50 protein-coding genes and 1 pseudogene (2 of these 51 cut by a window edge) are annotated in these 57,671 nt (G+C 53.1%); 25 read left to right on the top strand and 26 right to left on the bottom strand.

The window, feature by feature from the left end; all coding sequences use genetic code 11:
• Positions 1-32, bottom strand: the 5' end (the start) of a protein-coding gene (locus NAL19_RS07285; protein WP_263059260.1) for a FecR family protein. 922 nt of this gene lie to the left of the window's left edge; only the first 32 of its 954 coding nucleotides appear in the window; it begins with the start codon at positions 30-32; its stop codon lies off the left edge, out of view.
• Positions 33-149: 117 nt separating this feature from the next.
• Positions 150-659, bottom strand: coding sequence for an RNA polymerase sigma factor (locus tag NAL19_RS07290; RefSeq protein WP_263059261.1), 510 nt, complete (start codon positions 657-659; stop codon positions 150-152).
• A 258-nt stretch (positions 660-917) separates the two neighbouring features.
• On the opposite strand from NAL19_RS07290, the gene NAL19_RS07295 reads away from it, so the two are divergent.
• The 3 genes from NAL19_RS07295 (at position 918) to ygjG (ending at position 4,358) form a co-directional block, all read left to right on the top strand.
• Complete coding sequence (locus NAL19_RS07295) at positions 918-1,079, top strand: hypothetical protein (protein ID WP_225087537.1); 162 nt, start codon at positions 918-920, stop codon at positions 1,077-1,079.
• A 120-nt stretch (positions 1,080-1,199) separates the two neighbouring features.
• Positions 1,200-2,624 carry an aminobutyraldehyde dehydrogenase gene (gene patD, locus NAL19_RS07300; protein ID WP_225087538.1) on the top strand — a complete coding sequence of 475 codons (1,425 nt, stop codon included), beginning with the start codon at positions 1,200-1,202 and terminating at the stop codon, positions 2,622-2,624.
• Between the two features lie 327 nt (positions 2,625-2,951).
• Positions 2,952-4,358 carry a putrescine aminotransferase gene (ygjG, locus tag NAL19_RS07305; RefSeq protein WP_263059262.1) on the top strand — a complete coding sequence of 469 codons (1,407 nt, stop codon included), beginning with the start codon at positions 2,952-2,954 and terminating at the stop codon, positions 4,356-4,358.
• A gap of 114 nt (positions 4,359-4,472) precedes the next feature.
• Here the strand turns inward: ygjG and NAL19_RS07310 are convergent, their stop codons facing one another.
• Positions 4,473-5,459: a class I SAM-dependent methyltransferase gene (locus tag NAL19_RS07310; protein WP_225087540.1), complete on the bottom strand. Its 987-nt coding sequence runs from the start codon at positions 5,457-5,459 to the stop codon at positions 4,473-4,475.
• 120 nt (positions 5,460-5,579) lie between these two features.
• On the opposite strand from NAL19_RS07310, the gene NAL19_RS07315 reads away from it, so the two are divergent.
• The 3 genes from NAL19_RS07315 to proP all read left to right on the top strand — a co-directional run bounded on the left by NAL19_RS07315 (position 5,580) and on the right by proP (position 8,298).
• Positions 5,580-6,152, top strand: coding sequence for a hypothetical protein (locus tag NAL19_RS07315; RefSeq protein WP_263059263.1), 573 nt, complete (start codon positions 5,580-5,582; stop codon positions 6,150-6,152).
• 87 nt (positions 6,153-6,239) lie between these two features.
• Positions 6,240-6,521, top strand: a complete 282-nt coding sequence (locus NAL19_RS07320; protein ID WP_263059264.1) for a helix-turn-helix domain-containing protein — start codon at positions 6,240-6,242, stop codon at positions 6,519-6,521.
• 274 nt (positions 6,522-6,795) lie between these two features.
• On the top strand, positions 6,796-8,298 hold the full coding sequence (proP, locus tag NAL19_RS07325; protein ID WP_263059265.1) for a glycine betaine/L-proline transporter ProP: 1,503 nt from the start codon (positions 6,796-6,798) through the stop codon (positions 8,296-8,298).
• A 59-nt stretch (positions 8,299-8,357) separates the two neighbouring features.
• On the opposite strand, the gene NAL19_RS07330 is transcribed toward proP, so the two are convergent.
• The 10 genes from NAL19_RS07330 to NAL19_RS07375 all read right to left on the bottom strand — a co-directional run bounded on the left by NAL19_RS07330 (position 8,358) and on the right by NAL19_RS07375 (position 21,798).
• Positions 8,358-9,818 carry an AMP nucleosidase gene (locus NAL19_RS07330; protein WP_263059266.1) on the bottom strand — a complete coding sequence of 487 codons (1,461 nt, stop codon included), beginning with the start codon at positions 9,816-9,818 and terminating at the stop codon, positions 8,358-8,360.
• 138 nt (positions 9,819-9,956) lie between these two features.
• Positions 9,957-11,735: an ABC transporter permease subunit gene (locus NAL19_RS07335; RefSeq protein ID WP_263059267.1), complete on the bottom strand. Its 1,779-nt coding sequence runs from the start codon at positions 11,733-11,735 to the stop codon at positions 9,957-9,959.
• Positions 11,736-11,774: 39 nt separating this feature from the next.
• Positions 11,775-13,286 (bottom strand): ABC transporter substrate-binding protein, encoded by a 1,512-nt coding sequence (locus NAL19_RS07340; RefSeq protein WP_263059268.1) that lies wholly within the window; start codon positions 13,284-13,286, stop codon positions 11,775-11,777.
• Between the two features lie 10 nt (positions 13,287-13,296).
• Entirely contained in the window at positions 13,297-14,544 is a 1,248-nt protein-coding gene (locus NAL19_RS07345) for an MDR family MFS transporter (protein WP_263059269.1), read from the bottom strand.
• Between the two features lie 99 nt (positions 14,545-14,643).
• A complete protein-coding gene (locus NAL19_RS07350; protein ID WP_263059270.1) occupies positions 14,644-15,480 on the bottom strand; it encodes an ABC transporter ATP-binding protein in 837 nt (278 codons plus the stop codon).
• A complete protein-coding gene (locus NAL19_RS07355; protein WP_263059678.1) occupies positions 15,477-16,316 on the bottom strand; it encodes an ABC transporter ATP-binding protein in 840 nt (279 codons plus the stop codon). Before NAL19_RS07355 ends, NAL19_RS07350 begins: the two co-directional genes overlap by 4 nt.
• A 182-nt stretch (positions 16,317-16,498) precedes the next feature.
• Positions 16,499-17,395 (bottom strand): Rpn family recombination-promoting nuclease/putative transposase, encoded by an 897-nt coding sequence (locus tag NAL19_RS07360; RefSeq protein WP_263059271.1) that lies wholly within the window; start codon positions 17,393-17,395, stop codon positions 16,499-16,501.
• A 173-nt stretch (positions 17,396-17,568) separates the two neighbouring features.
• Positions 17,569-19,362 (bottom strand): aryl-sulfate sulfotransferase, encoded by a 1,794-nt coding sequence (locus NAL19_RS07365; RefSeq protein ID WP_263059272.1) that lies wholly within the window; start codon positions 19,360-19,362, stop codon positions 17,569-17,571.
• Between the two features lie 16 nt (positions 19,363-19,378).
• Entirely contained in the window at positions 19,379-20,188 is an 810-nt protein-coding gene (locus tag NAL19_RS07370) for an ABC transporter ATP-binding protein (protein WP_263059273.1), read from the bottom strand.
• Entirely contained in the window at positions 20,185-21,798 is a 1,614-nt protein-coding gene (locus tag NAL19_RS07375) for an ABC transporter permease (RefSeq protein WP_263059274.1), read from the bottom strand. The genes NAL19_RS07370 and NAL19_RS07375 overlap by 4 nt, the downstream gene beginning before the upstream one ends.
• Before the next feature lie 234 nt (positions 21,799-22,032).
• On the opposite strand from NAL19_RS07375, the gene NAL19_RS07380 reads away from it, so the two are divergent.
• Entirely contained in the window at positions 22,033-23,178 is a 1,146-nt protein-coding gene (locus tag NAL19_RS07380) for an ABC transporter substrate-binding protein (RefSeq protein WP_263059275.1), read from the top strand.
• Between the two features lie 12 nt (positions 23,179-23,190).
• Here NAL19_RS07380 and NAL19_RS07385 read toward each other — a convergent pair whose 3' ends face one another.
• From NAL19_RS07385 to NAL19_RS07410, 6 genes are all read right to left on the bottom strand, one after another.
• Positions 23,191-24,129 carry a LysR family transcriptional regulator gene (locus NAL19_RS07385; protein WP_263059276.1) on the bottom strand — a complete coding sequence of 313 codons (939 nt, stop codon included), beginning with the start codon at positions 24,127-24,129 and terminating at the stop codon, positions 23,191-23,193.
• Between the two features lie 146 nt (positions 24,130-24,275).
• Positions 24,276-25,034, bottom strand: a complete 759-nt coding sequence (locus tag NAL19_RS07390) for a CDP-diacylglycerol diphosphatase (RefSeq protein ID WP_263059277.1) — start codon at positions 25,032-25,034, stop codon at positions 24,276-24,278.
• A 232-nt stretch (positions 25,035-25,266) separates the two neighbouring features.
• A complete protein-coding gene (locus tag NAL19_RS07395; protein ID WP_263059278.1) occupies positions 25,267-27,276 on the bottom strand; it encodes a TonB-dependent siderophore receptor in 2,010 nt (669 codons plus the stop codon).
• A 179-nt stretch (positions 27,277-27,455) separates the two neighbouring features.
• On the bottom strand, positions 27,456-28,733 hold the full coding sequence (locus tag NAL19_RS07400; protein WP_263059279.1) for an MFS transporter: 1,278 nt from the start codon (positions 28,731-28,733) through the stop codon (positions 27,456-27,458).
• Positions 28,730-29,152, bottom strand: a complete 423-nt coding sequence (locus NAL19_RS07405) for a hypothetical protein (protein ID WP_225087556.1) — start codon at positions 29,150-29,152, stop codon at positions 28,730-28,732. The genes NAL19_RS07400 and NAL19_RS07405 overlap by 4 nt, the downstream gene beginning before the upstream one ends.
• 112 nt (positions 29,153-29,264) lie before the next feature.
• Positions 29,265-30,233, bottom strand: a complete 969-nt coding sequence (locus NAL19_RS07410) for a helix-turn-helix transcriptional regulator (protein ID WP_225087557.1) — start codon at positions 30,231-30,233, stop codon at positions 29,265-29,267.
• A gap of 231 nt (positions 30,234-30,464) precedes the next feature.
• Between NAL19_RS07410 and NAL19_RS07415 the strand changes: the two genes are divergently transcribed.
• Both NAL19_RS07415 and NAL19_RS07420 read left to right on the top strand, forming a co-directional pair.
• Positions 30,465-32,303: an ABC transporter ATP-binding protein gene (locus NAL19_RS07415; protein WP_317630310.1), complete on the top strand. Its 1,839-nt coding sequence runs from the start codon at positions 30,465-30,467 to the stop codon at positions 32,301-32,303.
• Positions 32,303-34,075: an ABC transporter ATP-binding protein gene (locus NAL19_RS07420; protein ID WP_263059280.1), complete on the top strand. Its 1,773-nt coding sequence runs from the start codon at positions 32,303-32,305 to the stop codon at positions 34,073-34,075. The genes NAL19_RS07415 and NAL19_RS07420 overlap by 1 nt, the downstream gene beginning before the upstream one ends.
• Before the next feature lie 14 nt (positions 34,076-34,089).
• Here NAL19_RS07420 and NAL19_RS07425 read toward each other — a convergent pair whose 3' ends face one another.
• Positions 34,090-34,827, bottom strand: a complete 738-nt coding sequence (locus NAL19_RS07425; RefSeq protein ID WP_263059281.1) for a helix-turn-helix transcriptional regulator — start codon at positions 34,825-34,827, stop codon at positions 34,090-34,092.
• Between the two features lie 335 nt (positions 34,828-35,162).
• Between NAL19_RS07425 and NAL19_RS07430 the strand changes: the two genes are divergently transcribed.
• The 3 genes from NAL19_RS07430 to NAL19_RS07440 all read left to right on the top strand — a co-directional run bounded on the left by NAL19_RS07430 (position 35,163) and on the right by NAL19_RS07440 (position 37,487).
• Entirely contained in the window at positions 35,163-35,387 is a 225-nt protein-coding gene (locus tag NAL19_RS07430; RefSeq protein WP_263059282.1) for a hypothetical protein, read from the top strand.
• Positions 35,388-35,845: 458 nt separating this feature from the next.
• Positions 35,846-36,811: a chemotaxis protein gene (locus NAL19_RS07435; protein ID WP_225087560.1), complete on the top strand. Its 966-nt coding sequence runs from the start codon at positions 35,846-35,848 to the stop codon at positions 36,809-36,811.
• A gap of 547 nt (positions 36,812-37,358) precedes the next feature.
• Entirely contained in the window at positions 37,359-37,487 is a 129-nt protein-coding gene (locus NAL19_RS07440; protein WP_263059283.1) for a hypothetical protein, read from the top strand.
• A 45-nt stretch (positions 37,488-37,532) separates the two neighbouring features.
• On the opposite strand, the gene yghU is transcribed toward NAL19_RS07440, so the two are convergent.
• Positions 37,533-38,372, bottom strand: a complete 840-nt coding sequence (yghU, locus tag NAL19_RS07445; RefSeq protein WP_225087561.1) for a glutathione-dependent disulfide-bond oxidoreductase — start codon at positions 38,370-38,372, stop codon at positions 37,533-37,535.
• Between the two features lie 162 nt (positions 38,373-38,534).
• Positions 38,535-39,146: an NAD(P)-dependent oxidoreductase gene (locus NAL19_RS07450; RefSeq protein ID WP_263059284.1), complete on the bottom strand. Its 612-nt coding sequence runs from the start codon at positions 39,144-39,146 to the stop codon at positions 38,535-38,537.
• 102 nt (positions 39,147-39,248) lie between these two features.
• Between NAL19_RS07450 and NAL19_RS07455 the strand changes: the two genes are divergently transcribed.
• Positions 39,249-39,689 carry a winged helix-turn-helix transcriptional regulator gene (locus NAL19_RS07455; protein ID WP_225087563.1) on the top strand — a complete coding sequence of 147 codons (441 nt, stop codon included), beginning with the start codon at positions 39,249-39,251 and terminating at the stop codon, positions 39,687-39,689.
• Positions 39,690-39,823: 134 nt separating this feature from the next.
• Here NAL19_RS07455 and NAL19_RS07460 read toward each other — a convergent pair whose 3' ends face one another.
• Complete coding sequence (locus tag NAL19_RS07460; protein ID WP_225087564.1) at positions 39,824-40,828, bottom strand: threonine/serine dehydratase; 1,005 nt, start codon at positions 40,826-40,828, stop codon at positions 39,824-39,826.
• Positions 40,829-40,880: 52 nt separating this feature from the next.
• Between NAL19_RS07460 and NAL19_RS07465 the strand changes: the two genes are divergently transcribed.
• The 5 genes from NAL19_RS07465 to NAL19_RS07485 all read left to right on the top strand — a co-directional run bounded on the left by NAL19_RS07465 (position 40,881) and on the right by NAL19_RS07485 (position 50,339).
• Entirely contained in the window at positions 40,881-41,231 is a 351-nt protein-coding gene (locus NAL19_RS07465) for an ArsR/SmtB family transcription factor (RefSeq protein ID WP_263059285.1), read from the top strand.
• Between the two features lie 273 nt (positions 41,232-41,504).
• A complete protein-coding gene (locus NAL19_RS07470) occupies positions 41,505-42,941 on the top strand; it encodes a glycoside hydrolase family 1 protein (RefSeq protein ID WP_263059286.1) in 1,437 nt (478 codons plus the stop codon).
• Positions 42,942-43,222: 281 nt separating this feature from the next.
• Positions 43,223-48,799: a DUF3320 domain-containing protein gene (locus NAL19_RS07475; RefSeq protein WP_263059287.1), complete on the top strand. Its 5,577-nt coding sequence runs from the start codon at positions 43,223-43,225 to the stop codon at positions 48,797-48,799.
• Between the two features lie 354 nt (positions 48,800-49,153).
• Complete coding sequence (locus NAL19_RS07480) at positions 49,154-49,636, top strand: cold-shock protein (protein ID WP_263059288.1); 483 nt, start codon at positions 49,154-49,156, stop codon at positions 49,634-49,636.
• 163 nt (positions 49,637-49,799) lie between these two features.
• On the top strand, positions 49,800-50,339 hold the full coding sequence (locus tag NAL19_RS07485) for a DUF2058 domain-containing protein (RefSeq protein ID WP_263059289.1): 540 nt from the start codon (positions 49,800-49,802) through the stop codon (positions 50,337-50,339).
• Between the two features lie 157 nt (positions 50,340-50,496).
• Here the strand turns inward: NAL19_RS07485 and NAL19_RS07490 are convergent, their stop codons facing one another.
• Positions 50,497-51,528, bottom strand: a complete 1,032-nt coding sequence (locus NAL19_RS07490) for a methionine synthase (RefSeq protein ID WP_263059290.1) — start codon at positions 51,526-51,528, stop codon at positions 50,497-50,499.
• A gap of 30 nt (positions 51,529-51,558) precedes the next feature.
• Positions 51,559-52,536: a DUF1852 domain-containing protein gene (locus NAL19_RS07495; RefSeq protein ID WP_263059291.1), complete on the bottom strand. Its 978-nt coding sequence runs from the start codon at positions 52,534-52,536 to the stop codon at positions 51,559-51,561.
• Positions 52,537-53,007: 471 nt separating this feature from the next.
• On the opposite strand from NAL19_RS07495, the gene NAL19_RS07500 reads away from it, so the two are divergent.
• The gene (locus NAL19_RS07500) at positions 53,008-53,253 is read left to right on the top strand and encodes a YmjA family protein (protein ID WP_263059292.1); all 246 of its coding nucleotides are present in this window, start codon (positions 53,008-53,010) and stop codon (positions 53,251-53,253) included.
• Between the two features lie 196 nt (positions 53,254-53,449).
• Here the strand turns inward: NAL19_RS07500 and NAL19_RS07505 are convergent, their stop codons facing one another.
• The gene (locus tag NAL19_RS07505; RefSeq protein WP_225087572.1) at positions 53,450-53,782 is read right to left on the bottom strand and encodes a gamma-glutamylcyclotransferase family protein; all 333 of its coding nucleotides are present in this window, start codon (positions 53,780-53,782) and stop codon (positions 53,450-53,452) included.
• Between the two features lie 106 nt (positions 53,783-53,888).
• Here NAL19_RS07505 and NAL19_RS07510 point away from each other — a divergent pair.
• The 6 genes and pseudogenes from NAL19_RS07510 to NAL19_RS07535 form a co-directional block, all read left to right on the top strand.
• Positions 53,889-54,119 (top strand): annotated as a pseudogene (locus NAL19_RS07510) (2-dehydropantoate 2-reductase N-terminal domain-containing protein); the annotation flags it as partial.
• A gap of 61 nt (positions 54,120-54,180) precedes the next feature.
• Positions 54,181-54,909, top strand: a complete 729-nt coding sequence (locus tag NAL19_RS07515) for a MerR family transcriptional regulator (RefSeq protein WP_263059293.1) — start codon at positions 54,181-54,183, stop codon at positions 54,907-54,909.
• Between the two features lie 218 nt (positions 54,910-55,127).
• Positions 55,128-55,562, top strand: coding sequence for a nuclear transport factor 2 family protein (locus tag NAL19_RS07520; protein ID WP_180743685.1), 435 nt, complete (start codon positions 55,128-55,130; stop codon positions 55,560-55,562).
• Positions 55,559-56,278: an SDR family NAD(P)-dependent oxidoreductase gene (locus NAL19_RS07525; protein WP_263059294.1), complete on the top strand. Its 720-nt coding sequence runs from the start codon at positions 55,559-55,561 to the stop codon at positions 56,276-56,278. The genes NAL19_RS07520 and NAL19_RS07525 overlap by 4 nt, the downstream gene beginning before the upstream one ends.
• Positions 56,275-57,537 carry an NAD(P)/FAD-dependent oxidoreductase gene (locus tag NAL19_RS07530; protein WP_263059295.1) on the top strand — a complete coding sequence of 421 codons (1,263 nt, stop codon included), beginning with the start codon at positions 56,275-56,277 and terminating at the stop codon, positions 57,535-57,537. The genes NAL19_RS07525 and NAL19_RS07530 overlap by 4 nt, the downstream gene beginning before the upstream one ends.
• A 1-nt stretch (position 57,538) precedes the next feature.
• On the top strand, positions 57,539-57,671 hold the beginning of the coding sequence (locus NAL19_RS07535) for a DUF1365 domain-containing protein (RefSeq protein WP_263059296.1). It continues 605 nt past the right edge of the window; the window shows 133 of its 738 coding nt (coding positions 1-133); the start codon lies at positions 57,539-57,541; the stop codon falls past the right edge of the window.

Raw genomic sequence — 57,671 nt, forward strand, 5'->3', positions numbered from 1 at the left:
TGCTGATGGATTTCAGGGGGATAATCGTTCATGTTGTAGGCCTGGAGTGTGTAGGGTCTCTAAATAGGTAGACGTCTGACGGCAATAAACCCGTAAATAATTTGTGATTATTTCATGGTGGTCGATGCTTTTCATGATAATGATCGCTTTCACGAGGAGCGGCTCGTCATCATCGCATGCAGCGTCATGGCAAGGTGTTTCTCAACCGTGCTGAGAGAAACCTCCAACTGCTCAGCAATTTGCGCCTGCGTCATGTGTTCAAACCGGTGCAGATGAAATATCAGCTGCGTGCGCTCTGGCAGCGTTGCCAGTACGTTCGCCAGACGTTCCAGCTCCTGTTGAGCGATGGCCGTTTGATCGAGCTGAGGCGCAGCATCTGGCAGGTATTCCAGCGTCGCTTCCACGTCGTCAACAGACGTCGCCATCTGCCAGCGTTGCTGGTGACGGACATGGTCGAGCAGCAAATTATTTGCTGTCTTATAGAGATACGCTTTTTTATCGTCTACATCATCCTGCTGTTCCAGCCGTTGCGCCAACCGTAAAAAACTCTCTTGCACCAGATCTGCCGCTGCCTGAGGGTCACGCAGTTTATGATTGAGATAGCGTTCTAACCGTTCTGCATAGTGGTTGAACAGCATTCTGAGTTCAGACTCTGACATGCCAACGCCCCGTCAGGTGACCTTCCCGCCGCCTTTGCGGCAACAGAACCCCTTTCCCTTGCCACGGCGCTATCCATAGCGATCCTGTCCGTTGATATCGACGGGGTAAGGCCCTGAATAATAAATTTAATGTAATTGATAATTATTATCACATATGACGAACCGGAAAGCAGAGTTAAATCTTCTTCAGATTGGCGGATTTTCGCCGTCGACTACACTTATCTTTGTTGACGTATTATTCGATTAAGAGGAATGACGATGGCGACGAAGGACGATCCTAAAGACGTGACGGTCAGCGAAGGGCTGGCAAAAGTGCATGAGGCGTCAGATCAACTGACGGAAGAGGAAATTGAGGCGCTGGCGGAGGAGGCCCGACAGGCTGCTACGCAGACGAAGAAAGCGTCTGACAATAGGCCTTAGCAGGATATCGCCTGTCAGGGAAGCGATGGGCTATCAAACATAAGGTGGCAGGTTTTTTGCACAGACATTTTGCAGATAGTGGTGAAAAACACGACGATTTTCTCTCTGTAAGGAAAATGTATGTACAACAAATTACTGATAGAAGGCAAGCTGGTAGCAGGGAAAGGTGAAGCGTTGCCAGTATTCAATCCCGCGACGGGAGAGCAAATTGCCGCCATTGCGCAGGCCGATCTGCACCAGGTTGATGCAGCGGTTCTGGCCGCAGAGTCCGCCTTTGCACACTGGGGACAGACTACGCCGAAAACGCGTGCGACGCTGCTGCTACAGATTGCCGATGCCATTGAAGAACACGCTGAGGAATTTGCCAAACTTGAATCGCTAAACTGCGGTAAACCCTATCATGCGGCGCTGAATGATGAAGTGCCCGCGGTCGCCGATGTGTTTCGTTTTTTTGCCGGTGCGGCGCGCTGCCTGAGCGGTTCGGCGGCGGGAGAGTATCTCGAAGGACATACTTCCATGATCCGGCGCGATCCGGTTGGTGTTGTCGCCTCCATCGCCCCGTGGAACTACCCGCTGATGATGGCGTCGTGGAAGCTGGCTCCCGCGCTGGCGGCAGGAAACTGCGTGGTGTTGAAACCGGCGGAGCAAACTCCACTGACTACCTTCTATCTGGCCCATCTGCTGGCGGAGATCCTGCCTGCGGGCGTGGTGAATATCGTGTTTGGGCGCGGGGCGGATATCGGCGATGCGCTGACAGGACATGAGAAAGTGAATATGGTGTCGCTGACCGGTTCAATTGCGACCGGTGCGCATATTCTGTCGCATACCGCCGCGAGCGTAAAACGAACGCATATGGAGCTGGGCGGCAAAGCGCCAGTGATTGTCTTTGACGATGCGAATATCGATCAGGTCGTTGACGGAATCCGCAGCTTCGGTTTCTACAATGCGGGGCAAGACTGTACCGCGGCCTGCCGGTTGTATGTACAGCGCGCAGTCTACGATGAGGTTGTGGAGGCATTAGGTAAAGCGGTAGCGACGCTGAAAATGGGCGATCCGCATGATGAAAGCACTGAGCTGGGGCCGTTGATCACCGAGCCGCAGCTTGAGCGCGTTATCGGCTTTGTTGAACGTGCCAAAGCGCTGCCACACATCACGGTAGTGACCGGTGGCGAACGTGTGAAAGGGCAGGGATTCTACTTCCAGCCTACGGTACTGGCGGGGGCGAAACAGGACGATGAAATCGTACAGAAAGAGGTGTTTGGCCCGGTGATCTCGATTACGCCGTTCGACGATGAAGCGCAGGTCATTGGTTGGGCGAACGCCTCGCACTACGGGTTGGCCTCGTCAGTCTGGACGCGTGATATTGGCCGGGCGCACCGTCTGGCCGCCTGTCTACAGTACGGCTGCACCTGGGTGAATACCCACTTCATGCTGGTCAGTGAAATGCCACACGGCGGGCAAAAGTTGTCGGGCTATGGCAAGGATATGTCGATGTACGGTCTGGAGGATTACACCATCGTGCGCCATATCATGATCCGTCACTGAGATGACGCACTCCATCTCAGGAGCCGCTTGTCTTGAAAAAGACGTCAGGTGCTGAAATAGCGAGTTTGTCCAGCCTCGGCGTGCCCCAAAAGAGGGCACGCTGGGCACGCGCGGGGCATCATGAGATTTTCCACTCACTTTCACTCTGATATTCACTCTTCTGACTGGTTATTAATTTCGAATATTAAAAATTAGTTCAAACTATATGCTGGATTTTTGGTTTAGATCGCGTTTTTGTATTTTATTATGATTTGGGGCGGGCGACTGGCGTGTTATGTGCATTAATTAAATTGGCATCACGTGATGTCCGTTTTCAAGGAGCGCATTTTGTCCAGATCAAACGCCCACCTTACCCCGCTAGAGTGTACTCAGCAGGCACTGCATTGGATTCATAGTGACACGCTATCCCACGATGACATGGCGGCACTGAATCGAGAAGTTTTGAGTTGTTTCCGTGAATACGTCAACCCAGGTTTTCTGGAGTACAGAAAATCTGTCACTACCGGCGGCGATTACGGCGCAGTCGAATGGCGCGCCAGTGGCCCAAATACGCTGATTGATACCCAAGGGAATGAATATCTGGACTGCCTCGGCGGTTACGGCATTTTTAACGTCGGGCATCGCAACCCTAACGTTATTGCCGCCGTTGAACGCCAGCTCGCCAGACAACCGTTGCACAGCCAGGAGTTGCTCGATCCGCTGCGGGGGCTGTTGGCAAAAACCCTGGCGGCGCTGACGCCGGGTAACCTGAAATACAGCTTCTTCTGCAATAGCGGAACGGAATCGGTTGAAGCGGCGTTGAAGCTGGCGAAAGCGTATCAGTCGCCGCGCGGCAAATATACCTTTATCGCCGCGACTGGCGCGTTTCACGGGAAGTCGCTAGGGGCACTTTCCGCCACCGCCAAGCCTGCGTTTCGTCGTCCTTTCATGCCGCTGTTACCCGGTTTTCATCATGTTCCTTTTGGCGATATCAGCGCCATGCGTAAGAAGGTTCAGCAATGCCAGAAGACCGGCGATGACGTTGCTGCCATCATTCTTGAACCCATTCAGGGAGAAGGCGGCGTGATTGTGCCACCGGAAAATTACTTGCCTGCGGTCAGAGCATTGTGCGATGAGGTTGGGGCATTGCTGATTCTGGATGAGGTACAAACTGGCATGGGACGTACGGGCAAGATGTTCGCCTGTGAACACTACGGCGTGCAGCCCGACATTTTGTGTCTGGCGAAAGCGCTGGGCGGTGGCGTGATGCCGATTGGCGCCACGGTGGCGACGGAGGAGGTATTCTCCGTGCTGTTTGAAAACCCGTTCCTGCATACCACCACGTTCGGCGGTAACCCGCTAGCCTGCGCGGCGGCGCTGGCGACCGTCAATGAGTTGCTGACGAAAAATCTGCCGGAACAGGCGGCGATACAAGGGGAGTTTTTGTTACGGGGCTTACAGCAGTTGGCGGCCGAGTATCCTCAATTGATTATCGAGGCGCGAGGAATGGGGCTGTTGCAGGCTATCGAGTTCAGGAAAAACGAGATCGGGTATGCTTTCGCGAAGGAACTGTTCCAGCGTAATGTTCTGGTCGCGGGGACGTTAAACAATGCCAAATCGGTCAGGATAGAGCCACCGCTTACCATCACGCGCGAGCAATGTGCCCGTGTATTGAAGGAAGCGAAGGACGTGCTCAAAAAGCTCAGTGGTACGATGCCTGATGAAAATAAAATGAAGGAATATGCGGTAGAGTGAAAAACGAGACGGAAACACGCAGCACCCTCCTATTAGGTTCATCCCGAAAGCCAGTCAGCCCTCACTGACTGGCTTTTTCTATCCGGTTTCCGACACGACTTTTTTCGAGACGACTTAGTGACTTTTACGGGCGATCAACACATTTAACGGCGCCATGGGAAATGCCTGATGGCGTCGGGTTTCGACAGAGGTAAAACCAGCAGACAGTAGCCACTGCGTCAGTTGACCTTCTCGCGTGACGTGGCGTCCGCTCATTTGCATCGGCAGATAGAACGGCAGAACCGGTGCGGCGGCATCGGCTTCTTCCGCGATTTCTGCTTGTGCCAGCACCAGTGTGCCTTCTGACGTTAGTGCGTTGTGGAGCGTAACCAGCATGGTGGGAATATCCTCGACAAAATGCAGGAAAGAAGAACTCCAAATCAGATCGTATTTTTCGGCAGGAAACGCGCCGCTGTGTGCCGACAGCCTTGTTGACAATCCGGCGGCATCGATATTGCGCTGCGCCACGGCGGCGGTTTGCGGCAGGTCATAGACCGTGCCGGAGATCTGCGCGTGGCGCAGCGCCAGCGTAATCGCCACCCAACCGGGGCCACCGCCCAGATCGAGAACGTGTCTGATGTGTGGGAAATCTGGCAGGCTGGAGAGCAGATTATCGGCAAGGTCTGCCGTTATCGAACGTTGCTCCTGAGCGATCTGTTGCTCTGCCGCATTAGCCCATGCTGCGTCACGTGGTAACTCGCTTAACTGTGCTGGCAGCGGCTGACGCATGCCGTCACCAAGCCCCTGACCAAACTGGCGGAGGCTAGTGAGGCGAAAGCGCCAGGCATCGCCCAGAAACCGCGAACGGCTGCGGCAGAGTACGGCGGCGCAGGCTGGGGCGGTGCGATAGCCGTCGTGATGGCGCGTCAAAAATTGCATACTCCACAGAATCTCAAGCAGAAAACCGGCTTTCTCTGGCTGCCAGCCCAATTCTGCCGCCAACTGTTCCGGCGTGGTGATCGCCTCCAGTCGGTCAAAAATCTGCTGCTCCAGCGCCAAATGTAAAGCATCGGCTTGCACGCTGCTTGCGGCAAGCCGCCATAATGTCTCTAATGGATTCATAAGTGGTCTGTCTCATTGATGGTCAGTCGATAGGGAATATGCTATCTATAAATGAGAATAGTTATTATGTTCATTGTTATGCGAGGCGGCGTTTTTCATATGCGAAACGGCGGGGGGAAGATGGCGCAAAGGCAGCAGCAGGGGCGAGAGGGACTATCATCAGGCGATCGATGTTGTGTGGGTGAGGTGAATCGTTCTGATTCGCGTCGAACATTGCCGGGCGTTATCGGCGAATGCTGGTCGGATTTCAGCGGTATCGACACGGATCTGTTGCTGGCTCGTTCGCAATATCGCCCGTGCCGCGATTTGGTGGAAGAAAGGCAGAACCCGCATTCGCAACCGATGCTCGTCATGACGTTTGCGCTGGCAGGGGAATCTGCCTATTGCGATAGCAGTGGTTTGCAGGTCTGGTTTCGTCAGCAGCATGTCACCATCACGACGTTTGGTGCCGCCAGTGTGGGCGAGCGTCATTATCAGGCGCAGCAATCGGTTGATCAGCTACGACTGCTGGTGGGGAAAACGGCGGCGGATCGTTATTTTGGCGCGGACTGTGCGGAACAGTGGTTCTGTAGTGATGGGGTGCAGCAGCGCGCATTTACCTCTATTTCTTCGGCCAGTCAGGTTCATGTCAATGCGCTGTGTGGCGACGCCGATCCGCTGAATCGCCATATCCACGCCTTAAGCCTGTTGTAGCAGTATCGGCACCTTCTGCAACCGGAGGCGCGGCACGGTGCCATTCATCCACAGGAACGGCAGCAATTGGAGCAGGTATGCTGTTGGATGCGTGAGCATCTGGCTGAACCGCTGACACTGGCCTGCATTGCGACTCAGGCGGGGATGAGTGAATCCAGACTCAAACGTGGGTTCCATCGCAGCTTTGCAACCACGCCGGGGCAGATGCTATTGCGGATGAGGATGGAGCGGGCACATCAGCTTCTGGAACAGGGATTTCAGGTGGCACAGACGGCCTGGCAAGTTGGCTATCGACACCCGGCTAATTTCAGTCTGGCATTTACGCGCTATTTTAACCGCAACCCGAAAATGATTGCTTCACATAAGTAAAAATACCCCACTGACATTAATGTGATGATGTTGTCATAACTATTTACCGTTATTTTCCTTTGATTATATTCCTGTGCGTTATTTCCGCATGCGGTGCCTGAATCCGAGCTTTTGTCCAAATTCTTCTATACTTCATCCAGCAGTATCAACGTGTAATGAATATTGCGGCCAATAAACTGTTCATTTTTCAGCGCGCAGTCGGGTGGTTCCCTGTGCATAAAAGAGAGCATTTTATTTTTAATAAAGGGTCGCTTTTTAAGCAAAGGAAAAAAGGATGAGATTAAAAAAGAAAAAAGTCGAACCGATGAAAATTCAGGACATTACCATTATTGATAATGCCCGACTTAAAAAAGCCATTACCGCTGCCGCATTGGGTAATGCGATGGAATGGTTTGATTTTGGCGTATATGGTTTTGTGGCGTATGCACTTGGACAGGTCTTTTTCCCCGGCGCTGACCCCGGCGTACAAATGATTGCCGCGTTGGCAACGTTCTCGGTTCCCTTTTTGGTGCGGCCACTCGGCGGGCTATTCTTTGGGGCGATGGGGGATAAATTTGGCCGCCAGAAAGTCTTGTCGATCACTATTATTATCATGTCGGTGAGCACATTCTGTATCGGTTTGATTCCTTCTTATGAATCGATCGGTATCTGGGCACCGATATTACTGCTGTTGGCGAAACTGGCGCAGGGATTCTCCGTCGGCGGAGAATATACCGGCGCGGCGATTTTTGTTGCCGAATATTCCCCGGACAGACGTCGCGGGTTTTTAGGGAGCTGGCTGGATTTCGGCTCTATTGCCGGGTTCGTAATGGGGGCAGGTGTCGTGGTGCTCATTTCTTCCATCGTGGGAGAAGAAAGCTTTCTGGACTGGGGATGGCGTATTCCGTTCTTTATTGCCGCGCCGCTTGGATTAATTGGAATTTACTTGCGCCATGCGCTGGAAGAAACGCCGACGTTCCAACAGCACGTTGACAAGATTGATAAAGAATCAAAAGACAGCATCCAATCCCCGCCGAAGATCTCCCTGCGTGAAATTGTGACCAAACAATGGAAAGGTTTGTTGATCTGTATCGGGATGGTGATTACCACCAATGTCACCTATTACATGCTGCTGACCTATATGCCGAGTTACCTTTCACACAGCCTGAATTACTCGGAAGATCATGGGGTGATGATTATTATCGCCGTCATGATCGGGATGCTGTTTGTGCAGCCGGTGATGGGACTGATGAGCGACCGTTACGGACGTAAACCGTTTATTATTTGCGGCAGTATTGGGCTGCTGTTGCTATCTGTGCCCAGCTTTATCTTGATTAACAGCGATGTGATTGGGCTGATTTTCTGTGGATTGCTGATGTTGGCAGTATTGCTGAATGCCTTCACGGGGGTGATGGCGTCAACGCTTCCCGCACTGTTCCCCACACATATCCGTTATAGCGCGCTGGCGACGTCATTTAACGTTTCCGTACTGGTTGCGGGCTTTACGCCAACGGCGGCGGCGTGGCTGGTGGAGTCGACCGGCAATCTGTATATGCCGGCGTATTACCTGATGGTGATTGGTCTGATCGGCTTAATTACCGGGATGTCGATGCGTGAAACGGCTAACCAGCCTCTGAAAGGCGCAACGCCAGCGGCGTCGGATCGGACGGAAGCCAAAGAGCTGCTGCAGGAACAGTACGACAATATTGAACAGAAAATAGAAGAGATTGATGAGCAAATTGCTGAGCTGGAGAAGAAAAGGAAACGGCTGACTGAACAGCATCCTGAAATTAATTAACACAATAATGCTGTGGATGGTGCCAGCGGCTACGGAATGTAGCCGCTGGAATAAGATAGTTAGCGGAACGGCGGTTCGTTAAAGGTGCGTAGTTTGCGTGAGTGCAGCTTGTCGCTTTCCGCCCGCAGCAGATCGATGGCGCAGATGCCAATCTGCAAATGCTCCGAAATCGCCCCTTCATAGAAACGGTTTGCCTGTCCCGGCAGTTTGATTTCACCGTGCAGCGGCTTATCCGACACGCATAGCAGCGTGCCGTAAGGGACACGGAAGCGGTAACCCTGGGCGGCAATCGTCGCACTTTCCATATCTACTGCGACGGCTCGGCTGAGGTTAAAGCGCAGGGCGGAGGCGGCGTAGCGTAATTCCCAGTTGCGGTCATCGGTGGTCACCACCGTGCCGGTACGCAGGCGCTGTTTAACCTCTTCTCCCGGCATGCCGCTGACCATCTTGGTGGCGTCGTACAGCGCGCGCTGCACTTCAGCGATGCTGGGAATCGGGATGTCAGGCGGTAACACCGCGTCCAGTACGTGATCGTCACGCAGGTAAGCGTGCGCCAGCACATAATCGCCGATGGACTGGCTTTCGCGCAGGCCACCGCAGTGGCCGATCATCAGCCAGGCATGTGGACGCATGACGGCGAGGTGATCGCAGATGGTTTTGGCATTGGATGGCCCGACACCAATATTGACCATCGTAATCCCTTTCCCCTGACGAGGAATCAGATGATAGGCGGGCATCTGGTGGTTCTTCCATGCCAGATCGGACACCGTTTGCTCGGGGTTAGGCGTGTCGGCCGTGATGTAGATGCCGCCTGCGCAGGATAGCGCCTCATACGGGCTATTGGGATCGGCAATCTGCGCACACGCCCAGCGCACAAACTCATCGACATAGCGCGTGTAGTTGGTGAAAAGGATGAATGGCTGAATATGTTCCACCGGCGTGCCGGTATAGTGACGAAGGCGTGCCAGTGAGAAATCGGTGCGCAGCGCGTCGAAGTGCGACAGCGGCGACGTGGTAGTCGTGTGGAACAGACCATCTGCCGTCTCGTCCCCAATCTGTGACAGTTCCGTGGTGGGGAAATGCTTGGCGATGCCGGCGCTCATGGAACGGTCAAGAATCAGGTCGGAACCGTCGAGTACGTAGGGGAACGGGATTTCCTGCTGAGATGGGCTGACCTCGATGGTGACATCATAATCCCCCTCCAGCAGCGCCAACTGTTCTGCCAGATAAGCACGCAGGAATGCCGGACGGGTCACGGTGGTGGAGTAGCTGCCGGGATGGGTAAAACGCCCATAGGCGCGATGGCGGGGATGGCCGGTCGAATTGCCGCTCCAACTGACGCGCAAGGCCGGGTAGGAAAATAATCCCGCCGCGCGCGCGTTGGCATCGGGCAGGGTGCCATCATTGATGAAGTCCCCGATGGCGTCGCGCAGCGCTGAGACGGCGTCATCATACAGTGCTTCCAGTTTATCCAGAGTCTGCGTGACGGTAAGACTGACGTGGGATCCGCTGTTATGCATATTCTCTCCTTTAAATTCTGTACTTAGGCAGAAGTTAGCTCACAGCGTAACTGAACATGCACAGTCCCGCCATCGTGAAATCTGGCGGAGCGGTAAGCGTGAAGATAAGCCAGCGCTTAGGCGGTCTCCCTCGATAGATTAGTGCTTGTGGCGACCGGAGAGATTCGCCGCGCTCACGGCCAGTATCGACAATACGCCGAGTGCGGCCGCCGGTGCCAGCACGCCCCAGAAGGCACGTTCGATATACGGCATTCCTTCTGCCAGCACACGTCCCCATTCTGGTGTCGGCGGGGAGGCGCCCAGACCTAAAAAGCCGAGCGATGCCAGCGCCAGCGCGATGCCTGGCAGTTTTAGCATCGCATGACGGAAAAGCGGGCCAAGCAGCGCTGGAAGAATATAGAACAGGCTGCGCCGTATCGGGCCGACGCCGAGAATCGGCAGCATGCGAATATAAGGGCGCGCATTGATTTCAGCCACCAGTGCCGCCGTGTGGGCTGCAAGCGGTGCCCAACTGACGGCAATGACGGCAATCGCCGCACCCGTTGCCGTCGGGCCGTTTACCGCAGCAACCAGCAGCCCGGCAATCACTGGCGGCAGGGCGTTAGTGACTTCAATGGGGCCGGTGAGCAGACGCGGAAACAGCCCAACCAACAGCCCGATTGCCAGACAGGCCAGCGATACCACCAGCGCCAGCAGACAGGTATTGAGCGTACCGTGTGCGACGCGCGCCAGTAAATCACGCCCCATCGCGTCCGCGCCAAAAGGCAGCAGCAACGATGGCGGTTGCAGGCGCAGAAAAGCAGAAGTGTAGGGATCGCGCGGCAAGCCAACCAGTAACAGCAGCGCCAGCAGTAGCACACAGAGAATCGGCAGCCAGACAGCATGACGAGACACGGGGCTGCCGCGATCTTCCGGTACGGGCATCGCGCCGTTCCGCAGCGCGCGCCCGAAAATCAGCAGCCGTACGCCGCTGGCGGCGATGCCAGCCAGCGAAGCGATGAGTAACAGAATCAGCACGCCAACCTGCAAAGCGGGTAGATCCTGTGCTGCTGCGGCACCCAGTGTCGCGCGTCCGAGACCGGGAATCGCAAAGACTTTTTCGACGGCGATGGCTCCGCCGGTTAATGAGACCAGCACCAGCCCGACCAGCGGCATGACGCTCGGCAACGTGCGCTTCAGCACCGCCAGTGCGATATGACGACGGCTGACGCCTGCCACGCTCCAGGTGGTAAGCCAGTTTTCGCTAAAAGTGGCGGAGATCGCATCGGAAATGATCCGGCCAAGGTAGCCGCCTGCCGGAATACCGAGCGCCAGAGACGGGAGCACGACGTAGTGCAAGCCCTGCCAGCCATAAGGCGGGAACCACTGTAACCAGACGGCACCGACGATCAGCAAAAAGGATGCCAGCAGGAATTCGGGCAGCGCGGTAAATAAGGCGGCAAACAGGCCGCCTGAACGATGAATCTGGCCACGTAATCCGTGCCGAAAGGTCGGCGCGCACAGCATGGCCGCCAGCGTGAAGGCAACCAGCGCCGAGGTAGCCATCAGCGTGAGCGAGACACCCGCCGCCTGTAGCATCCCTGGGAGCACAGGGCGGCCTGAAACCCAGGAGTTGCCCGCATCGCCGTGTAGCAGACCCATCAGCCAGTTCAACAGTAAACGCAGCGGCCCCTGATCCAACCCGAGAGAATGACGAATTGCGTTGAGTGTTTCTGTTGTCGCTTCCTGTTCGCCGGAACGGGCGCGCAGCAGTGCCAGCGCCGGATCCTGACCGGACCACCACGGCAGCATACCAATCAGCACGACGATCCCCGCCAGCGTCAGCAGCCGCGAAAACAGCGGGATCAGCATGCCGTATCGCGGGCGTTGCGTCTGGTTGATGGTTGCACAGGTGCGGCAATACAGCGGTTCGCTCATAAACTCGTCATCTTTCTGGTTACTGGGGCGTGTTACCCGTTATTTTGCGTCGGCGATAATATGCGTGGCGGTGTTAATCAGCGTGCGTTCACGCGGGTCACGCAGGGCGTCCTTTACCTGTGCGCTCTCACCTTGAATCACGCGCTCATGCAGCATCGGGATGGCGGCATCGCTGGCAAGGATCAGATTTTCTGCCTGCATGATGGCCTGACGACGAGCTTCACCCGCAGGAATGGCCGCCGCTTTTTGCAGTGCTTGATCGATGTCTGGGCGGCACAGCTGCGCGATGTTGAATGATCCTTCGCAGGTAAAGTCGCTGTACAGGTAAGCCACCGGATCGCCGGAATCCAGCACGGTGGCGCGGGATAAAATAAAGGCGTCAAACTTGCCTGCCAGCGCGTCGGACTCAATCTGTGCATACTCACGCACGACCTGTTTCACCGTAAATCCCGCGGCGGTAAGCTGCTGCGCCAGATAGACCGCCACCTCAGGTAGCTCGGCGCGGTCGCTGAAGGTTGCCAGTGTGATCGTCGCCCCCGCAGGCGTACCGGCTTTGATCGGATTCGCCACCGGCTGGCGCAGTTCCGCCGCCCACGGTAGCGCAGGACCTAACAGACCCAGCGCGATATCGGCACGCTTCTCATAGACGTTATCCACCAACTGTTGGCGATTGATCGCATCACGCACGGCGGCGCGCATTGCAGGATCTTGCATCACGCCGTGGCGTGTATTCAGATATAGCGTATTGGTGCGTGGCATCGGGACTTCATGCACCAGCGATTGATCCAGCAGCGGTGCCTGAGAAACCGGAATGGCTTCGACAATGTCTGCTGTGCCGGTACGCAATGCAGCCGCGCGCGCTGTGCCGTCAGAGACAAAGCTGACATCGATGCCGCTGGCCTGTGCTTTCTCACCCCAATAACCGTCGAATCTGTCCAGTACCGCGCTGCTGGTGCCGTTGACGCTACGCAGAACGAACGGGCCGCTTCCGGTATTGATCGGATTGACGACGCCATTTTTACCGTATGCCGCGGTGGAGAGAATCGCTAACTGCGGGCTGGATAAGCGCTGAGGCAGCAACGGATCCGCTTTAGCGGTAGAAACAATCACGGCGTTATCGCCATCGGCTTTCACCGTTAACTGCACGCCGTCCAGAATACGTGGCTTGGGAGCGGCGGTGGATGCTACGGTGAGCGCGTTAACCACTGTGGCGGCGTTTAACGTGGTGTTATCGTGGAAATGGACGTTGGGGCGCAGTTCAAAACGCCAGGATTTATCATCGATCTGCTGCCAGGTTGTCGCCAGCGCGGGCTGGGCTTCGCCGAGTTTATCGAGTACCACCAGCGTTTCTGCCGTGCTCCAGCGCGACAGCTTAAAGGCATCGTCGCTCAGCGGCGTCAGGCCAGAGCGCGGCGGTTGAAGCATAGCCAGTTTGATGCGACCGTCATGATGCGAGGTGTGCTTTTCCTCCGGCTCGTTGAAGCAGCCTGAAAGCAGCAGCGTGGCTGATAGCAGGCCGGAAACAGGCCACAGGAGATTACGCATATTCATCAGTCTGTCCTTATTCATTCACGGTTGAAGCGGATTTAAACGGGCGGCAGATAACCATCATCGCCAGCGAACTGCACAGCGGCACCGCCGCGAGCAGCACCCACGGAATAGCGGCCTGTGGCGATGGCGTCAGCGCGCGATCGAGCTGGCTGCCGAGGATAAAGTTACCAAGCAGAACAGCGATGCCGCCCATCGACGCCAGCGCGCCATAGTGCGCCCCCAGATTCTGGTTGTTGGCAAAACGCGGGATGAGATCCATGCCTACGGGGACGATTAACATCTGCCCCAGCGTTAGCAGGGTAATCAAGGAGATAGCCGGAAGCAGGCGCTGCCATCCTTCTGGCGGCGTGCTGGAGGCAAACAGTGCGACGCTAAGGAACGAGGCAGACAGCAACGCGAAGCCCAGCGGCAGCATACGTGCCGCACCCATCCGGCGAGCAAAACGCGCCAAAGGAAGCTGTAATCCAATGACCAGCAGCGAGGCGAGAACAAACAGCGGCCCGAGGTCTTTCTCGCTGCTGCCGGAGCGGTGTAGTTCAACCGGCAGCGCCAGATAGAGCTGGTTGTAGCTGAACAGGTAAGCGCTGTAAGCAATAATGAATACCACAAAGCGCCGCTGGCGGAACGTCTCCCACCACGGGGCGATATGCAGTTCACCCTGATTCCGCTGCGTCGGCGGCAGGCTGAAAAACAGGACAATGAGCGCGATGACAAAGACGCCCGCACCGGCAAGCGCCACGCGCTGGAATCCGTACCCAGCCAGAACGGAACCAAGTAGTGGTCCCAACACCGCGCCTAACTCTCCGCAAATGGCAAACAGAGCGAACCACTCGGAGCGGCTGCGTTTTCCCTCTTTTTCACTTTGCGTACCGGCCTGTGCCATTAATGCTTCAATCGCGGGGGAGAACAGTGCTCCGCCGACTCCGGTCAGACAGGCACCGAGAATAATCGGCCATAGCGAATCGCCTAACGCCAGCAGTAAATAGCCGCTAATACGCACAACGCAACCGCACAGGATAATCACGCGAGCGCCAAAGCGGTCAGCCAGTGCCCCGCCGACCAGAAACATGCCTTGTTGCGAAAAGGTGCGTAAGCCAATCACCAGTCCGATGGCCCAGCCGGACAGCAGCATGTCGTCGCGCAAGAAAATTGCCAGAAACGGCACGACGGCATAAAAACCAATGTTGAAAACAAGCTGGCTGCCCAGAAGCAGTGGCGGGTAAGGCCGCGGCGGGCGGCTGGCGGTCAGGTCTGACATGTCATGGTCCGTTATAAGAAAAGTTGTTATAAAAAGCCCGTTATGGGGAAATGTGTTATTAACGCGATATTTTATTGTAAAAAAGAGGTTTTCAGCGAGCTAATAGCCAGACGTCGACAGCGTGGGCACGGCCTGCAACAGACGGGCGGTGTGTGCCTGCTGCGGCGACGCCAGCACCTCGGCAGTGGGGCGATCTTCAATGATGCATCCGCCGTCCATGACCAGCATTCTGTCGCACAGGCCGGCGAGCATGGAAATGTCGTGCGAGACCATCAGCAAGCCCATCTTGTTTTGTTCGGTAACCTGCTGAAGCAGGGCTTTAATCTGTTCGCGCAGCGGTAAATCCAGACCGCTGACGGGTTCGTCCGCCAGTAAAAATTCGGGCCGAACAATCAATGCTCGTGCCAGCGCGACACGCTGTGCCTGCCCGCCGGAAAGCTGCCCGGCGACCTTGTCCAGAAGTGTGGCGCTCAGCCCTACCTGATCCATGACTTCGCTCAGGCGGGCAAAATAATGTCCATTAGCGTGACGGATCTCATCGGGGCGGAGTCGCTTCAGTGGTTCGATGAGGAGATCGGCGACGCGCTGACGCGGCGCGAGCGAGCCTGCCGGATCCTGCGGAATGTACTGAACGCGGCGGCGATACCAGAGCAGCGAACGCACCGAGCCGGGGTTAATCAGGTTGCCATCGCAGTACACCGCACCACTTTCTGGCGCTTCAAGCGCGAGCAGGGTTTTTAGCAGCGTGGATTTACCACAGCCGGAGGCACCGACCAGCCCCACGCGTTCATGCTGTTGCAGATTCAGCGACAGGTCGTGAAAAATGGCGCTAGCAGGATCGGCCTTTTGCCACGGTAAACGTGACGTCTGGCGATAGCGGCTGACGTGTTCGAGGCTTAAAAACGGCGTGGGAACCGCATGCAGGTGGTGATTCATCCGGCAAGTGCTCTGACAGCGACTGAAGGCCGTACATTCGTCAATAACACATTGTCAGATAAAAGCGTGTCAGCGCGACGGGCGGCGGCGACCAGACTGCGGGTATACGGCTGCTGTGGCGCATTCAGCAATTGCAGCATACTGCCGGATTCAACGATCCGACCGTTCTCCATCACCAGACCGCGTTGGCAGAGCTGGGCGGCAACGGCGATATCATGCGTAATAAACAATAGGGCGGGAGCATCCGGCTGCGAACTACGTTCCTGTAAGACCTGCAATACCTGCTGCTGAGTCATGACATCCAGCGCGGTAGTGGGTTCGTCCGCCACCAGCAAATGCGTCTTGCCGAGCAACGCAAGGGTAATACAAATGCGCTGACGCTGGCCGCCGGACAGTTCGGCAGGATAGCGTTGCAACAAGTTGGGGATATCATCCAACTGCATGGCGCTAAGGAGCGCAGAAAGCTCAGCGGAAGAGGGGGCTTTCAGCGCCAGTGACAGCTGTTTTCCTAACGGCATGAAAGGATTAAGCGCCGTTGCCGAGTCCTGGAACACGGCAGAGACGCGTCCGGCCTGCGGGCGCGCCAGCGCTTTCAACTGAGCCACCTCTTCGCCATTGACCCGAATGCTGCCACTACTCTGACAGCCCGCTGGCGGCGTGCCGATGACTGCTTTGGCGGTGAGGGATTTACCGGAACCGGATGCGCCGAGTAAACAGACACGTTCACCCGTGAACAGCGTGAAACTGATATCGCTGACTTTGGTTTCGCCACCAATAGATAGATTAAGGTTCTCTACCTGAAGAATGGCGTCTGTGTGTCTGTTCCAGTTAATCATGGTTAACGTATACGGTTGGTGTAAATAGATATGTAATAACATAACAAATTACGACGAAGTGATGCAAAGGAAATGTGATCCAGAGCGTATAAATTGGCGCGTCGACGCAGTCTGAGCCGGCCGCGTCGATGATGAAAAAGGGAGAGAGTAAATTGCAGAGAAGCGCGGAGTATTTTTAGTGGTTACTCATGGGATGAATCAATAAGCTGTGCCAGTTCCGCCGCGCTCAACTGAGTAATCTGACAAACCTGAGCAGGTTCCATGCCGCTAAGTAGGAGCTGACGAGCGATATTTCGAGCACTGGCTTTCATACCTTGTTGCATGCCTTTTTCAAACCCGATTTTCTCAAGCTGCTGTGCGATGGTCATGATCGCCTCCCGATCCGTTGACAGAGACTGCGCGACGGCCTCAATAAACTCTGCTGGCCTTGAGGTGTTGCCGCTCCGCGCGATGTAAAACAGTATCGCTCTTTTTTGCGGCAGTGGTACCTGCCAGCGCTCAAATAATAGCCCGATATCCTGCGCCAGTTCCAGCATATCTCGCGTGCGGATGTGTTTTTGTACCAGTTCCAACAGCGCCACGCGGCGATGCGTCTTGATATCTTCATCTGGTATCACCGTCAGGTCAACCAACGGAAAGGGGGCGTTGTAGAGCTTCTCGGCCTGAATGGCATCAGAAAAACCGTCGAGCCAGCGTAGCGTATAGGGATAAGGACTACGCTGGCCGTGATAAAATAGCAAAGGAACAACGAGTGGCAACGTCTCGTGACCTTGAGAGAGGTGCTGTTGCATCGCCGCCAATGCGTAACGCAGCAGTCGAAACGGCATCTGTTTTTCTGGGCGACTCTGATGCTCAATCACACAATAGATATAACCTTGCCCTGCGGTGGTCTGAATTGAATACAGCATATCCGATATTCTTGCGCGTAGTTCCTCGTCAACAAAAGAGGCCGATTGCAGTTGTAGCGAGCTGAAATCGCAGATAGTCCTGATTTCTTCTGGCAGATGGATGGCGAAGAAATCCTTTGCGACGGCTGGATCGCTGAGAAACTGTTTAAAAATCGCATCATGCGCGGCCATGCTGTTTTTCCGTCCCTGAATAATCTGTAGGCAATGGTAAAAGAAGCAGATACGGGCAGGGAAGAGGCGCAGAGGACAACTGCGTCGGTATGGAAGGATGTACGCAAGAAAAGTGAGAAATGAAAGTAATGACGCGATCTCACTGGGAGCGAGATCGCATTAAGGTGTCAGAGTTAGCTCTGTTGCGTGGTCAGCCATTGCCGCAAGCGTTCGGGCTGCTGTGCACCGCTTAAGCGAGCAAGCTCTTCACCGTTTTCGATCCAGAGTAAGGTCGGCAACGTTCTGATCGCCAATTTTTCCGTCAGGGTAATGTGATGATCGGCGTCCAGATAATGGCTCGGCAATTGGCGGTATTCCTCGTTAGCCAGAATCGTTTCTAACTGGCGGTAGAGGCTTTTGCAGTGGACGCAGCGCTCTGCGCCGACCAGCAGCAATTGTGGACCCTGTTGGGTTGCCAGTGCAGGCCAGTCTTCGGCAGTAAGCGGCGCGAAGCGCTCACGGTTGACGGCAAAGAGCTTTGGGCTGCGCTTGAGGTCTTCGCTGTCGGTCGCGACGCACAGAGCATCGCCGCTCTTTTTGTAGGGGCGCGTGCCGTCAATGCGAATCACGCTGGCGAAGCCGGGCGCAGCGGCGCCGGGCTGACGTAGTTGGGTGTTATCGGGTGCGATCACTGGGGTTTCCTGTGGACGCGACAGCTGTGGCACCCACTCGTAGGGTACGCGGTAGGCGCGATACAGCATGTTGGTGTTCACCGTCTTGCCCCAGTAGGGGGAAATAAACTCCCAGACAATCTCGTGATCGACGGTGACTTCAAATAGTCGACCGTTAGCGCCTTCATTAATTAGCGTATTGCCGTTCGGCAGGCGTTGGATATTACTGATGTACGGGCTGTAAAAACGGAAGGCATCGGTCGGATGTGGAATACCCGCTTCGTAGGGCGAATAGCGCCAGACAATATCCAGCGTCACCGGGTTGATTTCCAGCACACGAGAATAATCACGCCAGGCGTTTTTCACGCCGTCGGCCGACGCCGGATTGGGCGCGCCGTAGCCAGCCCAGCCGCCGTTATCAAACACCAGAATATTGCCCGCGCCCGGCAAGCCTGCGGGGATCATATGTGCGTGATGCTGGCCGATTATCCAGCCAATGTGTTTGAGTTCCGGCGTGTTGTAATTCGGGCCAAGCTGCCAGACGATATGGCCGCTCTGCTTGTCGATGATGGCGATGATGTTGGACTCGCGTGCGTCCCAGATAATGTTATCCGGGTGGAAGCGGGTATCGCCTTGATCGAACCACGGATTGGGGCCGAGCGCTGACATGGAGTTGATATGCATCCAGTCGCCCATGCCGCCGCCGCTTTTGCGCAGGTTAGGATTGTTGTACAGCGCGGTTTTCGCGTCGTCGTCAAAGCCCAGTTCATCGAAATGGTCGCTGCAACGCCATTCCCACAAGATATTACCTTCCCAGTCCACTTCGATGATGGTGTCGTCGAGCAGCAGTTTGTCGCTGATGCGTTCATTGTGCAGGTTGGTGTGCGCCAGCAGTAATGTGTTGCCGCCAATTGACTGCGGTTCCTGACCCGGTGCGTAGTAGCCGACCGGATTACCGCTGCGCTGGTAGTCATGATGGACGCGCGCCATCCATTCAGACGGAAGGTCGGGGTCGGTGATGTGTTCATAGCCGTTAAATTTCCAGACGACGTTGCCGTCCCAGTCCACTTGAATTAGATCGACCATGTCCTGCATGCCGTAGCGTGAATCGCGTTCACCGCTGTGCCCGAGGATGTAACCGCCGGGCAGGATTTTGTTGGGGAAGCCGTGCAGGCCTTCCCACAGGCGCAGTTCGGTGCCGTTCATATCTACCAGCACGGCACCGCGTTCCAGCGCCTGAAAGACGGTGTAGCCGCCCCAGGCTTTTTCCGGGTTGTAAATCGTTGTGCCGGTCGGGTAGACGGAAGGGTGTCCCATAATGGTGCTCCAGTAGTTACGTGTTCAGAGAAGAGGAAATGACCGCCGTATCGGCAGGCTGCGTCAGCAGTGCGAGCAGGTCGCTACACTGCTGGTGGAAGAGCTGGCTGTCACGCTGGCGCGGATGTGGCAGCGAAATCGTCGCAATCTGGCGGATGCGCCCCGGTCGTGGTGCCAGCACGACGACGCGATCGGCGAGATAGACGGCTTCTTCGACGTCGTGGGTGACCAGCAGAGTGGTCGTGCCTTCCGCCTGATGAATGCGGCGTAGCTCCTGTTGCATCTGCTGGCGGGTTAAGGCATCCAGCGCACCAAACGGTTCATCCAGCATTAGGATGCGCGGATTGGCAACGAGTCCGCGTGCGATAGCCACACGCTGCGCCATGCCGCCAGAAAGTTGGGCGGGCAGGGCATCGGCAAAATCCTGCAAATGCACGAGCTGAATAAAGTGGTCGATCAGGCGCTTTCGTTCTTTGTCGTTGATTGACTCATTCGCCAGCCCGAGCGCGATGTTTTGCCGTACCGTCAGCCACGGAAACAGGCGTGGTTCCTGAAATACCATGCCGCGCTCACGTCCGATGCCGCGTACGGTTTTGCCTTCCACCAGCACACGTCCCTGATAGTCGCTGTCCAGGCCGACCAACATACGCAACAGCGTGGATTTGCCGCAGCCGCTGCTGCCGACAATCGCCACCAGTTCGCCGCTGTGAATCGACAGGGAAAAGTCCTCAATCACCGTCAGCGTCTCACCCTGAACGCGAAACTGTTTACGAAGGCGATCGAACTGCACCACTGGCGGCGGCACATCAAGGGGAGTGGACGTCATGCGATTTCTCCTGCGGAACGCCAGCGCGTCATCCGCTGTTCCAGACCTAATCCGACGCGGTCGAGCACCGCGCCCGTTAATCCAATCAGCAGCATGCCGCTGATAATCAGGGGCATATCAAGTAGCTGTTGGGCGTTGATCATCAGGCTGCCGATCCCGGTACCGGATGACATGAAATATTCTGCGCCGATAGTCCCAAGCCAGGCGTAAATCAGCGACAGGCGCAAACCGGCGAAGATCGCGGGGGCGGCTCCAGGCAAAATCAGTACCCGCAAGCGGGTCGAGAGGCGGATCTGTAACACCTGCGCGACTTCCTGTAAGGCTGTTGAACGCTGGCGGATGCCGCGATGGCTGGCTACCAGCATCGGAAAGAAAGAAGCCAGCGCGACAAACGTGATTTTTCCAGCTTCGTCGTTACCGACCCAGGCAGTCAGCAGCGGCAGCCAGGCAAACAGCGCGATCTGGCGCAGCGTCGCGACCGTGGGCGTAAAGAGGGCGTCACTGGTCGCATTCAGCCCCAGCAGCACACCGCACACCAGACCTGCGGCAATGCCGCATACTGCACCTGCTAGCGCACGGGTCACACTGGCCTGCATCGCGTCGGTGAGCGAACCGTCACGCACGCCTTGCAGCAGCGTGTGCCACACGTCGGCGGGTGGGGGAAGCAGTGACGGGTCGATCCAACCAAGATGGCTGGCTTGTTGCCATAACAGAAGGAGCAGAAAGGGGAGAACCAGTGCCGATAAGCGGCGAGACGGCGTCGAGGTTAAGCGGCCAAGCGGCGGGTGCGGCCAGAAAACCAGACGACGTTCTAACTGGTTGATTGCCCACTCCATCGCCAGTCCCGCCAGTCCGATGACGGCGATACAGACAAACACAATATCCAACTGAAACAGCTGGCGTCCCCACACCAGTAAATAGCCAATGCCCTGCGATGATGCCAGTAGTTCGACCACGATTAGCGATACCCATGCCTGTGAGATCGCCAGCCGTAAGCCGGTTAGCCAGGTGGGTAGCGCAGCGGGCAGCGTTAATTTGATGAGGCGCTGATGCCACGGCAGGCGCAGGGTACGAGCGACTTCCTGTAGCGCAGGCGGTACGTTGCGCACGCCTGTTTGCGTATGCAGCGTCACCGGGATAATCACCGCCTTGATGATGACAGCAAGCTTCAGGCCATCATCAATGCCGAACAGCACCATAAACAGCGGGATCCAGCCCAGCGTTGGAATTTGTGCCAGCGCGTAGACCGTCGGGTGCAGCAGGTGTTCGGCACGGCGTGAGGCTCCCATCAGCGCACCAAGCAGCGTTCCCGCCAGTAAGCCTGCCAGCAGGCCGCTAGCCAACCGTTGCAGGCTGATAAAGAGCTGCGGCAGGAGATCGTTGTGCCAGAGTTCGGCGGCGGTTTTAGCGACGATGTCGGGAGCCGGGAGAATCTGTGTGGGCATCCAACCGTAGTGGGTACTGATATACCATAGGGCCAGCAGTAGCAGCGGTACAATTAGTGGTACGACAAGCGGCACCACTATTGACACGACAAGAGAATAGACCCGCGCTCTCGGCAGAGCAGGCCAGACGACCGCGGTTTTTTTCAGCAGTATCGACTTATTCATTTTATTCCCGAAAACCATCGCAGCTGGATGGGGAATAAAAAACAGGTTTCGACGTTGAAGGCCAATGCAATAAAGCGATGGTCGCCGTGCAATAAATGCATATGCGTAGCCTGCGCCCGCCAGTCCTGATTTATGCTTTTTTCCGCTGAGCAAACCTGTAAATGTTATTTAAGCCTGATGCAGACGGTTCGTTAGTTTTCATGGCAGATGAAACGAATTTTTAAGGAAAACCGTATGCAACAACCCTCAATCCCATTGATAACTATTTTGTCTGCAACCCCTTTTGCTCGCTGGCAACGGGGGCTGCGTGAGATCATGAGCGTTGCGCTGCTGATGAGCGCTGCGCTAATGGCATCGACCGTTCAGGCGAACGACGCTGCCCCGCAGGATGTACAGAAACCGACGGAGATCCGCATTGGTTTGCCGGATCAGAGTGCGGGCAGTAAGCCTTTTATCCGTGGGCCGCTGGGGTTGGCACATATTCAAAAACAACTGGAGAAAGAGTTCGAACCGCAGGGCGTCAACATTCGCTGGTCGTTTTTTAAAGGTGCGGGACCGGCGGTGAATGAGGCGTTGGCGAACAAGCAACTTGATGTGGTGTATCTGGGCGATCTGGCAGCGATTATTGGCCGGGCGGGGGGCCTTCCGACGCGGGTGCTGGTCGGATCGCGCGGTTCTAATTCTTATCTGGCGGTGACGCCGGAATCGGGTATTCAGCGCATCGAGGATTTACGCGGCAAGCGGATTGCGGTCTACAAGGGAACTGCCGATCAGCTGTCGTTTGAGCGCGCGATTAAAAGCGTCGGGCTAAACGAGCGGGATGTACGGGTGATCAATCTGGATTGGACGGCAGGCAAAGCTGCGCTGGCGGCCAGACGCGTGGATGCGGTGTGGGGTGGAGTTTCTCTGCTGGCGTTGCGTAAGCAGGGCATACATATCGTGACCACCAGTCGGGCGCTGGGCTGGGCGAATACCACGCAGGCTGCCGTACTGGCGACGCAGGATTTTATCGATCGCTACCCCGGCACGACGCAGCAACTGGTGAATGTGCTGGTGGACAATGCGCAGTGGATCGGCGAGGCGCAGCATCTGCCGGACTATACGGCGCTGATGGCCGAACAGAGTCAGATCCCGCAGGCGATTTTTCAGGAAGAGCTGAAAGCGGAAGACCTTCCCTTCCAAAGCTCGCCGCGTCTCGATCCGTTCCTGCTCAGCAGCTTGCAGGACAGCATTGAGCGGGCGAAAGCGGCGGGACTGATTCGCAACACATTCTCGGCCAGCGACTGGTTTGCCAGTCAGTTTGTTGACCGGGCGCTGAAAGCCAAAGGGCTGGAATCGAACTGGGCGGTGTATGACACCAACGGTAATCCCGCGAAATAATCATGAGTGCGCTCACAACGTCGGCAGTGCCAGAGCGGGTGAGCGCAACTTGTCCTGCGCCAGTATGGTTTCGATCATCAGCTCGGCCAGCGGTGGTAGCGTTCTCTTCAAACAGGTGACAATGCCGAAGCGGGTTTGCATATTTCCCCATTCCGGTGGCGTACCCGTCAGGGGAATTTCCACCAACTGATGGCTTAATCGCCCCAGCGCGAAGCCATCCTCGCTGGCAAAGCTGATGGCCTGCGTATGCCGTAGGATACTGAAGACGGAATAGATATGGTCACACTGAATCTGCGGCCGGTAATCGGGCTGGCGCGTCAAGGCGGCCAGCACTTTGCGCATGCCGACGGGCATAAAAGGCGAGGCGAGTGGAAAACGCAGTAGATCGTCCGGTGTCACGTTTGCCTGCTGTGCCAGCGGATGTGAAGAATGGCAGATAAAGAAACAGCGCTGCTGGCTTAATGGCTGCACGTGGAGATGGGTTTCCATCTCGGCCTGCCAGGTATCGGCGACGATGAAAGGCCATTCGTCGGCCAGCAGCCGATCGCGCAGGGATTGCCAGTTATCCACGCTGTAGGTGACTCTGGCTCGCGGGCGTAGCGCATGGAAATACGCGACCGCTTTGGGGATTAGCGAGGTGGACGGCGCAGGGCCGCAGCCAAACGTCAATTCGCCTTCCTGCGCTTCGCTGATCTGCCGCATGTCGGTCATCAACTCCCAGGAGAGCTCTTGCATGCGGCGCGCAAACGGCAGCAGCGTATTGCCTTGCCACGTTAGCGCGAAGCGGCGACTCTGACGATCGATAAGTGGATGTCCCATCGTTTGTTCCAGCGCCTGAATGCTGCGGCTGAATGCCGATTGTGACAGACAGACGGCTTCTGCGGCCTGTACAAAACTCCCGTGCTCGGCCAGTGCAAGAAAATTGCGTAATTGCCGTAAATCCAGATGCATGTTGCAGCTACCTACCGTATCGATTTTCCTCACTTTTTAGGCGGAGGTCGGCTGGCAACGCAATGAACAAAAATTCATAAGTTATAGCGAATTGATTGCTATAGACTTTCAGCCCCACATAATCCGCCTTCTGGCGCGGTCAGCGGCTATTTCGCCAGCGCACAGGAAAAGTCCTGAATTTCTTCCACCGAGCCGAGACTCATATTGAACACGTCAAGGCCGCTGGCGAGCAGCACCTTTTCACCTGCCGGAGTGGAGACCATCGCAAGACCGTATTTACCGATCGACTCATTCCGCTGCTGGGCGTAACGATCTAACGTTTTAAACGGATCGCTTTGCGCCCATTCGTTCGCCGTGAGCGTTTTTGCCAGATAGACGTGCCCGTTAATTTTCACTGTCAGCGGTTTCCAGTCGGCAGAGAGCGTTGGAAACTGCTGGTTCAACGTCTGATAAACCTCCGGGCGCAGGCAGGCGATGTGGATATGCAGCTGATTTTGCGTGCGGCCGTAGCGTGAGTTAATTGCCAGTGAGAGATAGTCATCTCTGATCGGCTTGCCCACTTCGCGGGAAAGATGGCCACGCCTGTCCCAGGCCTGCATAAAGAAATTGGGTATGTTTTGTTGCAAGAGATCAGCGCTTTCGATACCGCTGATTTTATCCGTTGGGAGCAACAGGTCGTGATAGAGGCCGTTTCTGTCATCAAAAAGCACGTAGCCGTCCGCCAGATTGACTTCCAGACAGGGCGCGGGATTGCCGCTACGCTGCTGATTGGGTACGCACTGTTTGCTGACGATCTCCCACAGTGCATTGCTGTTTCCTCGACTAACCTTCCACCCTATTGCCGTGGCCGCCGTGAGCAAAATGATGGCAGAAACAGTGAAGATCAAGATCGTGTTGCGTTTCATGACGGGTCTCCGGCAGGCGCAGAAAGCGCTAAGTAGCGGGGAAAAACAGGGCATGATAAATCAGTGATAAGCCACTATGGGGCAGCGGCGATGTCATTAATATGACTTTGGTGAAAGGAGAAAGGCTAATCGGTAACGGATTGTAAGAGAGAACGGTGGTGTAATGGCATATGACGCGGTCTTTTAACCAACACAGCAATGTGATTAAAAGGCCGCGGTAAAACGACAGGAATCAGAACAAGTCGACCCGCACGTCCACGCCAACGGTTCGGCCTTCATTGACCTGCGCGTAGCCCGATGTGCCGCTCATAAAGCCAAAGGTGCGGTAGCGGCGGTCGAAGACGTTATCCACATAGCCAGCGATATTCACCCGGTCGGTGGCCTGCCAACTGAGGCGCAGGTCGGTCGTGGTATAGGTGCCCTGACGCAACGCGTTGTCTCCGTCGAAGTAGTGCGGCCCTACCACATTGAAGGCCAGACGTGGCATTAACGCGCCGAACGAGGTATCAATCAGTCCGTTCAGGCTGGTGCCAGCACCGTAGCGCGGGACGAAGGGCACGCGTTTATCCTGATAGCTCTCACTGTCACCGGTAAATTCAGAGCGGACATAGGTGCCGTTGATATCCCATGACCAGTTGGGAACGACCTGCCACTTCAGCATCATTTCTACGCCACTGGCATCGGCGCTGCCTGCGTTGCTGAGCGTTTGCATACCGACCGGGCCGGAATACAGCTGCATATCACGCGTGTGAGTATGGAACACGGCGCCCTGAAGCTGCACATCGCCGCTCTGATAGCGCGAGCCGATTTCATAGTTAATCGATTTCTCCGCGCTGTACGGAATGGCCCGTGTGCCAGCGGCAGGTGAATAGTTAAAGCCGGTTGGCTTGTAGCCCTGCGCGACGCGGGTATAGACACGCCAGTCATTATTCAGCAGATAGCTGGCGGAGAGCTGTCCCAGCACCTGATCGTCATCGACGCTATTGCTGTCGCCCACGTTCATGCCGGAGAACTGCTGGCGATAACGGGTTTCGGCCTTATCGTGCGACACACGCAGTCCGCCGCCCAGATCGATACGGTCGGTCAGGTGCCAGGTCAGATCGCTGTAGGCGGCTAACGTCTCCGTTGACGTGTTGGCATTGCTCTGCATAAACGGAGATCCTGCCATGCTGTAGGTCAGATCGAGTTTTTCACGCGTGTTCTGTCGGTAAAGGCCGAACACCATGTCCACCGTGCGGCCTGCACCGTGTGTCGCGGCACGCAGTTCCTGCACGTCCTGATTCCAGCGTTCCGGCATGTCGGCAATCAGCGTACCGTTCGGGAAGGTGCGGTCGTAATTCTGCTGCTGCCATGCGCCGATCAGGCTAAAAATCCAGTTATCGGTGGTGTATTTTCCGCTCAGCGACTGGCTGTGCGTGCAGCGGCGCAGTTTAGGATCGGGGGAGCCAGCGGCGATCTCCAGCGTCCGGTTTTTAGCATCGCCAAACGGCAGATAGGTATCCTGTGTGGCGCGCGTGCAGTCTTCCGTTAGTGCCAGACTGGTTTCCCACGGTTGACCCTCGGGAGCCAGTCGCAGTCGAAGATTTCCGACGCTGGACTTTGTCCCGCCGAGGTTGTCGCTGCCCGTCGCGGGGTTGGTCATCGCGCCTGAGTCGACCTGGCGCAGCAGCGTGACGCTGCCATACAGCAGGCCATCCTGAATGGGGCCGCTGAGGTTGATTTTGCCGTGATAGCCGTCGCGGCTGGCGACGCCGCCTTCGACATAGCCACGCGGTGTGCTGTCGGGCTGCTGAGTGACGATATTGATAATGCCGCCCTGCGCGCTTTTACCGTACAACGTCCCTTGCGGACCGCGCAGCATTTCGATGCTTTCTACATCGGAGAGGGCCTGCACGGTATTGGTGGCGAGCTGGGGGATGCCGTCCACGTAGACTGTCACTGCCGGGCTGTAGAAATCCTGTGCGGAAGACACGCCGCGCAGTGAGATCGAGGGGAACAGTAGGCTGCCGTTATTGCCGAGGTTCAGACCGGGCATCACGCGGGTTAACTTGTCGGTACTGGTGACGCCAGCATCTTTCAGTTCCGGTGCCGTCACGATGGTGGAAGAGACGTTGTTGGCCGAGGCGGAATAGGGGGATTGTTTGCTGGCGGAGACAACGAGTGTATCGTCCTGAGCGGCAAAGGCGCAGGAAGAGAGAAATATGCCGGTTAAGGCAAGCGGATAAAGACGCATTATTTTCATTATTAAATCCCTGAAAAGACTAAAATCGATGTCAAAGACAACGGTTTTCATCAAGAGATGAAAAGCGCGTAAGACAGAGAATGATGAAAGCTAAATGATAATCGTTTGCATTTTTTGAGCTACCCGTATCGGGTCTATTTCAACCCGAATACAGCAAACTTCTTGCGCATTTTCCTGCCTTAATCCTGCCCCCGCTGGCTTGCTGTAGCGGGAGTAATTCCCTCTGAAAACGCGCGAGAAAGCCGCACAGATAGCCGTTTGGCGGGCCACAGGCTGGCGACGGCGAAGCAGGCCAGCACGCCCAGCGTGGTCTGGTAATTTGTGTGATGGGCTAACTGAAGCGCAGCAATCGACACGGTCATGGCGACAGCCGCATCGGTCGATTGGAACAGCGCATAATCGGAAGCGGGCTGATGCGGTCTGACTAATCCCATCAGGACGTTGTATAGCGTGACAAACCCGACGGCGGCGGCCAGATTGACCACGCCAAAGAGCACGATCCACATGTTCAGTGCAAACAGCGGGTAGCCGACGGCCAGCATAATGGCGAGCAGAGCGTGCACGACCATGACGGGCAGCAGACAGCGCAGTGCGCCCATACGTCGAATCAGGACATTGGCGATCACAATCCCTACGCCGCTCACGACGGTGCTGTACACCGTCATGACGATGCCCAATTGGCTTAGGCTAAGCTGCCTATCGATCAGCATGACGGTCTGTAGCGCCATCATGCCGCGCATCGCCAGATAGAAAATGGCCGTGAAGGCTACTACCGGCCAGAGCGCCTTAAGCGTCAGACGATTTAGCGTCGGGCGTGCGGCTTGCTGACTCTGACGAGCCGGACTCTGATGATCCAACGTCTGGCTGTGCTGGATAGGGGACTGCTGGATATAGCGCAGCGGCAGAATGAGCATCAACAGCGATAGCCCCGCCAGCGCGAAGAAGCCACCTCGCCATCCTGCCTGTTCCGCAATACTCAGGAATGCATAAGAGCCGAACAGAATACCCAGATAGCTACCGCCGACCTGTGCGGTATTCGCCAGCGCGCGACTGGCGGCGTTGGTGGTGCAAATTGTGATTCCGTCGGCATAGATATCGTGGCTGGCGGAGAGCAATGCCAGCAGCATCAGCGCCATGATGATAGTCAGGACAGAGTGCTCGGGGGAGATGACGCCAATCATGACCAGCGTTGCCGCCATCGCGATCTGGAGCAGCACCAGACTGCCTAAATAGGGATTGCCGCGCAGAGGAAGCGCGTGACGCTCACCCCACGGTGCCCACAGGCATTTAGCAATCCACGGCAGAAAGGTCAGTGACAGCCAGCTTAGCTGCGCAAGATCCAACCCTGCGTGGCGAAAATAGCCCGCCACGCCTTGCATAATGACTGCGGTGATCATGCCTTGATGGAGGTAGAAGCACCAATAGGGCAGATAGCGTGTCATCGGGTTGTGCGTCATGGTTTGTCGCGATCCAGCAGCATTATCGCCAGCGCCTGTGCTTCAAGCGAGGTGGCGACGACAAAATAGGCATACGGCGCCTGCCCAGACTGCGTCCAGTTCTCTGCCCATTTCACGTACTTTTGCCTTTTGGCTTCGTCGTTTTCGATGCGAATCGCACCCGCACAGTATTGCTGTTGCAGGCTGACGTTATCGCGCGTCCACTGAAGATAAGCATTCATAAAAACAGGGGAGCGATGGGGCAGGTCTGCACCTGTCATACAGAGAACAAAGCGTTCTTGCGCGGCATACAGTTGAGCGATCTGCGCCATATAACCCGCGGATTCCTCGTCGGGCACCTGTTCCGGCATGTGTAAGAAGACCACCGGCCAGGCGTCTGTATCAAGGAAAGGATGTGGCGTTGCAATGGAATCGGGCATAGCGGTTTCTCCGGCTTATTATGGAGAAAATGATAATCATTCGCTGTTACGGCGCTACCCGAATCCAGTCTATTTGTACCCGTATCGGGATGAACGGGACGTTGGTTTTCAGCTAAATGTTCAGGCGCTTGAAAGCAGAAGGCGTGACGCCGAACTGCTTTTGGAAGGCGGCACTAAAGTGGCTGGCGTTGGCATAGCCCAGATCGGTGGCGACCACCATGACGGGCGCGCCCGTGACAAAAAGCCGACGCCGCGCTTCGTGCATACGTTCGGCCTGAAATAACCCATAGATGCTGTTATTGAAGAGCTGGCGAAATCCGCGTTTCAGCTTTAGTACGCTTAATCCGGTTTCTCTGGAGAGCATGGCGATAGTAGGAGCCTGTGACAAATCCGCCAGCAGCAGATCTTTGGCACGCAGCAGCTTTTGGCGATCGGCCAGGCTGAGCGTGTCCTGCGGGGGAACCGCGTCGGCATGTCCGGCGACGGCGAGACTCACCAGAATCATGCTTTGTCCCAGCAACCACAGCGGCGCATGGCGGTTTTCACCGGCCTGCTGCGGGTGCGTCAGGCTGGACAGCGCGTGGCTTAACACCTGCGCGGTTGCCCGCATTTCGGCATTGCAGTCGCAGCGGGTACAGAGCCGGCCGGAATCCAACTGCTGTTGCAGGTTACCGGTGAGATCCGGCACCCAGTTAGCCAGTAGCTCAGGGCTCAGCGACACCGTGACGCTTTCAAACTGCCCGGAGTAGGATGACGTACCCTGACAGTCTGGGGTATAGCTAATACAACCCGATCCTTGCTTCAGCACGTGTTCCCGTCCACGATCGCCTTTCAGTGCAAATTGCGAATCTCCTTGCAACGAACAGGAAAAATTGATGCGTCCCCAGTCGTCATGCAAATGCATGGTAGTGGGCTGCCGGAACTGTCCGCGCCACACCAGAATATCCAGCCCTTCCTGAAGCGTAGCGCGCAGCAGGCTACAGTCCGCACCGGTATCCGGCCGCATGACGTGCAGTTCAGCGATCAAATTCGAAATGGTGACTTCAGGCTCGCTGGTGGCTTTCAGTGGGGAGGCATTCAATGGACAGACTCCTGAAGAGACGGGTTGCGAACATCGAACGATCCGGTAATTGGACGATCATCGCACCGAAGTTGATGACGGTAACCCGTACCGATTCGGGTAGAAATCGGCTCGAATCGGGTAGATACACAATTGAGAATAGTTATTATTCCTGACTTTATTGCCGCCGTCGAGTTGATTTGCTTGCGTTACGGGTAAGCGACTGTGCGGGAAGGAGAAAAGAGAACAACTATGCCACATTCCGCTGTTGAGGGCGGTTCATCCGCTTCCACGCCGCCTTCTACGCCACATAACCGAGCCTGGCACATTATGCACCCCGTAAGAGGGCAAATTCGTCTGGCGATGTGCCTGTCGGGGCTGTCGGTTCTGGCTGGCATCGCATTTCTGCTTTTTCTGGCGTGGAGTATCCAACAGTTGCTCGTGCAACCCGCGTCATGGCCGCTGTTGACGATGGTCGGAGCGTTGCTGTGCCTGTGCGCCAGCTATCTGCTGCGTCTGCTGGCGTTTAATCAGTCTCACTACGCCGCGTTTCGGCTGGAAAATCAGATTCGCAGCGCGCTGGCGGAACAGCTGGCGCGGATCCCGCTGGGCGAGGTGCAGCGTCTGGGCACCGGTTCGCTGGCGAAGATCGTTCAGGATGATGTCAAAGCGCTTCACTTGTTTGTAGCGGACAGCACGCCGCTCTATGCCCGCGCCTTTGTGGCACCGCTGTGCACGGGAGCGTTACTGTTCTGGCTGGACTGGCGTTTGGCACTGGCCGCCTTGCTCGTGCTGGTCATCGGTGCCGTGGTGCTGAGGCTGGCGATGCGCAATGCCGGTGAGATGAACCAGCGCTATAACCACGCGCGGGAAGAAGTCAGTACCGCCGTGATCGAATTTGTGCAGGCGATGCCGGTGGTGCGCACCTTCGATACCGGCGCGTCAACGTTTGGGCGCTACCAGCAGGCGCTGGAAAATTATCTGGACGTGCTTACGCGCTGGTATCAGCAGGCGGGGTTCTCGGCACGTTTCTCCTTCGCGGTGCTTAACCCGCTTCCCACGCTGCTGGTGCTGTGCTGGGTGGCGTACGGTTTCTATTGCGCCGGCGAGCTGGACTTCAGCCTGTGGGTCGCGGTGCTGCTGCTCGGTAATGGCATGGCAGAAGCGGTTATGCCGATGATGGCGCTGAACCATATGGTAGCGAAAACCCGATTGAGTATCAGCCGGATTCAGGACGTGCTGGCGCTATCGCCGCTGCCGGAAACGGAAAGCGATGCTTTGCCTGCCGATACCAGCGTGAGCTTTGAACAGGTGAGTTTCCGCTACGACCAGCACGCGAGTGACTGGGTACTGGAGGACGTTAGTTTTCAGGTGCCAGCCGGATCGGTTACGGCGCTGGTAGGGGCATCTGGCGCAGGGAAAACCTCCGTGGCACGGCTCATTCCCCGCTTTTGGGATGTGACGGCCGGACGCATTTTGATTGGCGGCGTTGATATCCGGCAGATGAAAACCGACACGCTCATGCAGCAGGTGTCGTTTGTTTTTCAGGAATCCTTACTGTTTGCGGACACCATCGCTAATAACATCCGGCTCGGCTTGCCGGAAAAAAGCATGGAAGAGGTGATTGCCGCCGCGACGGCGGCACAGGCGCACGATTTTATCATGGCGTTGCCGCAGGGTTACGACACGCTGGCGGGTGAGCGCGGCCAGTTCCTGTCCGGCGGACAGCGCCAGCGTATCGCCATCGCGCGGGCGCTGTTGCACAACCGGCCGATTCTGGTGCTGGACGAACCGACGGCGTTTGCCGACCCGGAAAACGAGGCAGCGCTGTTGGCGGCGCTTGGCATCCTGATGCGGGGTAAAACGGTCATCATGGTGGCGCACCGTCTGTCGACGATCCGCGATGCTGACCAGATCGTGGTCTTCGACCGTGGACGGCTGAGCGAGTCTGGCCGTCATGACGTACTGCTAGCGGCGCAAGGTCGCTATAGCGAACTGTGGCGACACTATGAGCAGGCGCAGAACTGGGCGCTAGGCAACGCACCGTGCAGCACATCGTCGAGCAACGGGCAGTCAGGAGATCGCGCGTGATGAACAAAAACCATACCGTCATAACGACGCAGTTATCCGCATGGTGGCACACGTATCGTCAATTGGAGCGGGTGACGGGTTCACAATCTCGGCTGTTCCGTCGGTGTTGCTTAAGCCTGCTGGCAGCGGCTGTTGCGCAGGGGTTAGCGCTGGCGTGCCTGTTTCCGCTGCTGTCGGCGTTCACCCACGCGGCGGCTTCCCGCGAGATAGCGATGTGGCTGGTACTGATGACATTTCTTAGCCTGTTGACGCTGGCGCTGCGCTGGTATGGCCAAGGGTTTGAATATCGCGGGCAGCTTGCGGCGGCAACCCATGAACTGCGTATGCGTCTGGGAGAACAGCTGCGGAGTATGCCGCTAACCACGCTTCAGTCCGCGCGAGCGGGGGATATCAACGCGCTGCTGCTGGGCAGCGTGGATGAGAACCTGAACTATATGTTGGCGATAATAAACCAACTGCTGTTGGCTATCGTGACGCCCGTTGTGATAGCGCTCGTCATGCTGACGGTGGAGTGGCGATTGGGCGTGAGTCTGTTGCTGATCTTTCCCGCCATCGCGCTGCTGTATCGCTGGCGGCGACCGGCATTTGCGCGCACGATGCAGGCTCTGGCGGAGGCGAATCAGCAAACCAGCGCCGATATTGTGGAATATGTGCAGGGGCTCGCCGTCCTGAGAACCAGCTGTCAGCAGGCTGAACGTACATCGGCGCTGCGCCAGTGTTTTCAGCATCTGCAGCAGATACAAACGTCAGCTCACCGCAGCGGTGCCAAACCCGGTGCGGTGGTTGCCAGCGTCGTGGAGTTAGGTCTTCAGGGCGTACTGATTCTGGGTATCAGCGGCGTTGTGGTGGGCGCGTGGGATATAGCCATCGTCGCCGCGATGATGGTGATTGTGGTTCGCTTCTCTGAACCGCTGGCGACGTTTGTCAGCTATACGGCCGTGCTGGAATTGATTAATACGGCGCTGCGCCGCATTGACGATCTGCTGGCGATTGAACCGCTTCCCGTGCATCGACCTGTCGACGTGCCGCTGACGTATGCGGTTACGTTCGAGCAGGTGAGTTTTCGCTATGCCAATGAGGCTGAGGCGGTGCTCGATAGAGTGGACATCGCGCTGCCGGAGAAGGGGATGACGGCGTTGGTTGGGCCGTCGGGCTCGGGGAAAACGACGATAACGCGACTGCTCATGCGCCATGCGGATCCGCAACACGGACGCGTGTGTATCGGGGGCGTGGATATTCGCCACATTCCAACGCGTGAAGTAAATCGGCTGATTTCCGTGGTGTTTCAGGATGTCTACCTGTTTGATGATTCAGTGCTGGCAAACATTCGGATGGCGCGTCCGGATGCCAGCGACGCAGAGGTCGAGCGGGCTGCCGAGGCTGCCCAGTGTCTGGATTTTATTCAGCGGCTGCCGCAGGGATGGCAAACACGGCTGGGCGATATTGGCGGCAGATTATCCGGCGGCGAACGGCAGCGTATTTCGATTGCGCGAGCCTTATTGAAGGACGCGCCGATTGTGATTCTGGACGAACCGACGGCGGCGTTGGATACCGAAAGCGAGCTCGCTGTACAGCGGGCGATTGACCGGCTGGTTCAGGACAAGACGGTTATTGTCATTGCCCATCGGCTATCGACAATTGTGGGCGCACATCGAATTCTGGTTGTCGAGAATGGGGGGATTTCCCTGCAGGGAACGCACAGCGAATTATTGCATGCTGAAGGCCGTTATCGCGCGCTGTGGAACGCGCAGCAGTCTATCTCACTAAATTGAAATAGACTGGATGATTATAACGGTTCAGGTTTGATGAGCTGTAATTCTACGCCGAGTCTTATTGCGTGTTTGGCATTCAGCACGCCCAGTTTTTTTACCACATTGCCAATATGGAATTTCACGGTGCTGATTTTGATATCCAGAATCAGCGCAATTTCCGGGTAGGTTTTGCCCATGCTGGCCCAGTACAGAATTTCGTTTTCGCGCTGGGAGAAAATCTCTTTGTCGCCTTGTTTTCTGCTCTGATGACTTTGCGTCATCTCTTTGTAAAGCGTGGTGATTTTCTCATGAATGGTAATGAGCAGCATTTGCAGTTTGTCTTTGTTTTCCTCAACAATACTTTCTATATCCGTTGGCGAGTGCTCTTCAAACATAATCGATAGCGCCGCCAGATTATTATTGTTGTCATGCAAGACAAAGGTGTAGCCATTAACAATATCGTACTCTTTTGACAGATTAAAAATCTTGGAGAACTTCAGCTTAGAGTTAATAACGATGTTGTCTTCCCAGGAGAAAGGCGAGACTTTATTTATCGCCGTCAAAATAACTGGGTCGATATGCTGGTAGTTATTCTCTTTATAGGTACTCACCCATTCCTGCGGGTAATTTGAGATGATCACAACCTGAGAGGGGTTCTTCTTGTTCATGATCATGTAAGCGTATTTCAGGTCGCCATATTGCTTTAACTTTCGGCCGAGATAGCTTTTTATCGTGTTATTGATGATTTCATTATCAGAGCAAAATACAGACATGTAACGGCCTCAATAAAAAGCGAGAAAGTACCCATGATATAGGTGGTGTCATAAAAGTATAGTGCTGACCTATACCTAAGTCTAACTACTGTTACTCCATGATATCACTTATAATTTTTTCATGAACAGGGCAATTTATAAAAAAATTTAAGAAAGTAAATTTTAAAAAAAATTGTTACAAATTGATTTGCCAACCCAGGGAATTACCCATAATTTTGCTCCTGTTCTGTCTACTGAATTTAGGGTGTGTGGCATCAAACCACACGCCCTAAAAACAGCTCTCCCGTCATGCGGAGCTGGTTAGTAAATAATCCGTTTTCGCTTATCAACCTTCGTTGTCTCTTGCTGTTCCTCGTCGCGCTTATGTTGCCTTTCCCTGCGCTTTTGCTTACTGCGATGTTGCCCGATGTAAAGAGGCGGCGATAGCGATTTATCGCATGGTGCTGGCTTCTGATATTGGTTCGCTGCTCTGTGAATCAGGCCCGAAAGAGAATGTCGATAAACTTTTCGCCGAACCTGAAGCTGGACGCCGCGCCCATCACCGCGAATGGATGGCATGATATAGCGTGATAACACGCAGCCTAAGCGACGCAGCATTGAATGGCAGTCACCATGCGTACTTTTAATGCTGAACTGTACCGTATCGTTTTGGTTTTTCTGCTTGTGGTGTCAAGAGCGGCGCGAGGTTTTCTTCTCAGGCAACATTTCTGTCACGATTTGGGATAAGGTGTTGGCAAATTCTGCCGATATTAATGGTTCAGGGAAGGTTATCTGCATCTTAAGGATACTAGCCGACTGTTATACTGAAGAGGGCGGATATCTGCCTACTGCTCCGATGAGTGCCATCGTTGGATGATGAGGTTGACACACTTAAAAATATTTTACGTTTGACGCTGGATAAGATTGAAGAACACGACTATCACGTACAGTGGAGCGGTCGGATGTTGGTTCCTGTTTGCTCACATCTCGAATGTTGCCTTGTTACGGTATACCTATAATGACTCGAACTGAGGAAAGCATGGATAATTTTCAAAAAGAAATCGATGAGAGAACAAACCTCACCTCCGCTAATAAATTTGAACTCTTATTATTCCAACTGGGCAAATCACCAGAAGGTGACAAATCTGAGCTGTTTGGCATCAACGTATTTAAACTGCGTGAAATCGTACCGATGCCGACCTTGACCAAAGCGGCTGGCATGACATCGCCGATGCTGGGTATGGTTAACATTCGTGGGCAAATCATTCCTGTTATCGATCTTCCTGCCGTGGTAGGCAGCAAGCCGGAAACCGGGCTGAACATTCTTCTTATCACCGAGTACGCACGTAGCACGCAGGCGTTTGCTGTGGAATCGGTAGACGATATCGTTCGTCTGGAATGGAGCCAGGTTTTGGCTGCCGAAGCAGGCATCAGTAACACCTACATCACAAGTATTGCGCGTCTTGATACCGACAAGGACAGTAATCGTCTGGCATTGGTGCTGGATGTTGAACAGATTCTGTTTGATATCATTCCCGGTGATCGTGAAACCAAGCTCAAGAACGCAGAAGAGAAAACCTACCCTTACACGCCGGGCGCGATTGCGATTGTGGCGGAAGACTCCAAAGTCGCTCGTTCTCTGCTTGAACAGGGACTTACCCAGATGGGCATTCCGTTTAGCATGCACATCACCGGACAGGAAGCCTGGAACAAGATACGGCAAATTGCGCAAGAAGCGCAGTCGGAAGGCCGACCTATTTCGGACAAAATTTCACTTGTCCTGACCGACCTGGAAATGCCGGAAATGGACGGCTTTACGCTGACCAGAAATATCAAACGTGAAGAATTCCTGAAGAATATCCCGGTGGTGATTCACTCTTCTCTGTCCGGCAGTGCGAACGAAGATCACGTGCGCAATGTGGGGGCGGATGCCTATGTGGCGAAATTCGAGATCAACGAACTGTCATCGGCGATTCAGACCGTGCTGAATAAAGTGCGTCGTTAATCGTTCTGGTGGCCACCGCATTCGGCCTCTGTCTCCTCCTTTACGGGAGAAGACAGAGGCCGATTTTTTATACTACCCAGTTCTTTTCTATACATCATCAATCCCATGCGTCTTTCACACCGACAGCAGCGGATTCGTCCTGGTTACGGTTGATATCCCAACGAATGCACATGTGTCTTCATCCGGACGAGAATGCGCTGTGCTTGATAACTAGATAATGAGTAGTACATATGTACTATTTTTTGTAAAAGAAGAGTCAGAAGGGCAGCAATAATGGGGAGTAAACGGTTTTCCCGCGAGAAAACCGTATGGTTTAGCGGAAGGCGTTATACAGCGCTGAAACCGACTGATAAATCAGATCGCGCGGTAGCGTGCACTCGTGTTTTTCCAGCAGCGCGCGGATGAAACCAGCTAAACATGTCATCGCGAAACAGGGCAATCGCACTTCGCATCACGGCGTTTAACATGTCGTCCAGGCTGTTAAAATGGTAAGTAGTCGACCCTAACGGCACGTGGGCTTCCGTGCGACGACACGTTGCTTCCGCCAGTGATGTTACTCACCGCTTGTACCATCGGCGCACTGCTGAGTGGCTGGTATGCCGCGCGGCAGGCGGACATCAATGTCGCGGAAGACGCGCTGGTGGATAATCGCGTGCTGGAAAGAGAAGGGCGCTGAGGGTAAATCGGGATGCCGCCTGCATGATCGGCAGGCGGCAGACGATTAATCCAGATCGGATGCCTGATGGCGCTCGGCGACCTGCTCTGATTCGTCACCCCAGGTGCGATTGACCTTACGACCGCGAATTACCGCTGGACGGGCTGCAATTTCGTCAGCCCAACGGATCACATGCGTGTATTCGTGTGCGGACAGGAACTCTGCGGCAGAGTACAGTGCGTTTTGTACCAGTCCGCCGTACCACGGCCAAACCGCGATATCGGCAATCGTGTAGCTGTCGCCAGCCAGATAGCGGCTTTCTGCCAGTCGGCGGTTGAGTACATCCAACTGGCGTTTAGTTTCCATCGTGAAACGGTTGATCGGGTATTCAAATTTTTCCGGCGCGTAGGCATAGAAATGGCCGAATCCACCGCCAACGTAAGGGGCGGATCCCATCTGCCAGAAGAGCCAGTTCAGCGTTTCCGTGCGCGTAGCGAGATCCTTCGGCAACAGGGCGCCAAATTTTTCGGCCAGATACACCAAAATGGAACCGGACTCAAACACGCGAACCGGTTTGTCGCCGCTTTGGTCGAGCAACGCCGGTATTTTGGAGTTCGGATTGACGTCAACAAACCCGCTCGAAAACTGATCGCCATCGCCTATCTTAATCAGCCACGCATCGTACTCGGCACCCGAGTGACCCAGCGCCAGCAGTTCTTCCAGCATGATCGTGACTTTCACACCGTTCGGCGTCGCCAGCGAATAAAGTTGAAGCGGATGTTTGCCAACGGGCAGCGCTTTTTCGTGCGTCGGACCGGCTATCGGACGGTTAATATTGGCGAAGGCGCCACCGGAAGAGGCGGGCTGCCAGACTTTGGGCGGTACATAGGTTGGGGACGTAGCCATTGAAAAATTCCTTATGCATGAAAGAGAGCGAGTTAAGGTAACACCATAACAAACTCATGCCGCTCGCTGATACCGTTATGTTCTATGTCTACTACCTATTGATATAACACGAGATCCGCACATGGCTGAGGGGGATGCTCGCTGTGCGGATCGTCGCAGGGTTTAATAACCCACGGTAAAGCGTTGACGGGAATGTGCCGGATTTTCGATTTCATCAACCAGTGCGACAGCGTAGTCCTCAAAGGAAATGCTGCTGCCCTTGTCATTACTGAGCAGCGTGTCTTTGCCGAGACGGAACGTGCCTGTGCGCTGGCCTGGAACAAATTCTGCGGACGGCGAGAGGAAGGACCAGTCAAGATCTTTCTCTTGCTTGAGCAAGTCGAGGAAGGCAGCACCACGGGAGGCTTCAGGGCGGTAAGCATCAGGGAAGCCCGGCTGATCGATTAAACGCTGACCCGGAGCAATTTCCAGACTCCCCGCGCCGCCGACGACCAGATAGCGTTTTACGCCTGCGGTTTTCACGGCAGCAATCAGAATGGCTGGATCGGATGAACCAAATTTAACCGCGCTGATCACCGCATCATGTCCTTTGAATAAGGCGACTAACGCGTCCTTGTCCAGTGCGTCTCCTTGTTTAGCCGTGACGTTCGGCAGTGAGGCAATTTTTTCTGGATGGCGTGCGATGGCGGTGACCGTATGCCCACGGTCCGATAACTCTTTAAGAATGCGTGAACCGGCATCACCTGAAGCGCCAATGAGTGCGATATGTGACATGTAGACTCCTTATTTTCTTGTTTTGGGACTAAGTAACAAAAATAGACTATAGAGAATCTGGATGGTACATTGCCGACTTTTCTCCGACAAGAAGTCACCGGCATGCAACCAGGTCACACTGAAATGACTTATGACACACCCCTCACTGACACGGCTAACCCAAAAAGGTCGTCGGCGGAAAGCCTCGACGATGCCGCGTTTGACCATCCTTGTCCAATCCGTGATGTGCTGGATCGCATCGGCGATCGGTGGAGTCTGTTAATTCTGGAGGCGCTGGCGCAAAAGACGCTGCGTTTTAATGAATTGCATCGCCATATCGACGATATTTCGCGCCAAATGCTGTCGCGCACGCTGAAACGACTCGACGCTGATGGGTTCATACATCGGACGATCTATGCGGAAGTTCCCCCGCGCGTGGAATACACGCTGACGCCACTCGGGCACTCTTTTTTGCAGCCCATGCAGCTGTTAATTCAGTGGGCCGATCGGAACCATGCCGAAATTTGTCGCTCTCGCCGCCAGGCCAGACAACGCGATGCCTGAACGAGCATTTGACGCTTAATCCATTGGTCTCTCCAATCTAATGCAAGAACCGGGATGTTGAACTACCGGACGGCTCGCATTACGAATTTATGCTGTAACGCCTCCGCAGGTTACCCAGCAAAGAGGCGCTTGTTCTACCGGTTTACGTCGGCTGTCGCCTCATTAAGCAACGTGAGGTAGCGTGACCCCGAAATGTTCCTGCCGGTGACGACGCAGACGGTTTTGCGCCCGCGAATCTCTTTCGCGTAGCGAATGGCTCCCGCGACGGCAGGCACCCCAGAAGGTTCGACAACATGTCGGTGAAGTTCGAGCATTAACAGCATCGCGGCTTTGATTTCTGCTTCTGATACCGTGAGCACGCGATCGACACGGTCACGAACCAGCGGCCAGGTCATCGTACTGGGTTCTATATAGCCGCTAACGCCCTCGGCGATAGATGGCGCTAGTTCGACGGGAAGCGTGTCACGTGCCTCTTTCCAGCGGGAAAATGTCGGACTGGCTTCACTTTGTATACCCCATACTTCGATAACGGGATTGATTGCTTTGGCTGCTGTTGCAATTCCTGAGGCGAGACCGCCACCACCGATATTCACCAGGATTACCTCCGCATCCATCCAGTCTTCCATGATTTCAAGACCGACTGTGCCACCGCCTGCAATCATATGTGGGTTATCGTAGGCCGAAACGAAGGTGGCACCAGACTGTTGTGCCGTTACTATTGCCGCCTGCCTGGCTTCTTCGATGTCATCAAAGAACATAATACGCGCACCACAGCCTTTCATAGCTGCGACCTTCATCGGGTCTGCCGTGCGTGGCAAAAAGATGGTTACGGGGATGCCCGCGACTTGTCCTGCATAGGCGAGCCCTAACCCGTGGTTTCCTGCCGTTGGGGCGATGACGCCAACGCGGCGCTGTTCTGCATCCAGATTGGCAAGAACATTTGCCGCTCCCCGCAGTTTGAAGCTACCGGTCTGTTGGAGGTTTTCCATTTTGAGCCGAATTTCTGCACCGACACGAGCGGATAATTCCTGCGCGTGGTCTAGCGGCGTTCTGCGTATCGTTGTTTTAATCTGCTGAGATGCGGCGTAAATATCTTTCAGCGTTATAGCGTCGGTTGCCCTTTGGTGTTCGCTTGTCATAGTATTTCCCTATCAACTGTATATGTGAATGACTATATAGGTATTTGGCTATATGAACAAGCATGCAGCGACAGCGGCCGATTTACTACGAGCGCTCGGCAACGAGCAGCGGCTCATTATTCTGGAATGGTTGGCCGATCCTCGGGCACATTTCCCAGAACAGCAGGATGGTGATTTAGTTAAGGATGGGGTGTGCGTAGGGTTTATCACTGAGAAAATTGGCTTGAGTCAGCCGACCGTCACCGGCCATCTTCAATATCTATCGAAATCCGGAATTGTCACATCGAAACGCATCAAGAACTGGGTGTTCTATAAACTTGTCCCTGAGCGTTTAGAGGAGGCAACTGCCGTATTGTCTGAGCTTGCAAAGGTCGCGTCGCGTCAACATAAGGCATCAGAATAGGTCGTTAGCCGTCATCACTTTCCCTGAGACTTAGCTGAGCGAACCCGCGTAGCCCAGTTTGGCAGATGGGTGATGGCAAGGACGACAAGCACGATACCGCCAGACCCGCGCGTAGCGGATATGCAACCGGTTTCTTATTTCTGTTCATGCCCTCTTTTTTCCTCTAGAATTTCTGCCATTCGGGCCGCGCTGAATCAAATCAACATTATGCAGACCCACAACATTAAAGACTCATCATCGATAAATCATCAGCATTGGTAAAGGATAAGTGCCATGAGCGAAAGATTTCCGCACGGCTTTATGTGGGGCGGCGCCACCGCAGCGAATCAGGTTGAAGGGGCCTACAATATCGACGGCAAAGGTCTATCGATTGTGGATGCCATTCCCGGCGGTAAAGCGCGTCTACGCATCGTGGCTTCCGACGCGTTTGACTTCACGCTGGATGAACAGCGCTACACCTATCCTAACCATAAAGGTATCGATCACTATCATCGTTTCCGTGAGGACATTGCGCTGTTTGCCGAGATGGGCTTCAAATGCTATCGCTTCTCGATTGCCTGGACGCGCATCTACCCGAATGGCATTGAGCAACAGCCCAACGAAGCGGGGCTGAGCCACTATGAGCAGGTGATTGATACTTGCATCGCCTACGGCATTGAACCCGTAATTACGATCTCTCACTATGAAATGCCGCTGCATCTGGCCACCGCTTTTGGCGGCTGGAAAAACCGTGAGTTAATCGGCCACTTCGAGCGCTTTGCCCGCACGGTGCTGGAGCGCTTCGGTCACAAAGTGAAATACTGGATGACCTTTAACGAGATCAACAGTGCTGTTCATTTCCCGATCATGAGTCAGGGGCTGACGGTACAAACCGGTGCGCTGGATCCACAGGCTAAATTTCAGGCGTGGCATAACCAGTTTGTTGCCAGCAGCCTGGCGGTGAAGATTGCCCATGAGACGAACCCGCAGATCCAGATTGGCTGCATGATTCTGTTTGCCACGAATTACGCCTATGACTGTAATCCCGTCAATCAACTGGCGACACTCAAAGAGACTCAGGCCTTTAATTTCTACTGTGCGGATGTGCAGGCCGGCGGGAAATATCCCTACTATGCGAAAAGCCTGTGGCAGTCGCTGGGCGTCACGCTGGATATTCAGCCGGGCGATCTGGAACTGATTAAACAGCACACCGTCGATTACATCGGCTTTAGTTACTACATGTCTTCCACCATCTATGAAACTGACCCTGAGGCGACGGCGGCGCACGGCAACCTGCTGGGCGGGGCGCGCAATCCGTTCCTGGAAGCCAGCGAGTGGGGCTGGGAAATTGATCCGGTGGGGTTGCGCATTGCGCTCAACCAGCTGTATGACCGCTACGAAAAGCCGCTGTTTATCGTAGAAAACGGGTTGGGTGCGGTGGATAAGCCGGATAACAATCACTACATCGCCGATGACTATCGCATTAACTATTTACGCCAGCACATCGAAGCAATGGCCGACGCGATTGCCGACGGCGTCGAACTGATGGGATATACCCCGTGGGGCTGTATCGATCTGGTCAGCATGTCTACCGGTGAGATGAGCAAACGCTACGGCTTTATCTATGTCGATCTGGATGACACGATCGCCGGCAGCGGCAACCGTTATAAGAAAAAATCGTTCCACTGGTATCAGAAAGTGATTGCGACTAACGGTAGCGATATCAGCTAAATGGCTATTTCCCGATGCTGAGGGTATGGGCATCGGGAATGTTTTTGTGTGCTTCATCTATATTTCCCTATCAAAACGACCAAACTGGCCTCAAGCACAGTTTGCATAAGGGCCGCCAGAGTGAGAAGGATAGGTACTACACATAGCTAAATTTTAATAAGATCGATTAGAATTTTCCTAAAAAAATGGATAAAATACCAGCATTCTGCCGTTGAATACCTTCGTCATACCCCACGCTGGGTATGCAGTGATGATTTTATGGGACATACGGAATTCGTGCTATGAATGATAATGATGACTCACTATTTAAAAATAATAGTCTTTCTCTTCAACAAAAATTAGAACGTGCTCGTACTGAGCTTCTTGATTTATCTGCGCGTAATAAACTACTAAACATCCCTCGTTCTAAAACAGCAAAGCTATTAGAAATAGTTGATGAACGATCTGCTGATATATATCGTTTACTGGTTAAAGAAGGAAAAGTATTTACTTTCCTACCCGGGCGGGCTGGAAGAAAGGGAGAGTTAATTGATGATGAAGATATTGAAACGGATTCGGATGACGCTCTTGTAGGTGAGCAGCTTTTTGCTTTTGATGAAGATGTTGATAAAAATGTCAGCCGTGCTGAGCATCAGGATACAAAACTGCAAACACGATTAACTCCACAAGGTCTGCAGAAGCGATTATTAGATCTTTATCATGATTCTAAAACATTAGAAGAAGAGCAGGGCGTAAATATATTGTACCTAACGCTCGGAACCTTAAAATGGATTGATCCTAATAACAAAGAAAATATCAGATATGCTCCTTTAATTTTAATACCTGTATCTCTTGAACGTGGAACTGCTGGCGATAGATTTAAACTGCAGGTAAGACAGGAGGAGATTATTGAAAATCTTTCGCTAGAGGCATATCTCCAGCGTACGCATGAGATTTTATTACCCAAATTCAATACAGATGAAGAATTGCATCTTTCCAGTTATATCGATGAGGTTGCTCAGGCTGTACAGATAAAACCTGATTGGGGCGTTCAAGAAAACGATATTACGTTGGGATTCTTTTCCTTTGCTAAGTTCCTTATGTATCGGGATTTAGATCCAGAAAACTGGCCTGAGAATGACAATATAACAGATCAACCACTTATTCAGTCACTCATGGTCGATGGTTTTAATGAAAAGGATGAAATGCTTTCAGACGATGCATCGATAGATCCCTTCATTTCTCCGAAAGATATGCTTCACATCATGGATAGTGACACTTCTCAAACTCTTGCTATCCACGATGTTCGTAGAGGGAAAAATCTCATCATTCAGGGGCCGCCCGGAACCGGTAAATCTCAGACGATTGCGAACGTAATTGCTTCTGCAGTGGCTGATGGCAAAACAGTATTGTTCGTAGCAGAAAAAATGGCTGCGCTTGAAGTGGTGAAACGCCGTCTTGATTATTCGGGAGTGGGCGATGCATGTTTAGAGTTGCATAGTAATAAGGCGAACAAAAGGGTCTTCCTGGAAGAATTAAAGAGGGTCTGGGAGCTAGGATCACCAAGAGGTGAATTTCCAGACACATTGGTTGAAAACTTAACGGATGCAAGGGATAAACTGAACGAGCATCCTGCAAGGTTACACAAAATATATCATCCTTCCACTTTGTCTCCCTATCAGGTAATGGGGCACCTTGTCCGGTTACGTCAGTTAGGACAAGCTCCGACCGATTTTAGTCTCGAAAATTTTGAACATTGGAATGACGACGATCTTAAGAAACGTCTTGATCTCGTGAAAGAGATTGTTGATCGCATCCAAGATATTGGTTTGCCTAATCAGCATCCATGGAATGGTGTTGGTCTTGAGCAGATCTTACCTATGGATGTAGAGAAACTACTTCCACGTCTGCAAGAAATTGAAGGGGATATTGCACGCATTGCAAATGATGTAGCAAGTCTGTCTGCTGAACTTGCAGTGACCCCTGTTCCGGAAACATTCTCCTCAGTCGAGAAATTAGTTGAAGTTGCTGAATGCATCAATAAAGGGCCAGATTTATCACCGAAAGCGCTTACTTCAGCAGTTTGGCATGATAGCGTACCTGCAATTAAACGCCTTATTGTGTTGGGCAAGCAGTATCAGCAAATCCGCTTAGACCTTGAAAAAGATATAACAGCTGAAGAGATTGAGACTCCAGTTGTCGAGTTGGAAGATGCACTGACAAGGCTTCCCCAGGATTTTCAGGTTAACGGCTTTTCAGTCGCTAGTTCTCTGGTAAAACCCTTAGCTAAGCTACGCCTTGATGCAGCCCGTCTACATGAAGAATTAGGTACTCAGGAAGGATATTACACAGTTCAAGAAATAGAACGTCTCATCGCACTGGGCGAAAGAATTGCAGCAGCTCCTAATGCCAGTCCCGATGCTTTTATTGCGTCAGTCTGGGATCACGGTGTTGAGAAAGCAGATGAACTGGTTGAGTCGATAGCTTCCTTCAGAGCCGTTAGTGAAGTTATTAGCCCTAAAATCAATGAAGCTGCTTGGAGTACAGATGTTCTGGAGGCTAGAAATCTTCTGGCGAGTCATACTGGTATTTTCCGCTATCTCAATGGAAACTGGAGAAAAGCGAAGGCACTGGTTGGCTCTTTACTGCGTGATCGCTCCTTGCCTATTGACCAACAGGTGTTATTGCTGGATGAACTCATTAAAGCGCAAGGAGAGAGGAAAAAAATCCAGGAAGGCAATGATTTTGGTCATTCAGCTTTCGGTAGCGATTGGCGTGGTGAAAAAAGTGACAGTTCTCCTTTAATGGCATTAGTTGAATGGATGAGAACGCTTCGTGACGTAGGGCCTGAAGCTCGGTTGTTAGCTAGTCGACTCGTTGACCGCGAGGATGTCAAACTCCGGACGCAACAATTGAACCAGTTACTCCAGCAGGTTCGGTCCCAATTGGATGTTCTCTGGAGTTCATTTGGGTTATCACCTGAGGAACACTTTACCAACCAGATATCTATAAACCGTGTTTCATTAGCTTTCATTGAACAAAAAATCCAACACCTTACAGAGGTGGATGAACAGTGCGCTCGTGTGATGGTGAAACCACCTGCTCGTATAGATGAGCGTTGCCAGTTAGTCACTCGGATGATTGATCTGCAGAAACTTATTATTGAACTGCGTGCGGAAACTCCGATTGCTGAAAGTGCTTTTGACGAACAGTGGAAAGAGTTGTCATCTGATTGGGATTACCTTGGTCTGGCTTGTTCTTGGTTAGAGCAGAATAGTGCACTACGCTTTGTGGCAGCAAAACTGACGAACAGAGCTGAAACTGCCCAGATTGCACAAGAAACTCACCAGTTCAGCCAAAAAATAGTTAATGAACTGGAACAAATTGCGAAGGAGTTAAAAGGAACGGTTAAAACCCTTTTCGGATCATCATCGGATGAGTTGAAAATATCAGTTGCGTGGGAGAAGCTTCAAATATGGATTGCGAATTCAGAGCAACTCTCTAAATGGGTTGCGTATCAGCATCGTGTCGCTCAGGCCCGGAAATATGGATTATCTGAGGTAGTAGAAAAACTCGCCTGTGGGGGGCTTTCGCTAAATTCTTCGATTTCCGCCGTAGAGCGTACCTATTTTGAGTCGTTACTTAAGGTTATGGCTCTTGAAGAACCCGATTTGGTTCGTTTTGATGGTGAGCTTCACTCTCGTCAGGTTACAGTATTCGCAGAGCTTGACCTTAAACGAATCAAAGCTGCCAGCCTTGAGGTTGTGCGTGCTCACCATAGGCAAATACCATCCAAGAGTGGTGGTGTTGGCCCTGTAGGTGTTTTGCGCTCAGAAATGGTGAAAAAGAGGGGGCATTTGCCGATTCGTCAGTTAATGCTAAAGGCTGGCGTGGCGATTCAGGCTTTAAAACCAGTAATGATGATGAGTCCTTTATCCGTTGCCCAATTCCTTATCCCTGGCAGACAGAAATTCGATCTTCTGGTTATGGACGAAGCAAGTCAGATACAGCCAGTTGATGCAATTGGCGCAATTGCTCGCTGCAAACAGGTCGTAGTCGTTGGGGATGAACGCCAGCTTCCACCAACACGATTCTTCGCTAAAATGACAGAATCTGCCGCTAATGACGATGATGATGAGGTCTCTCAGGTCGCTGATATAGAGAGTGTGCTGGGCTTATTTGTTGCCAGAGGGTTACCTCAACGTATGTTGAGATGGCACTATCGTAGTCGTCATCAATCATTGATTGCTGTATCCAACAGTCAGTTCTATGAAAATAAGCTATTTATTGTACCGAGTCCGTATACTCAGGAAGCGGGTATGGGTTTGCAATTCCACCATATTCCAGATGGTGTATTCGAATCAGGCGGAAAGGGAACCAATACTGTAGAAGCTAAAGCTGTCGCTAAAGCAATCATGGAACATGCTCGCAAATATCCTGAACAGTCGCTTGGTGTTGCAACATTTTCTGTTTCCCAACGCAAGGCTATTCAGGATGAACTTGAGCTATTACGTCGCTTGAACCCCGATCTGGAAGAGTTCTTTAATGCCCATCCGAGTGAGCCTTTCTTTGTTAAAAACCTTGAGAACGTGCAGGGAGATGAGCGTGATGTGATTATGATATCCGTTGGCTATGCCAGAAATGCACAAGGATACATGGCGATGCGTTTTGGTCCTCTGGGGTCTGAGGGAGGGGAACGAAGGTTGAATGTGTTAATCAGTCGAGCCAAACGGCGATGCGAGGTTTTCGCCTCAATCACAGATGAAGATATTGATTTGGAACGAGCAAAGGGTAAGGGCGTATTTGCTTTTAAACTCTTCCTGCAATATGCACGTACTGGGCGTATATCTTTAGCTCAGCGTTCAGAAAAAGAAATGGATAGTATATTTGAAGAGCAGGTTGCTAATGCGCTGCAGAAAGCTGGCTATCAAGTCCATCCTCAGGTCGGTATCGCTGGATTCTTTATAGATTTAGCTATCGCCGATCCAGATATGCCGGGGAGATACATGATCGGTATTGAATGCGATGGTCGTGCTTATCACTCATCACGCTCTGCTCGTGAACGTGATCGCTTGCGTCAGGCTGTACTTGAAGATCATGGCTGGATTATCCACCGTATATGGAGTACCGATTGGTTCCATCGCCCAGAGGAACAACTGGAACGTACACTTCAAGCTATAGAGTCGGCAAAAAAAGAGCTGTCAGACCGAAATGAACAATTACGGCAGAGGGCACGTGCAGTACCTGTTGAGATTGTTACTGTTGATAGAGGGCCTATAGTTGAGATTGGCCTTGTTGATTCGGATATTCGAAATGAATCTGAAATTGCCTACCTGGAGGCAACTCCTGTGGCTAATATGAGTTATGAACTGCATGAAACTCCTTTAGGTATTCTCAGCGAAATGGTGGAACAGATTGTTGAAGTTGAATCTCCAATTCATCTAAGTGAAGTTATTACTAGGTTACGAACAGCTTGGGGATTGCAACGCGCAGGAGCTAGGATTGAGGCTGTTGTGAACAGGGCTGTTAATTTAGTCTGCAACAAAGGTAACATTCTTCAGGATGGACAATTTTTAGTACATCAGAAGTCAAAGATTATCTTACGAAACCGACAGCATGTTCAGTCATCGGGATTGCGTAAATCTGAAATGTTACCCCCTCAGGAAATAGCCGTAGGAATCGTTCAGGTAGTCAAAAATAACCTTGGTGCAACAGACGATGAGATAATTATGTCTCTCTCTAGGTCTCTTGGATTTAAAGCAACCAGTGGAACCCTACGCAAGGTCATTTCAGAGGTTATTGAACAGCTTCTGTTTAAAGGCGCTATCCTTAGAGAAGATACTCTGCTCGTTGAGAATAAAGAGGCAGTCACAGAGTAATTCAGGCCTCTCACGAACCCCATGCTTTGAATGGGGTTCGTGAACCACTCAGGGTTACTAATAAATTACAGACCGTGTAAATCGTGGACTTTAAAGGGGTTATCCGAAGGTTTAAGGTTGCGTTTTTCCCCGTCATTAAGAGGCATAGGGTGGTTGCACCATAATTGAACTCAAATGACCCCAGATAAGACGTGACTAACTGAATAGTGTATTTAGTCCTGAAATCAGGCCATCATTCCCCCGAGACTAGAAATTTATCGTCCAGACTTAACCCAAAGACGTAGTCTGCGCAGGCATTGTGCTTTACACTGCGCGCTGCAAAAACTGAGTAGATAAACGATTAAGTAGGCGACAATGGCGATGAACGGAACGATCACAACCTGGTTTAAAGATAAAGGCTTTGGCTTTATTAAAGATGAAAACGGCGATAACCGTTATTTTCATGTGATTAAGGTCGCCAACCCTGATCTGATTAAGAAAGATGCTGCGGTGACTTTCGAACCCACCACGAATAACAAGGGGCTGTCGGCCTATGCGGTGAAGGTTTTACCGGAAAGCAAATACATCTATATCGCGGGTGAGCGCCTTAAGCTCACGTCGATCAAGTCTTATCTGGTTTATAGCGAAGACGTGCCCGTCGATAGCGGCATTGATAAAGAAAATGCGGTGTTGTCTGTGGGGATACTGATGAATAGTATCAGGCCGAAATCAACCGCTAAGCCGGGTGAAATGCGCTCGATAAAAAAACTGGCGATCACGACCTTCCAGGGAACGACGTTAATCTTCTCGGAAGATGAGATAGACATCGATGCCACGGTGAAATTGCTCAAGTTCTGATAACCCTGTGCCGGAGTTCTGCGCCATTCATCAGCAGAGTTTCGGCATCGCTTCTGATAACTCCCAAACGCAAGCTGCATCGCGATCACGTCCTGCAATCTGGTACTGCCTCAAACATTACAGGTATAATCCTGTAAATTATTCAACCGGTTTAGAAACGACAATGACAAAACTCACCTTACAAGAGCAGATGTTAAAAGCTGGATTAGTGACCAGCAAGAAAATGGCCAAAGTCCAAAGAACGGCGAAAAAATCACGCGTTCAGGCTCGTGAGGCAAGAGAGGCGGTGGAAGAGAATAAGAAAGCACAGCTTGAGCGTGATAAACAGCTCAGTGAACAACAAAAACAGGCTGTGTTATCTAAAGAATATAAAGCTCAGGTGAAGCAGCTCATTGAAATGAACAGAATCACGATTGCAAAAGGCGATATTGGTTTTAACTTCACCGATAACAACGTTATTAAAAAAATAGACGTGGATAAGTTGACCCAGGCCCAACTGATCAATGGCCGTCTTGCTATTGCTCGTTTGGCGGTTAATAGCAACGGCGAGAGTGAATACGCAATTATCCCCGCGATCGTAGCCGATAAAATTGCGCAGCGAGATGCGAGCAGTATTGTCTTAAATAGTGCTTTGAACCAGGAAGAACAAGACGAAGACGATCCGTATGCTGATTTTAAAGTGCCTGATGATTTGATGTGGTAATGAACGTTTTGCCGATGCTTATCGATGAAAAGCCCTTACGGGATTTTCGTTTAGGCTGATGTCTCGCTCAGTCTGGTTGGTGAAGTGGGGCAGTTGGCGATGGATTGGATCGCCAACCAGACTGCGTTTGTTTAACATGGCCGACGCTTTGGCGGCGTTATTTAGCCAGAAGTTCTCTGCGAACGATTTCCGCGCCTGCACTTAACGCATTGAGCTTGCCTCTTGCGACGCGACGAGACAACGGCGCCATGCCACAGTTGGTCGATGGATAGAGCTTGTCGGCATCCACAAACTGAAGCGCTTTGCGTAATGTAGCGGCGACTTCCTCTGGTGTCTCAATGGTATTGGTTGCCACGTCAATGGCGCCTACCATCACTTTTTTACCGCGAATGAGTTCAATCAGATCCATGGGAACACGTGAATTCTGACATTCCAGTGAAATGATATCGATTGCCGATTTTTGCAGTTTAGGAAAAATTTCTTCATATTGCCGCCACTCAGACCCCAGCGTCTTTTTCCAATCGGTATTGGCTTTGATGCCATAGCCATAGCAAATGTGCACCGCAGTTTCACATTTAAGCCCTTCAACGGCTCTTTCTAACGCGGCAATGCCCCAATCATTCACCTCATCAAAGAAAACATTAAATGCAGGCTCATCAAATTGGATAATGTCGACACCCGCCGCCTCTAACTCTTTAGCTTCTTGATTCAGAATGGTGGCAAATTCCCAGGCGAGTTTTTCGCGACTTTTATAGTGGCTATCATAAAGCGTATCGATCATTGTCATGGGGCCAGGCAGGGCCCATTTAATCGGTTGCGTAGTTTGTTGACGTAAAAATTTGGCGTCTTCAACAAAAACGGGCTTTTGGCGAACCACTGCACCAATGACTGTCGGCACGCTCGCGTCATAGCGATTACGAATTTTAACGATCTCACGTTTCTCGAAATCAACACCGCTGAGGTGTTCAATAAACGTCGTGACAAAATGTTGACGCGTTTGCTCGCCATCACTGACAATGTCAATCCCCGCTTGCTGTTGCTCTGCCAGGCTTAAACGTAGCGCATCTTGTTTACCCTCAATCAATTCCTCACCTTGCAATTTCCAGGGTGACCACAGTGTTTCAGGCTGCGCCAGCCAAGAGGGTTTAGGTAAGCTGCCAGCGGTTGAGGTGGGTAGCAATATTTTCATAATAATCAGTGACCTTGTATGTTTGGTTAATCAAAGAACGTAATTAGCAGACCATTGCTCAAGAATAGCGTGGTATGGTTTGATGAAGTTTTTCTCCGTAAACTTTCCCTGCTCGATAGCCAACAGGCTACGTTCTTCTCGATCATAAACAATTTGAGTGAAGGAATGATCCTGATGATTCAGGCTTGGCTGATAGCATTGACCTGCCGGAGAGTTCGCATTGTAAATCTCAGGTCGGTAAATCTTTTGAAACGTCTCCATCGTGCTGATGGTACTGATCAGCTCAAGATTCGTATAATCACTCAGTAAGTCACCAGAAAAATAGAAGGCCAAAGGCGCAACGCTATTTGGCGGCATAAAATAGCGAGCCTGTAATCCCATTTTATGGAAGTATTGGTCGGTCAATGAATATTCATCTTGCTGGTATTCGATGCCTAATACGGGATGTTGATTTCCAGTCCTGTGATAGGTGTTTTTACTTGAAACACTGAGGCATATCACTGGCGCTTTACTAAAATTCTCTTTATAGCTCTTCGAGTTCACGAAGCATTTAAAGATATTGCCATGCAACTCGCCAAAGTTATCTGGGGTGCTAAATCCAGGGTTGCTTTTATTATGATCTGACAGCAATACGCTAAAATCATAATCTCGCACGTAGGAAGAGAAATTATTCCCTACAATGCCTTCAATGCGCGCGTTGGTTTTTTTATCAACAACATTCGTTTTCAATATTTCAATGACAGGGAAGGTGTTGCCATTGCCTTCAATATCAATTTCAACGGAAATGATATCGAGTTCAACAGCGTAACGATCGCTTTTAGGGTTATCCCAATGCGCCAGAGAATTGAAACGGTTGTCAATCATTGTTAAGGCATTGCGCAAGTTTTCCTGGCGGTTCTTGCCTCTCGCCAAATTCGCAAAATTGGTCGTGATACGCGTATTTTCGGACGGGTTATAGTTCTCATCGAAACGCGTGTTCTTAATCGTAAATGTAAAATTCGTATTCATCGCGATCTAACATCCTAATTGTTGATATCAACCTGGTTTTATGTCTTTCTTTTCGAAGATTTTCAGGTCTTATCATTCAGCAGATTTCATATTGTCTCTAGCAGCTTGTCTCTAACTACTGCAATTGCACAATTTATGCCAGAGTCACTGCGTGAGTAAAAGTGATTTAATTTCAATAGACATGAACCATCTTCATGACTTGGGGGACGGCCCGCATCGGTGCCGTTGTAAAGCCCTCTGTTAAATAAAGTTTGTTTTTATAATTCATGTGGTTAGTGATGTGTGCTTACATGGCTTCATGGTAAGGCTAAAGTGGAAAACTTACCAGTTTTTCACGTCTAAGGGACTGAGGCGTCTGCGTTTGGCTCCTTGCCCTACATGGATGACAGGAAAACGAACTAAGAATGGTATTATCCCAGTCAGATGATGCATGCATCAACGGACGTAGACCTTAACCCCTGAGGATGGCTTATGAACAATGAAATACCGCTTAAATTTTATGACATCACGGATGAGTATGCGACGGAATCTGAAAAGCCGTTGAGCGAGTCAGAACGTGGCGCACTGGCGCGCTATTTCCAACTGCTGATCACTCGTTTAATGAATAACGAAGAAATCAGTGAAGAGGCGCAGAAGGAGATGGCCCGTGACGCTGGGATCGACGCGCATCGTATTGATGAGATCGCGACATTCCTGAATCAATGGGGCAATGAGTAACGCTCATTCAGGGCATATTGAAAAAGATGCAAGGTGAGTGTGGAGATACCCGCTGCACAGCTTAACTCATAGTTATAAGCGGCTAAAAAACATCCCGCCTGTATTTTCTGAAGCGGGATTTTCACATTGCCAGTTCCTTACCGGGGCAAGTCAGGGCAGGGAACGTATTCGATCAATATCGCGTACTAAATAGTATTTAGACTGTCTGTGGCTGTAACTGATAAACCCATGCCGTAACCTGATGGTTTTCGGCTGTAGTAACCATAACCTCAACGCGATCGTAGCCCTCTTCAAATTCATCCAGCATTGGCCAGTGTGCCTCAAGGTTAGCGGACGAAAACAGGTAACCGCTAACGCGCGACCCGCGATCATCCAGGACTATCCCAGGAAAATCTGCGGCGGCACCCCAACCACGCTCATAAAACGTGCCTGTGACGTAACCCGGCAGCCAGTCTCCACCGATGTTTTCCAAAATATAGGCATTTTCGTGACCCGGGCGCAGCGTACCGTAGACAAACAAGCGTTCCATTTTTCCTCGTCAATCGAAATAGTGAATATCCAAAGGGTGAAGAGCAATACTCACGTTAGGGCTTAATAAAGCGGTTCGCAACAGGTTCTTCAGCGCTGATGAGCGGGTGCGGAGTGAATTGTATTTTCCGCATCTGGGGCCGGGGGCAATAGGTACTACCATTGCTGCTGTACTGCATGACGTTAACCGTACGCCAGTCCTTTGCGGACGTACTGCGCATCCGCAATGAGTTCTGCGTCACGATGATGGTGGAATTGTGGTGTCAGGACCGGTATTGAGCAATTTGGTGACTATCAGCCATCCATTCGATCTAGTGTTTGTCGCGGTGACAACGACGTCATTCAACCTGACGTTATTCATAGTATATTGAGAGCATTGTTTACTATCAGGTTGAGTACATGTCTTACTCCATCGGTGAATTTTCCCGGCTTTGTGGGATAAATGCGACGACGCTCCGCGCTTGGCAGCGTCGTTACGGCCTGCTCAAACCGATGCGCACAGACGGTGGCCATCGGTTGTACAGCGATGACGACGTCCAACAGGCGTTAAAAATTCTCGACTGGGTGAAAAAAGGGGTCCCGGTCAGCCAAGTGAAACCGCTGCTGGCTCGCCCAGGCACGCGTCGAACAAATAATTGGCTTGCCCTGCAGGAAAGCATGTTGCAGCGGTTGAAAGAGGGAAAAATCGAATCACTGCGCCAGATGATTTACGACGCAGGCCGCGAGTATCCGCGTACGGAACTGGTCCGTGAAGTATTGCGCCCGCTGCGCAGCAAAGTCTCGGCCAATATTCCGGCGATGATGACCCTGCGCGAAATCCTTGATGGTATCATCATCTCCTACACGTCGTTTTGCCTTGAAGGGGATAAAAGATCGCCAGGTGATAACTATCTGATTACCGGCTGGCATCTGAGCGATCCGTGCGAAATTTGGCTCGAAGCGCTCATGCGCACCGGTCAGGGGCTTCGCATTGACGTCCTTCCCGTACCGCCAGCCACTCTGGCGCCGGAGATTTTCCCAGAGCGAAAATGGCTGCTGGTCACCACCGGTAAACTCACTGCGGCTCGCAAAAAACAGATTGACCTTTGGCAGCAGCACGTCGCTTCCTTAGACGTCATTCCCCTGTAATTCCGCTTTTTCATCTCCCAATCCTTCACTTCGCTGCCACCTGCAAAGGTGGCGGACGGGTAACCTATTCGAAGAAAATAAAATCTCATATTTAAAATAAATAATTGAAATTATTGTGAAATAAAAAATAATACTGGTGAAACTTGGACAAATAGAAATAATTGTGTAGATTTTAATTATACGATTACGCCACGTTGTTCCAAGCCCAAGTGAGACTCATGAACACATTGTCATCCGTCATCAACCGATTTGTGGATTACTACACCGAGCTGGATACCCAGCAGCCATTGGCGCTGGCCGCGATTTATCATCCCAATGCTTCGCTTATCGACCCGTTTGGTGAACATGAGGGGCTGGTTGCGATCCAGCGTTACTTCACCCATCTGCTTGCTAACGTTGAGCAGTGCCGCTTTTCCATTGACCCTTCCCTCAGCAGCGGCCATCGTTTTGTCGTAACCTGGACCATGCACTGGGCCCACCCGCGAGTTGCTGGGGGAGACGCACTTACCTTGCAGGGATGCTCAATCGTGGATATTCAGGACGATCTGATTATTCGTCAGCGCGATTATTACGACGCCGGCGAGATGATCTACGAACACCTTCCGTTACTGGGTTGGGCGGTGCGCGGTGTGAAAAGAAGAGTGCGTTCATGAAAACGGTCCTCATCACGGGTGCAAGCTCTGGCATAGGGGAGGGACTCGCAAAATCCTGGGCCGATGACGGCTACCGCGTCATCGCTTGCGGGCGAGATCCAGACCGGCTGGAAGCGTTACACCAATACAGCCCAAACATCACGGTGAGGTCGTTCGATATGACCGATCCTGCGGCCTGCCGTCAGGCGCTGTCCAACTGTGTTGCCGATTTGGTCATACTCTGTGCGGGAACCTGTGAATATCTGGATCATGGCGTTGTGGATGCCGCGCTGGTGGAACGGGTGATGACCACCAATGTTCTGGGGCCGGTAAACTGTCTGGCCGCGCTACAGGGGCAGTTGGTTTCGGGAAACCGCGTGGTGCTGGTCAGCTCCATGGCGCACTGGCTGCACTTCCCACGGGCAGAGGCTTATGGTGCATCGAAAGCGGCGCTGACCTGGTTTGCCAATAGCCTGCGACTGGATTGGGAGCCAAAAGGGATTGCTGTCACGGTCGTCTCGCCGGGCTTTGTTGACACGCCATTGACCCGCAAAAATGATTTTGTCATGCCCGGTCAGGTGAGCGTGGACAGCGCCGTGGAGGCTATCCGTCGTGGTCTGGTTAAAGGGAAAGATCACATCGCGTTCCCGACAGGCTTCAGCCTGATTTTGCGCCTGCTGGCAGGGCTGCCTAATTTTCTTCAGCGCGCGTTGCTGCGCAGGATGGTGCGTTCATGAACATTGCTATTATCGGCAGCGGTATCGCCGGGTTGACTTGTGCCTGGCGGCTGGCCGGACACCATCAGGTTACGCTTTTCGAGGCTGAACCCACGTTAGGTGGGCATACCGCTACGGTTGATGTCACCACTCCGCAGGGGACGTATGCCATCGATACTGGGTTTATCGTCTATAACGACCGCACTTATCCGCGTTTTATGGGCCTGCTCAGCGAGTTGGGTATCCGTGGGCAAAAAACGCAAATGAGCTTCTCCGTGCATAACCCAGAGAACGGTCTGGAGTATAACGGTCATACTGTCGCTTCGTTGTTTGCTCAGCGTCGTAATCTTGTCAATCCGACATTCTGGGGGCTGCTTAAATCGATCGTACGTTTTAATCGATTGGCAAAAGAAGCGCTGGCGGGGGAGGTAGACGAGAGCGCTACGCTACAGACTTTCCTCGATCAGCACCGTTTCAGCGGTTTTTTTGCCCGTCATTACATTTTGCCGATGGGTGCCGCTATCTGGTCGTCGTCGCTTCAGGAGATGCGCCGCTTCCCGCTGCCGCTATTTTTGCGTTTCTTTGAGCACCACGGTCTGCTGGATATCGCTCATCGTCCGCAGTGGTACGTGGTGCCAGGTGGTTCGCGGGAGTACATTCGCGCTATGCTGGCACAACTGGGCGATCGCCTGACCCTCCATCTTAACGCGCCGGTGCAGAAGGTGATGCGCCACGATGGAGGCGTTCAGATCCAACTTGAGGGATCGAGCTATACGTTCGATCAGGTGATTTTCGCCTGCCACTCAGCGCAGGCATTGGCGATGCTTGACGAGCCGACGCCTGCCGAGCGTGAGGTGCTGGGGGATATCGGCTGGCAGCGTAACGAGGTGGTGTTACACAGCGACCCGCACTGGCTGCCGGTGCGCCAGCGCGCCTGGGCCAGTTGGAACTATCGCCTGAGTGAGCGTGAACAGGATAGCGCCTGTGTCACCTATAACATGAATATCTTACAAGGGTTGCCAGAGGGCAGCCCCCTGTTCTGCGTTACCCTGAACCCGGAAACACCGATTGACGAGCGCTATGTCTGGAAGCGCTTTGTCTATGAGCACCCGCTGTTTAACCCCAGAAGCTGGCGCGCACAGGCGCGTCGCAGTGAGATTAACGGCTGTCAGCGGAGCTGGTATTGCGGGGCATACTGGTACAACGGTTTTCATGAAGATGGCGTACGTAGCGCACTCGATGTGGTGAAGGGGATCGCCGCCGCAGGAGAGGGGAACTGAAATGAATAGTTGCCTGTATCAGGGGGTTTTACGCCATCGGCGGCTCCAGCCGAAAGTGCACCATTTTCGCTACAATATGTTTATGGCCTGGCTCGATCTGGATGAACTCGACGTGCTGCCATCGGCAGGCATCC

Source organism: Pectobacterium sp. F1-1 (assembly GCF_025643735.1).
Taxonomy (GTDB): domain Bacteria; phylum Pseudomonadota; class Gammaproteobacteria; order Enterobacterales; family Enterobacteriaceae; genus Pectobacterium; species Pectobacterium colocasium.

Excerpts from the sequence above, each read along its gene's own strand:
- NAL19_RS07340 (WP_263059268.1), bottom strand. The coding sequence starts at position 13,286 with ATGAATATGCGTAATCTCCTGTGGCCTGTTTCCGGCCTGCTATCAGCC.
- NAL19_RS07490 (WP_263059290.1), bottom strand. The coding sequence starts at position 51,528 with ATGAAAATATTGCTACCCACCTCAACCGCTGGCAGCTTACCTAAACCC.
- NAL19_RS07360 (WP_263059271.1), bottom strand. The coding sequence starts at position 17,395 with ATGGCCGCGCATGATGCGATTTTTAAACAGTTTCTCAGCGATCCAGCC.
- NAL19_RS07415 (WP_317630310.1), top strand. The coding sequence starts at position 30,465 with ATGCCACATTCCGCTGTTGAGGGCGGTTCATCCGCTTCCACGCCGCCT.
- NAL19_RS07350 (WP_263059270.1), bottom strand. The coding sequence starts at position 15,480 with ATGAATCACCACCTGCATGCGGTTCCCACGCCGTTTTTAAGCCTCGAA.
- NAL19_RS07475 (WP_263059287.1), top strand. The coding sequence starts at position 43,223 with ATGAATGATAATGATGACTCACTATTTAAAAATAATAGTCTTTCTCTT.
- NAL19_RS07405 (WP_225087556.1), bottom strand. The coding sequence starts at position 29,152 with ATGCCCGATTCCATTGCAACGCCACATCCTTTCCTTGATACAGACGCC.
- NAL19_RS07520 (WP_180743685.1), top strand. The coding sequence starts at position 55,128 with ATGAACACATTGTCATCCGTCATCAACCGATTTGTGGATTACTACACC.
- NAL19_RS07530 (WP_263059295.1), top strand. The coding sequence starts at position 56,275 with ATGAACATTGCTATTATCGGCAGCGGTATCGCCGGGTTGACTTGTGCC.
- NAL19_RS07515 (WP_263059293.1), top strand. The coding sequence starts at position 54,181 with ATGTCTTACTCCATCGGTGAATTTTCCCGGCTTTGTGGGATAAATGCG.
- NAL19_RS07420 (WP_263059280.1), top strand. The coding sequence starts at position 32,303 with ATGAACAAAAACCATACCGTCATAACGACGCAGTTATCCGCATGGTGG.
- NAL19_RS07315 (WP_263059263.1), top strand. The coding sequence starts at position 5,580 with ATGGCGCAAAGGCAGCAGCAGGGGCGAGAGGGACTATCATCAGGCGAT.
- NAL19_RS07290 (WP_263059261.1), bottom strand. The coding sequence starts at position 659 with ATGTCAGAGTCTGAACTCAGAATGCTGTTCAACCACTATGCAGAACGG.
- NAL19_RS07485 (WP_263059289.1), top strand. The coding sequence starts at position 49,800 with ATGACAAAACTCACCTTACAAGAGCAGATGTTAAAAGCTGGATTAGTG.
- NAL19_RS07450 (WP_263059284.1), bottom strand. The coding sequence starts at position 39,146 with ATGTCACATATCGCACTCATTGGCGCTTCAGGTGATGCCGGTTCACGC.
- NAL19_RS07470 (WP_263059286.1), top strand. The coding sequence starts at position 41,505 with ATGAGCGAAAGATTTCCGCACGGCTTTATGTGGGGCGGCGCCACCGCA.
- NAL19_RS07435 (WP_225087560.1), top strand. The coding sequence starts at position 35,846 with ATGGATAATTTTCAAAAAGAAATCGATGAGAGAACAAACCTCACCTCC.
- NAL19_RS07500 (WP_263059292.1), top strand. The coding sequence starts at position 53,008 with ATGAACAATGAAATACCGCTTAAATTTTATGACATCACGGATGAGTAT.
- NAL19_RS07330 (WP_263059266.1), bottom strand. The coding sequence starts at position 9,818 with ATGCATAACAGCGGATCCCACGTCAGTCTTACCGTCACGCAGACTCTG.
- NAL19_RS07380 (WP_263059275.1), top strand. The coding sequence starts at position 22,033 with ATGCAACAACCCTCAATCCCATTGATAACTATTTTGTCTGCAACCCCT.
- NAL19_RS07395 (WP_263059278.1), bottom strand. The coding sequence starts at position 27,276 with ATGAAAATAATGCGTCTTTATCCGCTTGCCTTAACCGGCATATTTCTC.
- NAL19_RS07390 (WP_263059277.1), bottom strand. The coding sequence starts at position 25,034 with ATGAAACGCAACACGATCTTGATCTTCACTGTTTCTGCCATCATTTTG.
- NAL19_RS07465 (WP_263059285.1), top strand. The coding sequence starts at position 40,881 with ATGAACAAGCATGCAGCGACAGCGGCCGATTTACTACGAGCGCTCGGC.
- NAL19_RS07495 (WP_263059291.1), bottom strand. The coding sequence starts at position 52,536 with ATGAATACGAATTTTACATTTACGATTAAGAACACGCGTTTCGATGAG.
- NAL19_RS07345 (WP_263059269.1), bottom strand. The coding sequence starts at position 14,544 with ATGTCAGACCTGACCGCCAGCCGCCCGCCGCGGCCTTACCCGCCACTG.
- NAL19_RS07355 (WP_263059678.1), bottom strand. The coding sequence starts at position 16,316 with ATGATTAACTGGAACAGACACACAGACGCCATTCTTCAGGTAGAGAAC.
- NAL19_RS07525 (WP_263059294.1), top strand. The coding sequence starts at position 55,559 with ATGAAAACGGTCCTCATCACGGGTGCAAGCTCTGGCATAGGGGAGGGA.
- NAL19_RS07320 (WP_263059264.1), top strand. The coding sequence starts at position 6,240 with ATGCGTGAGCATCTGGCTGAACCGCTGACACTGGCCTGCATTGCGACT.
- NAL19_RS07385 (WP_263059276.1), bottom strand. The coding sequence starts at position 24,129 with ATGCATCTGGATTTACGGCAATTACGCAATTTTCTTGCACTGGCCGAG.
- NAL19_RS07480 (WP_263059288.1), top strand. The coding sequence starts at position 49,154 with ATGGCGATGAACGGAACGATCACAACCTGGTTTAAAGATAAAGGCTTT.
- NAL19_RS07505 (WP_225087572.1), bottom strand. The coding sequence starts at position 53,782 with ATGGAACGCTTGTTTGTCTACGGTACGCTGCGCCCGGGTCACGAAAAT.
- NAL19_RS07400 (WP_263059279.1), bottom strand. The coding sequence starts at position 28,733 with ATGACGCACAACCCGATGACACGCTATCTGCCCTATTGGTGCTTCTAC.
- NAL19_RS07425 (WP_263059281.1), bottom strand. The coding sequence starts at position 34,827 with ATGTCTGTATTTTGCTCTGATAATGAAATCATCAATAACACGATAAAA.
- NAL19_RS07310 (WP_225087540.1), bottom strand. The coding sequence starts at position 5,459 with ATGAATCCATTAGAGACATTATGGCGGCTTGCCGCAAGCAGCGTGCAA.
- NAL19_RS07335 (WP_263059267.1), bottom strand. The coding sequence starts at position 11,735 with ATGAGCGAACCGCTGTATTGCCGCACCTGTGCAACCATCAACCAGACG.
- NAL19_RS07460 (WP_225087564.1), bottom strand. The coding sequence starts at position 40,828 with ATGACAAGCGAACACCAAAGGGCAACCGACGCTATAACGCTGAAAGAT.
- NAL19_RS07375 (WP_263059274.1), bottom strand. The coding sequence starts at position 21,798 with ATGAATAAGTCGATACTGCTGAAAAAAACCGCGGTCGTCTGGCCTGCT.
- NAL19_RS07370 (WP_263059273.1), bottom strand. The coding sequence starts at position 20,188 with ATGACGTCCACTCCCCTTGATGTGCCGCCGCCAGTGGTGCAGTTCGAT.
- proP (WP_263059265.1), top strand. The coding sequence starts at position 6,796 with ATGAGATTAAAAAAGAAAAAAGTCGAACCGATGAAAATTCAGGACATT.
- NAL19_RS07365 (WP_263059272.1), bottom strand. The coding sequence starts at position 19,362 with ATGGGACACCCTTCCGTCTACCCGACCGGCACAACGATTTACAACCCG.
- NAL19_RS07455 (WP_225087563.1), top strand. The coding sequence starts at position 39,249 with ATGCAACCAGGTCACACTGAAATGACTTATGACACACCCCTCACTGAC.
- patD (WP_225087538.1), top strand. The coding sequence starts at position 1,200 with ATGTACAACAAATTACTGATAGAAGGCAAGCTGGTAGCAGGGAAAGGT.
- yghU (WP_225087561.1), bottom strand. The coding sequence starts at position 38,372 with ATGGCTACGTCCCCAACCTATGTACCGCCCAAAGTCTGGCAGCCCGCC.
- NAL19_RS07295 (WP_225087537.1), top strand. The coding sequence starts at position 918 with ATGGCGACGAAGGACGATCCTAAAGACGTGACGGTCAGCGAAGGGCTG.